The sequence below is a fragment of the Cryobacterium sp. TMN-39-2 genome (genome assembly GCF_004402745.1).
GTDB lineage: Bacteria > Actinomycetota > Actinomycetes > Actinomycetales > Microbacteriaceae > Cryobacterium > Cryobacterium zongtaii.
In genome coordinates this window covers 53832-111502 of sequence record NZ_SOFX01000042.1, presented here as the reverse complement: position 1 = coordinate 111502, position 57671 = coordinate 53832, and the positions used below count along the sequence as shown (strand labels likewise).

General features: G+C 69.1%; 56 protein-coding genes (2 of these 56 cut by a window edge). 34 read left to right on the top strand and 22 right to left on the bottom strand.

The features are described from left to right. The 4 genes from E3O57_RS16130 to E3O57_RS16115 all read left to right on the top strand — a co-directional run. Positions 1-514, top strand: the 3' end of a protein-coding gene (locus E3O57_RS16130; protein WP_103461259.1) for a cysteine protease StiP family protein. It extends 647 nt beyond the left edge of the window; only the last 514 of its 1161 coding nucleotides appear in the window; its start codon lies off the left edge, out of view; the stop codon is at positions 512-514. A gap of 5 nt (positions 515-519) precedes the next feature. Continuing rightward, positions 520-1326 carry an HAD family hydrolase gene (locus E3O57_RS16125; protein ID WP_103480059.1) on the top strand — a complete coding sequence of 269 codons (807 nt, stop codon included), beginning with the start codon at positions 520-522 and terminating at the stop codon, positions 1324-1326. Positions 1327-1419: 93 nt separating this feature from the next. Further along, entirely contained in the window at positions 1420-1845 is a 426-nt protein-coding gene (locus E3O57_RS16120; RefSeq protein ID WP_103479885.1) for a YciI family protein, read from the top strand. Between the two features lie 26 nt (positions 1846-1871). Next, positions 1872-3107 carry an RNA polymerase sigma factor gene (locus E3O57_RS16115; RefSeq protein WP_103479886.1) on the top strand — a complete coding sequence of 412 codons (1236 nt, stop codon included), beginning with the start codon at positions 1872-1874 and terminating at the stop codon, positions 3105-3107. Here the strand turns inward: E3O57_RS16115 and E3O57_RS16110 are convergent. Further along, positions 3104-3514: a low molecular weight phosphatase family protein gene (locus E3O57_RS16110; protein WP_103461262.1), complete on the bottom strand. Its 411-nt coding sequence runs from the start codon at positions 3512-3514 to the stop codon at positions 3104-3106. The genes E3O57_RS16115 and E3O57_RS16110 overlap by 4 nt on opposite strands. Before the next feature lie 122 nt (positions 3515-3636). On the opposite strand from E3O57_RS16110, the gene E3O57_RS16105 reads away from it, so the two are divergent. The 7 genes from E3O57_RS16105 (at position 3637) to E3O57_RS16075 (ending at position 10184) form a co-directional block, all read left to right on the top strand. Further along, positions 3637-5229, top strand: coding sequence for a sodium:proton antiporter (locus E3O57_RS16105; protein ID WP_165787994.1), 1593 nt, complete (start codon positions 3637-3639; stop codon positions 5227-5229). Between the two features lie 46 nt (positions 5230-5275). After that, a complete protein-coding gene (locus E3O57_RS16100) occupies positions 5276-6268 on the top strand; it encodes an epimerase (RefSeq protein ID WP_103479887.1) in 993 nt (330 codons plus the stop codon). Positions 6269-6610: 342 nt separating this feature from the next. Further along, positions 6611-7015 carry a molybdopterin-binding protein gene (locus E3O57_RS16095; RefSeq protein WP_103480061.1) on the top strand — a complete coding sequence of 135 codons (405 nt, stop codon included), beginning with the start codon at positions 6611-6613 and terminating at the stop codon, positions 7013-7015. Further along, complete coding sequence (gene modA / locus E3O57_RS16090) at positions 7012-7797, top strand: molybdate ABC transporter substrate-binding protein (protein ID WP_103479889.1); 786 nt, start codon at positions 7012-7014, stop codon at positions 7795-7797. Before E3O57_RS16095 ends, modA begins: the two co-directional genes overlap by 4 nt. A gap of 4 nt (positions 7798-7801) precedes the next feature. Beyond that, positions 7802-8596 (top strand): ABC transporter permease, encoded by a 795-nt coding sequence (locus E3O57_RS16085; protein ID WP_103479890.1) that lies wholly within the window; start codon positions 7802-7804, stop codon positions 8594-8596. After that, positions 8593-9681 (top strand): sulfate/molybdate ABC transporter ATP-binding protein, encoded by a 1089-nt coding sequence (locus E3O57_RS16080; protein ID WP_103479891.1) that lies wholly within the window; start codon positions 8593-8595, stop codon positions 9679-9681. Before E3O57_RS16085 ends, E3O57_RS16080 begins: the two co-directional genes overlap by 4 nt. Continuing rightward, the gene (locus E3O57_RS16075) at positions 9678-10184 is read left to right on the top strand and encodes a MepB family protein (protein WP_241990467.1); all 507 of its coding nucleotides are present in this window, start codon (positions 9678-9680) and stop codon (positions 10182-10184) included. Before E3O57_RS16080 ends, E3O57_RS16075 begins: the two co-directional genes overlap by 4 nt. Before the next feature lie 59 nt (positions 10185-10243). Here the strand turns inward: E3O57_RS16075 and E3O57_RS16070 are convergent, their stop codons facing one another. From E3O57_RS16070 to E3O57_RS16055, 4 genes are all read right to left on the bottom strand, one after another. Then, positions 10244-11305, bottom strand: a complete 1062-nt coding sequence (locus tag E3O57_RS16070; RefSeq protein ID WP_255455761.1) for an EAL domain-containing protein — start codon at positions 11303-11305, stop codon at positions 10244-10246. A gap of 50 nt (positions 11306-11355) precedes the next feature. Next, complete coding sequence (locus tag E3O57_RS16065; RefSeq protein ID WP_103431372.1) at positions 11356-11532, bottom strand: DUF1059 domain-containing protein; 177 nt, start codon at positions 11530-11532, stop codon at positions 11356-11358. A 94-nt stretch (positions 11533-11626) separates the two neighbouring features. Then, on the bottom strand, positions 11627-12211 hold the full coding sequence (locus E3O57_RS16060) for an RDD family protein (protein WP_103431371.1): 585 nt from the start codon (positions 12209-12211) through the stop codon (positions 11627-11629). 27 nt (positions 12212-12238) lie between these two features. After that, positions 12239-13876 (bottom strand): peptide chain release factor 3, encoded by a 1638-nt coding sequence (locus E3O57_RS16055; RefSeq protein ID WP_241990465.1) that lies wholly within the window; start codon positions 13874-13876, stop codon positions 12239-12241. 227 nt (positions 13877-14103) lie between these two features. Here E3O57_RS16055 and E3O57_RS16050 point away from each other — a divergent pair, with 227 nt between their 5' ends. Beyond that, positions 14104-15066: an ROK family protein gene (locus E3O57_RS16050; RefSeq protein ID WP_103479892.1), complete on the top strand. Its 963-nt coding sequence runs from the start codon at positions 14104-14106 to the stop codon at positions 15064-15066. Here E3O57_RS16050 and E3O57_RS16045 read toward each other — a convergent pair. From E3O57_RS16045 to E3O57_RS16015, 7 genes are all read right to left on the bottom strand, one after another. Continuing rightward, positions 15063-16631, bottom strand: coding sequence for a glycoside hydrolase family 3 protein (locus E3O57_RS16045; protein ID WP_103479893.1), 1569 nt, complete (start codon positions 16629-16631; stop codon positions 15063-15065). The two genes, E3O57_RS16050 and E3O57_RS16045, sit on opposite strands and share 4 nt — an antisense overlap. After that, positions 16628-17566: a carbohydrate ABC transporter permease gene (locus tag E3O57_RS16040; protein WP_088457546.1), complete on the bottom strand. Its 939-nt coding sequence runs from the start codon at positions 17564-17566 to the stop codon at positions 16628-16630. Before E3O57_RS16040 ends, E3O57_RS16045 begins: the two co-directional genes overlap by 4 nt. Next, a complete protein-coding gene (locus tag E3O57_RS16035; protein ID WP_088457547.1) occupies positions 17563-18507 on the bottom strand; it encodes a carbohydrate ABC transporter permease in 945 nt (314 codons plus the stop codon). Before E3O57_RS16035 ends, E3O57_RS16040 begins: the two co-directional genes overlap by 4 nt. Positions 18508-18556: 49 nt before the next feature. Then, entirely contained in the window at positions 18557-19909 is a 1353-nt protein-coding gene (locus tag E3O57_RS16030) for an extracellular solute-binding protein (RefSeq protein WP_103479894.1), read from the bottom strand. 69 nt (positions 19910-19978) lie between these two features. Beyond that, positions 19979-21154 (bottom strand): ROK family transcriptional regulator, encoded by a 1176-nt coding sequence (locus tag E3O57_RS16025; RefSeq protein ID WP_103479895.1) that lies wholly within the window; start codon positions 21152-21154, stop codon positions 19979-19981. A gap of 115 nt (positions 21155-21269) precedes the next feature. Continuing rightward, positions 21270-22031 (bottom strand): DNA alkylation repair protein, encoded by a 762-nt coding sequence (locus tag E3O57_RS16020; RefSeq protein ID WP_103479896.1) that lies wholly within the window; start codon positions 22029-22031, stop codon positions 21270-21272. 28 nt (positions 22032-22059) lie between these two features. Next, complete coding sequence (locus tag E3O57_RS16015) at positions 22060-22308, bottom strand: hypothetical protein (protein ID WP_133159832.1); 249 nt, start codon at positions 22306-22308, stop codon at positions 22060-22062. 122 nt (positions 22309-22430) lie between these two features. On the opposite strand from E3O57_RS16015, the gene E3O57_RS16010 reads away from it, so the two are divergent. The 12 genes from E3O57_RS16010 to E3O57_RS15955 all read left to right on the top strand — a co-directional run bounded on the left by E3O57_RS16010 (position 22431) and on the right by E3O57_RS15955 (position 35437). Then, positions 22431-23024, top strand: coding sequence for a helix-turn-helix domain-containing protein (locus E3O57_RS16010; RefSeq protein WP_103479898.1), 594 nt, complete (start codon positions 22431-22433; stop codon positions 23022-23024). 178 nt (positions 23025-23202) lie between these two features. Beyond that, a complete protein-coding gene (locus tag E3O57_RS16005) occupies positions 23203-24594 on the top strand; it encodes a DUF6421 family protein (RefSeq protein WP_103479899.1) in 1392 nt (463 codons plus the stop codon). Beyond that, complete coding sequence (locus tag E3O57_RS16000; protein WP_103479900.1) at positions 24587-25285, top strand: SDR family NAD(P)-dependent oxidoreductase; 699 nt, start codon at positions 24587-24589, stop codon at positions 25283-25285. Before E3O57_RS16005 ends, E3O57_RS16000 begins: the two co-directional genes overlap by 8 nt. An 82-nt stretch (positions 25286-25367) precedes the next feature. Beyond that, positions 25368-26774, top strand: coding sequence for a sensor histidine kinase (locus E3O57_RS15995; protein ID WP_103461278.1), 1407 nt, complete (start codon positions 25368-25370; stop codon positions 26772-26774). Further along, positions 26771-27496 (top strand): response regulator transcription factor, encoded by a 726-nt coding sequence (locus tag E3O57_RS15990; protein WP_103479901.1) that lies wholly within the window; start codon positions 26771-26773, stop codon positions 27494-27496. Before E3O57_RS15995 ends, E3O57_RS15990 begins: the two co-directional genes overlap by 4 nt. A gap of 123 nt (positions 27497-27619) precedes the next feature. Next, positions 27620-29110 (top strand): HNH endonuclease signature motif containing protein, encoded by a 1491-nt coding sequence (locus E3O57_RS15985; protein WP_103479902.1) that lies wholly within the window; start codon positions 27620-27622, stop codon positions 29108-29110. 81 nt (positions 29111-29191) lie between these two features. Next, the gene (locus E3O57_RS15980; RefSeq protein WP_103479903.1) at positions 29192-29698 is read left to right on the top strand and encodes a universal stress protein; all 507 of its coding nucleotides are present in this window, start codon (positions 29192-29194) and stop codon (positions 29696-29698) included. 106 nt (positions 29699-29804) lie between these two features. Beyond that, positions 29805-30689: an ABC transporter ATP-binding protein gene (locus E3O57_RS15975; RefSeq protein ID WP_103460343.1), complete on the top strand. Its 885-nt coding sequence runs from the start codon at positions 29805-29807 to the stop codon at positions 30687-30689. Then, entirely contained in the window at positions 30686-31843 is a 1158-nt protein-coding gene (locus E3O57_RS15970) for an ABC transporter permease (RefSeq protein WP_103460342.1), read from the top strand. Before E3O57_RS15975 ends, E3O57_RS15970 begins: the two co-directional genes overlap by 4 nt. A gap of 125 nt (positions 31844-31968) precedes the next feature. Further along, positions 31969-33039: a low specificity L-threonine aldolase gene (locus E3O57_RS15965; protein ID WP_103430764.1), complete on the top strand. Its 1071-nt coding sequence runs from the start codon at positions 31969-31971 to the stop codon at positions 33037-33039. Then, positions 33036-34739, top strand: coding sequence for a long-chain-fatty-acid--CoA ligase (locus E3O57_RS15960; protein ID WP_088457562.1), 1704 nt, complete (start codon positions 33036-33038; stop codon positions 34737-34739). The genes E3O57_RS15965 and E3O57_RS15960 overlap by 4 nt, the downstream gene beginning before the upstream one ends. A gap of 122 nt (positions 34740-34861) precedes the next feature. Further along, positions 34862-35437 (top strand): nitroreductase family protein, encoded by a 576-nt coding sequence (locus E3O57_RS15955; RefSeq protein WP_088457563.1) that lies wholly within the window; start codon positions 34862-34864, stop codon positions 35435-35437. Between the two features lie 305 nt (positions 35438-35742). Here E3O57_RS15955 and E3O57_RS15950 read toward each other — a convergent pair whose 3' ends face one another. After that, a complete protein-coding gene (locus E3O57_RS15950) occupies positions 35743-36792 on the bottom strand; it encodes a zinc-dependent alcohol dehydrogenase family protein (protein ID WP_088457564.1) in 1050 nt (349 codons plus the stop codon). A gap of 16 nt (positions 36793-36808) precedes the next feature. Then, entirely contained in the window at positions 36809-37360 is a 552-nt protein-coding gene (locus tag E3O57_RS15945; protein ID WP_241990464.1) for a nitroreductase/quinone reductase family protein, read from the bottom strand. Between E3O57_RS15945 and E3O57_RS15940 the strand changes: the two genes are divergently transcribed. Continuing rightward, complete coding sequence (locus tag E3O57_RS15940; protein ID WP_133159833.1) at positions 37359-37550, top strand: hypothetical protein; 192 nt, start codon at positions 37359-37361, stop codon at positions 37548-37550. The two genes, E3O57_RS15945 and E3O57_RS15940, sit on opposite strands and share 2 nt — an antisense overlap. 87 nt (positions 37551-37637) lie before the next feature. On the opposite strand, the gene E3O57_RS15935 is transcribed toward E3O57_RS15940, so the two are convergent. Continuing rightward, positions 37638-38636 carry a RimK family alpha-L-glutamate ligase gene (locus E3O57_RS15935; RefSeq protein ID WP_103479904.1) on the bottom strand — a complete coding sequence of 333 codons (999 nt, stop codon included), beginning with the start codon at positions 38634-38636 and terminating at the stop codon, positions 37638-37640. Between the two features lie 126 nt (positions 38637-38762). On the opposite strand from E3O57_RS15935, the gene E3O57_RS15930 reads away from it, so the two are divergent. Beyond that, positions 38763-39938, top strand: a complete 1176-nt coding sequence (locus E3O57_RS15930; protein WP_103479905.1) for a MalY/PatB family protein — start codon at positions 38763-38765, stop codon at positions 39936-39938. Next, complete coding sequence (locus E3O57_RS15925; RefSeq protein ID WP_103479906.1) at positions 39935-41254, top strand: O-acetylhomoserine aminocarboxypropyltransferase/cysteine synthase family protein; 1320 nt, start codon at positions 39935-39937, stop codon at positions 41252-41254. Before E3O57_RS15930 ends, E3O57_RS15925 begins: the two co-directional genes overlap by 4 nt. On the opposite strand, the gene E3O57_RS15920 is transcribed toward E3O57_RS15925, so the two are convergent. From E3O57_RS15920 to E3O57_RS15895, 6 genes are all read right to left on the bottom strand, one after another. Then, on the bottom strand, positions 41247-42875 hold the full coding sequence (locus E3O57_RS15920; protein WP_133159834.1) for a HAMP domain-containing sensor histidine kinase: 1629 nt from the start codon (positions 42873-42875) through the stop codon (positions 41247-41249). The genes E3O57_RS15925 and E3O57_RS15920 overlap by 8 nt on opposite strands. A 114-nt stretch (positions 42876-42989) precedes the next feature. Further along, entirely contained in the window at positions 42990-45152 is a 2163-nt protein-coding gene (locus E3O57_RS15915) for an ATP-dependent Clp protease ATP-binding subunit (RefSeq protein WP_088457570.1), read from the bottom strand. Between the two features lie 79 nt (positions 45153-45231). Further along, positions 45232-45885, bottom strand: coding sequence for an alpha/beta hydrolase (locus E3O57_RS15910; protein ID WP_103479908.1), 654 nt, complete (start codon positions 45883-45885; stop codon positions 45232-45234). Next, positions 45882-46796, bottom strand: coding sequence for a VOC family protein (locus E3O57_RS15905; RefSeq protein WP_103479909.1), 915 nt, complete (start codon positions 46794-46796; stop codon positions 45882-45884). The genes E3O57_RS15910 and E3O57_RS15905 overlap by 4 nt, the downstream gene beginning before the upstream one ends. A 64-nt stretch (positions 46797-46860) precedes the next feature. Continuing rightward, positions 46861-47253, bottom strand: a complete 393-nt coding sequence (locus tag E3O57_RS15900; RefSeq protein WP_088457573.1) for a VOC family protein — start codon at positions 47251-47253, stop codon at positions 46861-46863. A gap of 126 nt (positions 47254-47379) precedes the next feature. Continuing rightward, on the bottom strand, positions 47380-48759 hold the full coding sequence (locus E3O57_RS15895) for an LLM class flavin-dependent oxidoreductase (protein ID WP_103479910.1): 1380 nt from the start codon (positions 48757-48759) through the stop codon (positions 47380-47382). A 284-nt stretch (positions 48760-49043) separates the two neighbouring features. Here E3O57_RS15895 and E3O57_RS15890 point away from each other — a divergent pair, with 284 nt between their 5' ends. From E3O57_RS15890 to E3O57_RS15860, 7 genes are all read left to right on the top strand, one after another. Further along, positions 49044-50474: an aminobutyraldehyde dehydrogenase gene (locus E3O57_RS15890; RefSeq protein WP_241990463.1), complete on the top strand. Its 1431-nt coding sequence runs from the start codon at positions 49044-49046 to the stop codon at positions 50472-50474. After that, entirely contained in the window at positions 50471-52534 is a 2064-nt protein-coding gene (locus tag E3O57_RS15885; RefSeq protein ID WP_103479912.1) for a primary-amine oxidase, read from the top strand. The genes E3O57_RS15890 and E3O57_RS15885 overlap by 4 nt, the downstream gene beginning before the upstream one ends. Then, the gene (locus E3O57_RS15880) at positions 52531-53406 is read left to right on the top strand and encodes a universal stress protein (protein ID WP_241990462.1); all 876 of its coding nucleotides are present in this window, start codon (positions 52531-52533) and stop codon (positions 53404-53406) included. The genes E3O57_RS15885 and E3O57_RS15880 overlap by 4 nt, the downstream gene beginning before the upstream one ends. A 54-nt stretch (positions 53407-53460) precedes the next feature. Beyond that, on the top strand, positions 53461-55011 hold the full coding sequence (locus E3O57_RS15875) for an APC family permease (RefSeq protein WP_088457577.1): 1551 nt from the start codon (positions 53461-53463) through the stop codon (positions 55009-55011). Between the two features lie 48 nt (positions 55012-55059). Then, positions 55060-55422, top strand: a complete 363-nt coding sequence (locus E3O57_RS15870; protein WP_088457578.1) for a hypothetical protein — start codon at positions 55060-55062, stop codon at positions 55420-55422. 183 nt (positions 55423-55605) lie between these two features. Then, complete coding sequence (locus E3O57_RS15865) at positions 55606-56970, top strand: glycosyltransferase 87 family protein (protein WP_088457579.1); 1365 nt, start codon at positions 55606-55608, stop codon at positions 56968-56970. Next, entirely contained in the window at positions 56967-57572 is a 606-nt protein-coding gene (locus E3O57_RS15860) for a histidine phosphatase family protein (protein WP_088457580.1), read from the top strand. The genes E3O57_RS15865 and E3O57_RS15860 overlap by 4 nt, the downstream gene beginning before the upstream one ends. Before the next feature lie 80 nt (positions 57573-57652). On the opposite strand, the gene E3O57_RS15855 is transcribed toward E3O57_RS15860, so the two are convergent. Next, positions 57653-57671 carry the 3' end of a methyltransferase gene (locus E3O57_RS15855; protein ID WP_103479913.1) on the bottom strand. Its footprint extends 1160 nt past the window's final position, so the window shows 19 of its 1179 coding nt (coding positions 1161-1179); the start codon falls outside the window, past its right edge; the stop codon is at positions 57653-57655.

Below are 57671 nucleotides of genomic sequence, written 5' to 3'. Positions count from 1 at the left end.
CGAGGACTACCTGATCCCGTCCGCCTGCTTGAACTCCACGGTGTCCGGGCTCGTGTCCCGCACCGTCTTCAACCGGGACCTGATCGGCGAGGACGAGTTCCACGGCGCCAAGTTCTACGCCGAGCTGAGCCCCAACGACGTCTCGGGCGACTTTCTCGACACCGTCTGCGGCTACTTCACCGATGTCGCCGCCGACGTCGCCGCCGGAGTCGCGGCGGCGAGCGGCGAGGACCGCACCCCGTCGTGGGTCGGCTGGAAGGCTGTCGAGAAGATCAGCACCGAGTACGGCATCAACGATGTGAACCTGGTCAAGCCGGGAGTCGGCGAGACCACCCGGGTCCTGCTGCGCCGGGTGCCCTGGAAGGTGCTGGTGCGGGCGGATGCCGTGGCGGATGTCGCGCACGTGCTGCTGCTGGCCGAGCAGCGCGGCGTCCCGATCGAGGTCGTTCCCGACCTGCCGTACAGCTGTGTCGGGCTCATTCGGCCCGGTCGCGGGATTGCGGGTGCACAGTGACCGGCATGCCCCTGGTCGCCTGCGATCTCGACCGCACCCTCATCTACTCATCGCGCGCCTTCTGGCTCGAGACGACCGACGCCCAGGCTCCACCGATCGTCGTCTCCGAGGTCTATCAGGGCGTGCCGATCTCGTTCATGACACGCGCCGCCGAGCAGCTTCTGCTCGACCTCGCCGCGACCGCCATGTTCGTGCCGGTCACCACCCGCACCGTCGCCCAGTACAGCCGGGTGCAGCTGCCGGGGTCGGTGCCGCGCTTCGCCATCACCACAAACGGCGGCACGATCCTGGTCGACGGTGAGGTCGATCCGGCGTGGTCGCACACACTGCAGGCCCGGTTGGGCGCGGAAGCGGCTCCGTTGGCCGAGGTCAGGGCCCTGCTCGAGGATCCGGCCGCCGGGGAGTGGATTGTGCGGGTGCACACCGCGGAGGACCTGTTCACCTACGCGATCATCGACCGGGAGGCGATGCCCGCGGACTGGATCGCCGGGCTGCACCTGCGGTGCCGGGCGCTCGGCTGGACCGTCTCCGTGCAGGGACGCAAGCTTTACTGTGTGCCGGAAGCCGTGAACAAGAGCGCCGCCGTAGCCGAGGTGCACCGCCGGCTCGGCGCCCCCACGGTGCTGGCCGCCGGCGACTCGCTCCTCGACCAGCGGATGCTGGAGGAGGCGCACTTCGCCTTCCGGCCGGCGCACGGCGAACTGCATGACGCGGCCTTCACCAGGCACAACCTGGCCGTGACCGCCCGGCGGGGCATCCTGGCCGGGGAGGAACTGCTGCACTCCATCACCCGGCAGGTGCTGTCGAACTGAATTTCTTTCCCGTCCTGTCGATCCAGGCCCGCCCCGTTCGACGCATCATGTAGAGGGACGCACTCGGCGCCCTCCACGAGTGAGGAGAACCCGATGAAGTACATGCTGATCATGCGAGCAACCGAAGCGGCCCGTCAGGACTACGACACGGCGGACATCAATCAGATCATCGAGAAGATGGGTGCTTACAACGAGGCCCTGTTCAAGGCCGGCGTGATGCTCGCCGGCGACGGTCTGGCCGACTCGATGGCCGACAATTTTGTGGTCGACTTCGCCGCAGACCCACCCATCGTGACCGACGGCCCCTACGGCGAAACCCACGAACTGTTCAGCGGCTTCTGGATGATCCAGGTCGCGTCGAAGGAGGAGGCCGTCGAGTGGGCGAGCCGGTGCCCGCTTGGACCGGGGTCGAAGCTCGAGGTACGCCGGGTCACCGAGATGAGCGATTTCGGTGAGGCGGCCGACAACCCGATCCTTGCGCAGCAGGAGCTCTGGCGCGCCGAGAGCGGCCAGGTCTAGCGGGCTTCGGCCGGCAGGCTGGGGTCATGGCCGATCCGCGGCGCACCGTGGACGCGGTCTGGCGCATCGAGGGCGCCAGGATCGTCGCCACGCTCGCAAAGATGACCAACGATGTGGTGCTGGCCGAGGATCTCGCCCAGGAAGCGGTGGTCGACGCGCTCAGGCAATGGCCGGAGGCGGGCATCCCCCGGAACCCCGGGGCCTGGCTCACGGCCGTCGCCAAGCGCAAGGCCATCGACACCTGGCGGCGACGCGAACGCCTCGATGAGAGGTACCGGGCGATGGCCCATGATCTGGTGGGCATCGGCACCGCCGCGGATGCTGGGGAACCGATCGATGACGACGTGTTGCGGCTGGTATTCATCGCCTGCCACCCGGTGCTCGCCCGCGAGGCTCAGGTCGCGCTGACGCTGCGGCTGATCGGCGGCCTCACCACCGAGGAGATCGCCCGGCTGTTCCTGGTGCCGGTGGCCACCATCCAGCAGCGCATCCTGCGGGCCAAGAAGACCCTCGCCGCGGCGGGGGTGCCTTTCGAGGTGCCCGACCCGAGCGAGTGGCGGTCCAGGCTCGGCGCCGTGCTCAGGGTGGTCTACCTGATCTTCACCGAGGGTTACGCGGCCACGTCCGGCGACCATTGGCTGCGCACCGACCTCGCGAACGAGGCGCTGCGGCTTGCTCGGGTACTCGCCGGTCTCACCCCGCGGGAGCCCGAGGCGCACGCCCTCGTGGCCCTGATGGAGCTGCAGGCCTCCAGGTTCGGCGCCAGGGTGAGCGCCGACGGCACGCCCATCCTGTTGGCCGATCAGGACCGCCGCCGCTGGGACCACGGCCAGATCGCCCGTGGGCAGGCCGCCCTCGCCCGCGCCGACGCGCTGGGCCGCGGCCGGGGCAGCTACGCCCTGCAGGCCGCGATCGCCCAGTGCCACGCGAGGGCCCCCAGCGTGGCGGACACCGACTGGGACCGGATCGTCTTGCTCTACGAGGCACTCGGCCGGATCGCGCCGAACCCGGTGGTTGAGCTCAACCGGGCGGTAGCGGTGGCCATGGCGACCGGTCCCGCATCCGCACTGCGCATCGTCGACGACCTCGCCGACGACGGCGCACTGCGTGGTTCGGCCCTGCTGCCGAGTGTGCGCGGCGAACTACTGGCCAGGCTCGGCCGCGCTCAGGAGGCCCGGGCCGAGTTCCTCACGGCCGCCGCCCTCACCGCGAACACGCAGGAACGTGACGTCCTGCTCGCCAAGGCCGACGCGCAGGGCTAGAGGCGGGCGCGGAGCTCGTCGACGCGGGCGCGGATGTCGTCACGGACCAGTCGCATGCGCTCCATGCCCTCGATGCCGCGCTCGGAGGGCTCGTCCGTGATCCACGTCTCGAACCTCGTTCCGGCCACCTCATCGACCTGCGCCTCAGACCCGAGGATCACGACGACGTCGGCAGCGGCCACCATGGCCGCGGTGATGGCCTTCGGCTGCTCGTCTCCGACGCCGATTCCCAGCTCGGCCAGTGACTCCACGGACTGAGCGTTCAGGGCCGCCGCGGGCTTCGTTCCCGCCGAGAACACCTCGACACCGTCCCCCGCCGCTGCCCTCATCAGTGCGGCCGCCATCTGCGACTTCCCACCGTTCTTCTGGCAGACGAACAGAACGGATGGGATACGGGTCTCGGTCATGCAGCAATCGTACCCACCGCGGCTTGCGCACCGGTCGGGTTCGCCCTGCGTCTCACCTCACCGTCACCGCGCCGCCGATAGGGAAGACTGGCACGACACCTCTTCGCGGAAAGACAGGCACCATGGACGTCCAGCTGCTCCTCGTGATGACCGGTGCGCTCGTCATCGCCGCCTTCGCCCACCTGCGCGGCCTGCAGGCCGGCATCGTCACCGTCACCCTGGCGGCCGCCATCTCGTTCATCCCCGGTCTGCCCCGGCTCGAACTCGACCCCGAGCTGATCCTCGGGGTCGTGATCCCGCCGCTGCTCTACTCGGCCACCCTGAATTTCTCGTTCTTCGCGTTCCTCAAGAACCTGCGCAGCATCCTCGGGCTCGGCGTGGGCCTGGTGATCTTCACCACCGTGGTCGTCGGCTTCCTCACCTCGTGGATCGCCCCGGAGCTCGGTCTGGCCGGCGCGCTCGTGCTCGCCGCCGTGGTGTCGCCGCCGGACTCGGTCACCACCGTCAGCCACGGCCGCGAGATCGGCCTGCCGCGGCGCACGATCTCCATCCTCACCGGCGAGAGCCTCGTCAACGACGCGGCGGCGCTCACCCTGTTCGCCGTGGCCGTAGCCGCCGTCACCGGCGACCGGGAGTTCATCGAAAACCCGTTCCTGCTCTTCGGCTGGGAGGCCGCGATCGGACTGATCCTCGGTGTCATCATCGGCCGGGTCGTCGTCGCGGTACGGGCCAAGGTGGGCAACCCCACCATCGAGAGCGGTCTGAACCTGCTGGTGCCGTTTCTGGCCTACTTCGCGGCCGAGCAGCTGCATGCCTCCGGCATCATCGCCGTCGTCGCGGCCGGCTTCACCGTGAGTCTGTCCCACTTCGGCCGCAGAGAGTCCACCCAGCCCTCCACCGCCTACCGCACCCGGCTGCAGGAGGCCGCACTCTGGCCGGTCGTTGACCTCATCCTCGAGGCGTTCGTCTTCGCCTACATGGGGCTCCAATTCAGGTTTGTGCTCGACGACCTCGCCGAGTCGAACACCCCCACCTGGTCCACCATCGGCCTGGGCCTGATCGTGCTGCTCGCGGTCATCCTCTGCAGGTTCGCCTGGGTGTACCTCAGCTACGGCCGGGCCCAACTCGCGCTCCTGATCTACGCCAGGCGGATGGCCGCCTCCCTCGACCCCCTGGTCCGGCGCCGGCGGCGCGGGCGGGGCGGTCCCGGGCGGGGCGGCCGGTCGGGTCCATTGCGGCGGCAGGGCGGCAGGGACCGCGGCCACGTCACGGTGCTGACCCCCGCGGAGAACCTCCTCGTCTCCTGGACCGGCATGCGCGGCATCATCACCCTCGCCGCCGCCGGCGGTATCCCGCTCACCATCGCCTCCGGAGCGCCGTTTCCCGGTCGCACCATCATCCAGACCGTCGCTTTCATCGTGGCCGTCGGCACCCTGCTGTTGCAGGGTTCGACGCTGCCGCTGCTGGCCAAGAAGCTGCGGATCGACACCAGTGCCGAAGACGCCGAGGTGGAGGTGGGCCGAGCCGAGGCCCGCGCCGTGACCGCCGCCGCGGTCGCCGGCCGGGACGACCCCACCAGCGGCGAGTACTTCGACCTGCAGCGAGCCGCGCTCACGGCGGCGGTTCGGGCCCGGCAGGTCTACCCGGGCAGTGCCAGAGACGTGCAGGGCGAGCTCGATGCCCTGCAAGCCGGGGTGACGCCGGTGCTGGACTAGCGGAGGCAGCTCGTGGCGACCGGCCCGCACCTCGTAGGCTGAACCCGTGGGGGACACCAAAGAACGCGCAGTGGTAGCCGGGGCATCCGGGTTCATCGGCCAGAGACTCGTTCGCGAGCTCCGCGACCAGGGCTATGAGGTCGCCCGCATCGGCCGCATCGGGCCCGACGCGCGCTGGGACGACGACACCGCCGTGCGGGAGCTGATCGACGGTTCCGCCCTGGTCATCAACCTGGCCGGCAAGAGTGTCGACTGCCGGTACACCGACCGGAACCGCACCGAGATCCTTCGTTCCAGGGTCAATACCACCCGGCAGCTCCGCGAGGCCATCCAGACGAGCGCGCGGCCGCCGCGGGTGTGGCTGAACGCGAGCACCGCCACCATCTACAGATACGCGATGGACCGCCCGATGACCGAGACCCACGGCGAGATCGGCTCCGGCTTCTCGGCGGACATCGCCCGCAACTGGGAGGACGAGTTCTTCGCCGGTGACCTGCCCGGCACCCGCCGGGTGGCGCTGCGGATGGCCATCGTGCTCGGTGACGGTCCCGCCACCGCGATTCTCGCGCGCCTGGCACGCCTCGGGCTGGGTGGGCCGCAGGTCGACGGGCGGTGGTTCCCGCACCGGCGCTACCGCGGCATCGGCACTCAGCCGAGCGGAGACGGCACGGCGCCGACCCATCACTCCCGCGGGCGGCAGCGCTTCAGCTGGATCCACATCGACGATGTCATGGCATCCATTCGGTTCATCGTCGCCCACGACGAACTCGTCGGGCCGGTCAACCTGGCCGCGCCGCACCCCAGCGACAACCGCACGCTCATGGCGACGCTACGCCGCCGGGTGGGCGCCAGGCTCGGCCTGCCGGCGTTCCGTTGGATGCTGGAACCGGCCATGTGGCTGCTGCGCACCGAACCCGAGCTGGTGCTCAAGAGCCGCTGGGTGGAACCGGAACGCCTGGTCGCCGCCGGCTACCGGTTTGCCTGGCCTGACCTCGAGCCGGCCATCTACGATGTGGTCGCTAAATCGGCACGACCATGACCGGGAATCGTGCCCGCGGCTCCGTCACCGCTATGGCGGTCCGCGTCGCGCGGAGGATCGTCCAGGCGGCCCTCAAAACGGCTCTGGTGATCGTCGACGCGCTGAACATCGGCCCCGGCTCCGCGACATCGTCGGTGGCGCACCTGCCCGTCCTGCTTCCGCGCCGGGGCGGGGACGAGCCGTCCGCCGCCCAGCCTCGCAGGAAGCCGCGTTTTCGCCGCCGCCGCCCGCGGCGCTCCAACTAGGCAGCAGCCCCGCGCCGAATCGTCTACTCCCCACCGAATTGCGGATGCGGGTCACAGCCGCAAGTGACTCCGCGAAATCGGAGCTAGAGTGTTTTTCATGCCTCAGATACGCATCAAAGACGCGGCCGCGTTCTTGAGTGTCAGCGACGATACCGTGCGCCGGTGGATCGACAACGGCGTGCTACCCAGCGCGAGGGACGCCTCGTCCCGCACCGTGGTCGACGGCCTGGCGCTGGCCCAGCTGGCGCGCAAGAACGCGGTGCTCCCGGAGGATCCGTCCGGAATCGGCCGGTCCGCCCGCAACCGGTTCGTGGGCCTCGTGACCGACATCGTGATGGACACCGTGATGGCCCAGGTTGAGATCCAGTGCGGCCCGCACCGCGTGGTCTCGCTGATGAGCAGTGAAGCCGTACGCGAGCTCGGCCTGGAACTCGGCTCCGTCGCCATCGCCGTGGTCAAGGCCACGACGGTCATCGTCGAAACACCCCAGGGGCGAGTCTGACCGTGGCCCGCGTCACCCGCCGCCTCGCGACCGCATTCGTGATCGGCCTGACCCTCACCGGATGCGGGTCCGCGACCCCGTCACCGACCGGCTCCGCCGCCGCGCTCGGGGGCGACATCACGGTCTACGCCGCCGCGTCGCTGCAGGGCACCTTCACCGAGCTGGCCGCGTCCTTCGAAGCCGCCAACCCGGGCACCACGGTGGTGCTGAACTTCGCCGGCTCCTCCGCCCTCGTCACCCAGATCATCGAGGGCGCCCCGGCCGACGTGTTCGCCTCGGCAGACACCGATAATATGGCCAGGCTCACGGATGCGGCGCTGGGCGACGGCGAGCCCGTGGACTTCGCCACCAACGTCCTGACCATCGCGGTGCCTCCGGGCAACCCCGCGGGCATCACCGACCTCACCGACCTGACCAGACCCGACGTCAGGCTCGTCGCCTGCGCCCCCGAGGTACCCTGCGGCGCCGCGGCCGAGACCGTGGCCGCGAGCGCGGGCGTCACGCTCAGCCCGGTGAGCGAAGAATCATCCGTCACCGATGTGCTCGGCAAGGTCACCTCGGGTGAAGCGGACGCCGGCCTGGTCTACGTCACCGACGTCGCCGCCGCGGGCGCCGCCGTCGAGGGCATCGAGTTCGCCGAGGCCGCCAGCGCCGTCAACACCTACCCGATCGTGCCCGTGACCGGCTCGGCATCCGCTGACGTGGCCCGGGCGTTCGTCGACTACGTCACCGGCAGCGCCGGCGCCGCCGTCCTGCGCGCCGCGGGCTTCGGGGCGGCGTGATCTCATGACGGTTCCCCGCTGGGTCTTCGCCGTGGCCGGCCTCGGCGCGGTCTTCGTGCTACTGCCGCTCGTGGCGATGGCGCTCAGGGTGAACTGGACCGAGTTCGTGCCGCTGATCAGCTCGGAGTCCTCGGTCGCCGCGCTGCTTCTCAGTCTGCGCACCTCGCTGGCGGCGACCGCGTTGTGTGTAGTCTTCGGCGTGCCGATGGCGTTGGTCCTGGCCCGCACCGACTTCTGGGGGCAGAAGGTGCTCCGCTCGCTGGTGTTGCTCCCCCTCGTGCTCCCCCCGGTCGTCGGCGGCATCGCGATGCTCTACACCTTCGGCCGCCGGGGACTGTTGGGCCAGACCTTCGAACTCCTGGGCATCGAGATCGCCTTCTCCACCACCGCCGTCGTGATCGCCCAGACCTTCGTCGCCCTGCCGTTCCTGGTGCTGAGCCTGGAGGGCGCCCTGCGCACGGTGGGCAGCCGGTACGAAGCCGTCGGCGCCACCCTCGGCGCCAGCCCCACCACGGTGCTGCGCCGCATCACCCTGCCCCTGGTGCTGCCGGCCGTGCTGTCGGGCGCCGTGCTGTCGTTCGCCAGGGCACTGGGCGAGTTCGGCGCCACCCTCACCTTCGCCGGCAGCCTGCAGGGCACCACCCGCACCCTGCCGCTGGAGATCTACCTGCAGCGGGAGACCGACCCGGACACCGCCGTGGCACTGTCACTGGTGCTGGTGGTCGTGGCCGTCGTCATCGTCAGCCTCGCCCATCGCACCGGCGTGCCCTCCCGCCGGCGGGCACGGGCGCTCTCGTGACCTTCTCCCTCGACCTGCACGTCGCCGACCGCGACGTCAGCCTGCACCTGGACGTGGCGGCCGGCGAGACTGTCGCGATCCTCGGACCCAACGGCGCCGGCAAGTCCACCCTGCTGGGCACCATCGCCGGGCTGGTCACCCCCGACTCCGGGCGTTGCGAGCTGAACGGCACCGTCTTGTTCGACCTGCCGGGCGCCGGGCGCGGCCCCCGCACCTGGCGGCCCCCCCACCAGCGCGGCGTCTCCCTGCTCGCCCAGGAGGCGCTGCTGTTCCCGCATCTGAGCGTGCTCGACAACGTCGCTTTCGGCCCCCGCAGCGCGGGAGCGCCCTCGGGCCGGGCTCGCCAGATCGCGACCCACTGGCTCCGCGAAGTGGATGCCGAACAGCTGGCCGCCCGGCGCCCGGCCGAGCTCTCCGGCGGGCAGGCTCAGCGGATCGCGGTGGCGCGGGCCCTCGCATCCGACCCCGGCCTGTTGCTGCTCGACGAGCCGTTGGCCGCCCTGGACATCTCGGTGGCGCCGGCGGTGCGGCGGATGCTGCGCCGCGTGCTGGCCGGCCGCAGCGCGCTGATCGTGACCCACGATGTGCTCGACGCCTACACCCTGGCCGACCGCGTGGTGATCGTGGAGGGCGGCCGGATCGTCGACCAGGGCACCCCGGCCGAGGTCTTCGACCGGCCGCGCAGCGCCTTCGCGGCCGGTCTGGCGGGCCTGAACCTGCTCACCGGTGTGCGCCGGGGCACCACCCTGATCACGGCGGATGCCGCGGCCCCAGTCGCGAACATCCCCGAGCCGGGCGTGGCCGACGGGGCACCGCTGTCTGTGGCGGTGCGTCCGGGCGCCGTGTCGGTGTCGATCGACCCGCCGGCCGATTCGCAGCTCAGCAGCGTGCGAGCCGAGCTGATCGACCTCGAGCCCCGGGGCGACTTTGTTCGGGCACGAAGCGCCGTGCTGGCCGCGGACGTCAGCCCGAAGGAGGCCGCGCAGCTCGACGCCGCCGTGGGCTCCCCGGTCTGGTTCTCGTTTGCGGCGGCCGCCGCCACGCTGTACCCCACCGTGCCCTCCGACCGGACCACGTCGTCGTGATCCATCCGGACGTGGCCGGGGCCGTGGCCCTGTGCGGGTCGTTGCGCGGTCATTCGGAGACTGCGGCCGCCGAGATCGACATCGACATCGACATCGACAACGCGGACTACGGCGCCGCCGTCGCCCGGATCGGAACTCGACGCCTGCGGTTCCGGGTGGGCCGGGTGACGCCCCGCAAGGTCGGCCTGTTCGTCGCCGTCTGGCGGCGCTCGCCCACCGGTTCGACCGAACCGTTCCCGGTCGACGACGTCGACCACCTGGTCATCCTCACCCGGGAGGGGCTGCACTCCGGTCAGTTCGTGTTCCCGCGCTCCGCGCTACAGCGTCACGGCATTGTGTCGGTGGCGGGCCAGGGCGGCAAACGCGGCTTCAGGGTCTATCCACCGTGGTCGCGCACCAGCAATGCCCAGGCCATCCGCACCCAGGCGTGGCAGGGCGCGTTCTTCCTCGACACCAGCGACGGCGTCGACCTCGAGCGGCTGCGTGAGCTTCTCGACCCCTGATCCCGCCCGCACCGGCACGGGGCAGGCGCGCTGGTGTCCTGGCGATGCGGCTGACCGGCCTACCGAACGGCGGTGGTGATGAGGCGTTCCAGGCGCACGATTCCGGCGTAGCGGCCGGCGTTGTCGGTGACGATCAGGGGATCGTAGCGATGTGTGCTGTCGCGGGTGATCGCGCGCAACAGGGCATCCCGAACCGGGGTGTCCAGGTTCACCCGCACGGCGCCGGTCGTGACACCGAGGTGGGCGCTCTCGCTGTCGAGAACCGAAACCGGGCGCCCGTGGTGGTCGATGAGCACCACGGTGCGTACCTCCGCGTGCTCGGTGAAGATCCGGGAGGCGTCCGCGACCGATTCCACGGCGGGAGCGACGTCGAGCAGGTCCCGCACGATGGGCACCGGCTGCGGTGGCGCGCTCGGCTGCACGTGCCGGGATAGCTCGGGCCACGCGGGACCGGGCCGGGCGAGGTAGTAGCCCTGCGCGAGCGGCACCCCGAGGGCGGTGATGGTGTCGTACTCCGCCGCGGTTTCGATGCCCTCGGCCAGCACCCAGGAGTCGATGCGGTTGGCGAAGGTGCCGATCATCTCGACCAGCGCGCGTTTCGCCTCGTCGGTGTCGATGCCCTGGATGAGTTCCCGGTCGAGTTTGATCAGTGCGGGTTTGAGCGCCAGCAGCCGGCTGAGGCCGGCATAGCCCGAGCCGAGGTCGTCGACGGCGATCAGGCCGCCGGCGCCCCGGATGGCGTCGAGTTCGGGTTCGAGGTCGGCGGCGGAGTCGATGGCGGACTGTTCGGTGAGCTCCACGAACACCCCGGTGAGGTCGGCCTGCTCGCGCCAGACCTGCCGGATGGCCTCGTGGCCGAGCACATGCGGCGACACGTTCACGGTGATGAAGCAGTTGGTCGGCACCGACCCGCGCTCGACAAGGATGACCCGCAGACAGCGGGCCTCGATCTCCGCGGACCGGTCAGCCGCGCGGGCCTGAGCGAACAGGTCTTCCACGCCGACGCCGGCGGGCATCTCAAAACGGGCGAGCCCTTCGAACCCCACCACGATTCCGCGGGCGGTGTCCACGATCGGCTGGAAGGCCGCCGTCACACCCGTGCCGGCGCTGACCGCATCCAGCAGGGCGGTCCACTGCGCAGCCGAGAGCGGTGCGGTGGAGAGCGGCGTTGTCAGGAGACGACCACAATCCGGTCCGTGACGCTCTGGGCCAGCTCGGGGCTCACCGTGTCGATGCCGTGGGCAGCGCTGGCATGCTGGGCGACGAGAACGAGAATCTCGTCATCGGTGGAACTGACCCAGCTCGCCGTGCAGCCGGGCACCACGTCTCCGCACGCAAATGACTTCATGACACTCTCCCCCTGTCGGTGTCGCCACTGGGGCGACTTTCATGCTTTCGTCTGATTCCGAGTGTAGTTCGGCGGCGATGCGATTCCAGATTGGTCATGCGGCGGTCACGACCCGGGTCTTTCCCGCTTTGTCCTGCCATCCCCGCCGATCGCCGCGCAGCATGGGGAAGGCGAAGACCAGCCAGACCACCAGCAGGATCGGCAGCACGGAGAGAAGCGATGTTCCCCTTTCGCTGTTCCCCACCCCACCGTTGGCAACGATGCCGAAGAGTGTCCAGGCCGACGAGGCGGTGGCGACGACAGGCACCGCGAGTACCAGGGTGCGGGCAAAGAACCCGCCGTAACTGACCGGGCCGCCAGTTCGCTCATCGACCAGCCGGGTGTGCGCGGCAAGCTGACCTACCGATGCCCGTCTGGTTCTGGAAAGACGGAGGTTGAGCAACAGCACGCCGATCGGCACGAGGAACAGCGAGCCGACGCCCAGCTTGAGCACAGCATTGGCCACCGTTACGTTACCCACCGTGTCGAGGTTGAAGCCCACCATGAAGCAGGTGAAGAACACGATTCCGGTCAGCAGCGTCGTGCCGACCACATCGATGAAGAACGCGACGGCTCGAGCCACTGCGGCGGCAGGCGGCCGAGCGACGTCGGTCTGGGCATTCAACTCTGCTGGCGTCACACGCTCACCCTAGGGTGTGGGGCCGTGCTAGTAGCGCACCTCGTCGATGGGCCCGCCGCCGGCGAGGTCCTCAAGCAGCAGCTCCGGGTGGTCGCGCACAGTGTTGCGCAGCCGCCACGGGGTGCTGAACAGGGCAAGCAGGGTGCCGTCGCTGCGGCGGAGCACCTCCACCTGGCGGTCGTGGCCCAGGATCAGCGCGCTTTCCTTGTCGGTGCGCCGGGCCAGCTGGTACGGCAGCACGTCGCTGCGGATGGCGGCGCCGAAGTCGTGCGACATCCGCTCTTCGACGACCTCGAACTGCATCGGGCCGACGGCGCCGAGCACCGGGGCCTGGTCGCCGCGGAGGTCCGAGCGCATCACCTGGATGACACCCTCGTGGTCGAGCTGGTCGATACCGCGGCGGAACTGCTTGTGCTTGCTGGTGTCGGCGGGGCGCACGGCGCGGAAGTGCGCGGGGGCGAACATCGGCAGCGGCGGGAAGGTGACCGCGGGGCTGCCCTCGTGGATGGAGTCGCCGACCCGCAAAGCGGAGGCGTTGACCAGGCCGACGATGTCGCCGGGCCAGGCCTCCTCGGCCACTTCACGGTCCTTGCCGAACAGCTGCTGGGCGTACTTGGTGGCGAACGGCCGGCCGGTGGCGGAGTGGGTGACGACCATGCCGCGGCGGAACTGGCCGGAGCAGACCCTCACGAATGCGACGTAGTCGCGGTGCGAGGAGTTCATGCCGGACTGCACCTTGAACACGAAGCCGGAGAACGGGCTGGTCACCGGGCGGTGGCCGCCGTCGGCGTCCAGGCGCGCCTCGGCGGGCGGGGCGAAGTCCACCAGGGTGTCCAGGATGTGCTGCACACCGAAGTTGAGCACCGCGGCGGAGAACAGCACCGGGGTGGTCACGCCGTCGAGGAACAGTTCCTCGTCGTGGTTCTGGCCTTCCTCGGTGAGCAGTTCGGACTCCTCGGCGGCGGCGACCCAGGCGTCACCCTCGGCCGCGGCGGCCTCTTCGGCGGTGGTGCGCTCGGAGTCGGCGCGGGTGGCGCCGCCGGCGGTGCGGTTGAAGCGGATGAAGTCGCTGCTGTCCCGCTCGATCACACCGCGGAAGTCGCCCGCGATGCCCACCGGCCAGGTCAGCGGGGTGGGGATCAGGCCGGTGCGGGTGCGGATCTCGTCCATCAGATCGAGGGCGGCGGAGCCGGGCCGGTCCCACTTGTTGATCACGGTGATGACGGGCAGGCCCCGCTGCTTGCAGACCTCGAAGAGCTTCATGGTCTGCACCTCGAGGCCCTTGCTGGCGTCGACGAGCATCACGGCGGCATCCACCGCGGAGAGCACCCTGAAGGTGTCCTCGGAGAAGTCGGCGTGGCCGGGGGTGTCGACGAGGTTGATCACGCTGTCGCGGTACTCGAACTGGATGGCGGCGGAGGTGATCGAGATGCCACGCTCCTGTTCCATGGTCATCCAGTCGGAGACGGTGCCGCGCCGGCCGGCCTTGCCGTGCGTGGCACCGGCGGTGGTGATGGCCCGCGCGTGCAACAGCAGCGCCTCGGTGAGCGTGGACTTGCCCGCGTCGGGGTGCGAGATGACGGCGAAGGTACGCCGGCGCACGGCCTGAGCCTCGACCTCTTTCGGGGACACCTCGGTGCCCGGGGTCACGGTTGCTTCAGCCACTGCTCGGTTCCTACCTCTATATGTCTGTCAATGCGCCGCTTGCGCGCACGCGTCCTTCAAACCTAACCTGCGCGGCTGTTCACCCGCTCCCCGCTAATTGTTACCATCCTTTACAAACAGAGTCGGCGCGTGGGACAATGTCCTCACAGGCAGTTGATACAGCATGAGCACCCTCGTGGCCGGTTTCTTGCCCCGCGACACTCGCCGACCGCTGAGGAGCCCCAGCCATGACCGCCGTGACCCTCACTTCGGTTCTCGCCCAGGCCCTCCCGCTCGGCGCCGGCGAGCCGGTGATCGCCGTGGATGTGGGCGGCACCGACACCAAGGCCGCGCTCTTCGACACCTCCGGCCGGATGCTCGGACTCAGCCGCACGCCGACACCGCTGGACGGCGAGCGCACGGCCTTCTCGGTGATCGCCCGGGTGCAGGAGCTCACGCTGCAGTTCGCCGCGGATTTTCCCGCGGTGCGGCCCCGGGCGGTGGGCCTGCTCGCCCCCGGCCTCGTCGACGACGACGCGGGCATCGGCGTGCTCTCCACCAACCTGCACTGGTCCAACGTGCCCTTCAAACAACTCACCGAAGATCTCATTCACCTGCCCACCACTTTCTCGCACGATGTGCGGGCCGCCGGTGAGGCCGAGTTCAGGCTCGGCGCCGCCCGCCCCTATCGCAACGTGGTGGTGTTGGTCATCGGCACCGGGATCGCCGGGTCGCTGTTCATCAACGGCCGGGCGCACACCGGCGGCGGCTACGCGGGTGAGATCGGCCACTCGATAGTGCACCCGTCCGGTCCGCTCTGCGGCTGCGGCTCCCGGGGCTGCCTGGAGACCGTGGCCTCGGCCGGCGCGATAGTGCGCCGCTACGAAGAGGTCACCGGCATCCGGTTGGGCGGGGCCCGCGAGGCTCTGGCCCTGGCCCGCACCGGTGACCCCGCGGCGGCGCTGATCTGGAGCGAGGCACTGGATGCGCTCGCCCTGAGCATCGCCCAGCTGGCCGCGATCCTCGCCCCGGAAGCGATCGTGATCGGAGGCGGCCTGGCGCAGGCGGGCGACCAGCTGTTCGCGCCGCTGCGTGAGAGGGTGAGCGCCCTGCTCAGCTTCCACCGGCGTCCGGTGATCGTACCGGCGTCGATCGGCGAAAACGCCGGCCTGCTCGGCGGCGCCCTGCGGGCGCGCGACCTGGTGAGCTAGACCGGCTCGGCGGTCACCGGCTCGGCGGTCAGGGGCACGGCGGTCAGGGGCACCGCCGCCAGCAGCTCCAGCAGCGCCCGCCCGGCCAGCCTCGACGCACCGAAGGTGGCGATGTCGGCGTAACGCAGGTCGTCCGACGGCCAGCCCATGTCGACCACGAGCACATCACGGCGGTCGGCGCGCAGCGTATCCACCAGGTCACGAATGAACGGATGCCGGTGGTTGTCCTTGCCGATCACGACCACGGCAGCCCCGGCCGAGAGCTCCAGCGCCCCGCTGTCCTCTGCGCTGCGTGCGAGGAGAGGCCTGGCCAGCCACACGGCCGCGAGGTCCGACTCCGGATGCGCGGCCACCTCGGCGAACGGCCCCCAGGGCGCCGGGCCCACGGCGATGTTCGTGACGGTGTCGAGCCGAACCACGGAGAAGGTTTCCGGAACCGACGCGAGCCACCGCTTCGCGTGGTCATTGATCGCGAAGGAGGCACGGATCCGCCCGGTATCGAAGCTGGGTTCCGGCATCGTCAGCGCGGCAGCCGGGAGCTGGATGTCCAGGGTGTCGTCGCGGATTCCGGCCGCGAGTCGGTGCACCCGGCCGGCCGCCTCGGCGAGACGGGCCTCGGTGAGGGTTCCGGCGTCGACGGCGGCCAGGATGGCGGCCTCGATCTGGTCGAGCTGCTCGGCGGTGTTCTCGGTGCCGATGCAGAGCAGGTCGCAGCCGGCGGCGAGGGCGGCGGCGGCGGCCCCCGGGATGCCCAGGATGCCGCTGGCACCCTTCATATCCAGGGCGTCGCTGACGATGACGCCGGTGAAGCCCAGTTCGGTGCGCAGCAGGCCGCCGAGCACCCGCGTCGAGAGTGTTGCGGGGTTCTCCGGATCGATCTGGGGCAGCAGGATGTGCGAGGTCATGATGGTCTTCGCGCCGGCGGTGATCGCGGCGTTGAAGGGCACCAACTCCCGCTCGCGCAGGGTCGACGGCGGCAGGTCGACGACGGGCGTGGCCAGGTGGGAGTCGAGGGCGGTGTCACCGTGGCCCGGAAAATGCTTGGGGCAGGCGGCGACGCCGGTGGACTGCAACCCGCGCACCCACGCGGCGGAGTGCAGGCCTACCCGCACGGGGTCGACGCCGAAACTGCGCACGCCGATCACCGGATTGTCGGGGTTGGAGTTGACGTCGGTGTCCGGCGCGAAGGTGAGGGTGCAGCCGGCCTTCCGCAGCTCCCAGCCGACCTGCCGGCCGACCTCCTCGGTGTAGCCGATGTCGTCGATCCGGCCGAGGATGGCGTTGCCCGGATACGGCGAGCCCGAGGAGAAGTAGAGCCGGGTGACGTCGCCGCCCTCCTCGTCGATCGCGATGACCGCGAGCGGATTCGCGGCGCGGATCGAATCGGTCAGCGCTCGCAGCTGGGCGATCGAGACGATGTTCTGCCCGAACAGGCACACGGCTCCGAGTCCGTCCTGCAGGCGCAGGCGCAACCAGTCCGGCAGCACGGTGCCCACGAAGCCCGGCATCAGGGTCGCCCGGATGTGCCTGCGCACCGGGGAGTCGTCGCCGTGGCCGCCGGTCATCCCTTGACCGCCCCGCTGACCAGTCCGCTGGTCATTCTGCCCTGCACGAAGAGGAAGAAGATGATCACCGGAATGGCCACCATGGTGGACGCCGCCATCACCTGGCCCCAGTCGGTGGCCCGGCTGGCGCTGGCCTGGATGAAGCCGCGCAGCCAAAGCGGAAGCGTCTGGCTGGAGTTGTCCTGCAACAGCACCAGGGCCACGGTGAATTCGTTCCAGGCCTGCAGGAACGCGTAGACGCCCGAGGCCACCAGACCGGGGGCGAGGAGGGGGAAGGTGATGCGCATGAACGCCTGGGTGCGGCTCAGGCCGTCGATCATGCCCGCCTCCTCGAGGTCGGCGGGGACGCCGGCGACGAAGCCGCGCAGCATCCAGATCGTGAATGGCACGACCGCGGCAATGTAGATGATGCTCACGCCCACGATCGAGTTGAGCATGTTCAGGCTGCCCATCAGCTTGTACTGAGCGATGAAGAGCCCCTCGGCGGGGAGCATCTGGATCAGCAGCACGGCCAGGACGAACGCCTTACGTCCGCGGAACCTGAACCGGCTGATCGCCAACGCCCCGAGGAACGCGAAGAGCAGGCAGAAAACCACGGTGATGAGGGCGATGGCCGTGCTCATGCCCAGGGCGGGCAGGAAGGTGCCGCCCGAAAAGACCGCGACGAAGTTGTCGAGGGAGCCGCCGAACGGGAGCCAGGTCGGGGTGGTGCTCTGCAGCACCACGTTGGGCAGCAGCGACGAGTTGAGCATCCAGTAGACCGGGAACACCCAGATCAGGGAGACCACGATGCCGATCACGCCCAGCGCGATCCGGCCGGGGCGGATGCGCCGGTTGCCGCCGCCGCCCTTCCGACCGGTCGGCGGGAGGTCGGGCCGGGGCCGCGAGCCGGCCGGCGGGGCGGATGCCCCGGTGGATTGGACCGTCGAGGTCATGATTCGTCCTCCTTGAGCATGCTGCGTACGTAGAACCAGCTCAGGGCCACCGTCAGCACGAGCACGAAGATCGAGACGGCGCTGGCCATCGCGAAGTCGCTGGAGCCGACGCCGAGCTGATAGATGTAGGTGCCGAGCAGGTTGGTCTCCGAGGCGATCGACCCGACGTCCTGCAGCAGGCGGATCTGGGTGAACACCCGCAGGTCCCAGATCACCTGCAGCAGCAGGATGATCGCCAGCACCGGCCGGATGATCGGCACGATGATGTACCGGAGCCGCTGGGCCAGCGTGGCGCCGTCCAGCTGGGCCGCCTCGAGCACCTCGGTGGACACCTGGGTGAGGCCGGCGTAGATGGAGAACGCCACGAACGGCACGCTCATCCAGACCACGATGACCATCGCCACGAAGAAGAACGACAGCGGGTTGGCCAGCCAGTTGTGGTTCTGGAAGTCCAGGCCCATACCGGTCAGAACCGAGTTCAGCACCCCGCGGCGCCAGTCGATGAGCCAGTTCCAGACCGTCATCGCTGCGACGACGGGCATCGCCCAGGCCAGCAGCAACGAGATCTGCAGTGTGATGCGCACGCTGGTGTGCACGGCGTTCATCAGCAGCGCCATCAGGGTGCCGATGGCCATGGTGACCGCGGCGGTGACCAGGCAGAAGGCCAGCGACCGAGCCACCACGGTCCACATGTACGGGTCCGTGAACAGGGTCACGTAGTTGTCGAACCAGACGAATTCCGGGGGTTGGCCGAACTGCTGGGAGAGTCCGAACCTCTGCATCGAGGTGATGAACTGCCAGACCAGCGGATAGCCGAGCGCCAGGATCAGGATGGCGCAGGCCGGGATGACCAGCAGGTACGGCGTTGATCTGCCCCTTTTTCGGGGCCTGGCCGGCCGCGGCGGATCGGCCTGGCCGAGCACGAGGTTCTGCGTGGTCACGCCGACCCTCCTTTCGTTGTTCGATTCGTCTGGTTCGACAGGCTGCCGGCTATTCGCCGTTCAGCATCGGGGTGAGCTTGTCGTCGTATTCCTTGGCGAGCGCCTTCAGGTCGGTGGAGCCCTCGATCTTGCTGAAGAACTCCTCCATCACGAGGGAGCCTTCGACCGTGGCCCAGCCGGGCGCTGCCGGGGTGAGCTTCGAGTTCGAGGCCGAGGCGATCAGCGCCTGGGCGAACTGGTCGTCGCCGAGCGAGTCCACGTAGTCGCTGTTCGCCGGGCCGAGGCCGTTCTGGCCGAGCATCGTCTGGTACTCCTTCGAGTAGATGATCCTGAGGAGGCTCTTGGCCAGCTCGGGGTTCTTGCTCGTCGCAGAGATGCCGATGTTGGATCCGCCGGCGAACACCGGGGCGGGCTTGCCGTCGTTGCCTGGCAGGGCGAAGACCGCGTTCTTGGTGTCATCCCAGGTGCGGGTGGCCTTGCCGTCAGCGTCGGTGCCGAGAGTTCCGATCGACCAGTGCGCCCAGGTGGGGGCCATGATCGTGGCGGCGGACAGTGAGGTGTTCGACGTGACGGCGCCCTCGGCATCCTTGATCTCGTCGCTGTCGTTCAGGTAGATGTACTGGTTGGAGTCCTTGGCGTCGTTGGGCGCGTTGGAGGCTGACTTGTACAGCTCCTGCAGCTGGGCGAGGCCGGTCAGGGTGTTCTCCGAGGCCAGCGTCGAGGTCCAGGTGCCGTCCTTGACGGTGGCGAGTTCGCCGTCGTTGGCGAAGATCCAGGAGATGCCGTTGCGCCAGTCCTGACCGCCGAGGTAGAAGCCGGAGAAGTCGGGGATGTTCAGCGGGTTGGCGGCGTTGATCGCGGCGACGCCGGCGTTGAACTCCTCGAGGGTGGTGGGCTGCTCGACTCCGGCTGCCGCCCAGACGTCGGCGCGGGTGAATACGGCGCGGGAGCCGAAGTAGTAGGGCAGGGCGTAATTCTTGTCGCCCACCATGCCGGCGTCGACGAAGGACTGCAGCAGGTTGGTGCCGCCGAGCTCCTCGTACATGTCGGAGATGTCGAGGAACGCACCCACGTTGGTGAAGGTCGACGACTGGGTGTTGCCCAGCTCGGTGACATCCGGGGTGTTGTTGGCGTCCGGCAGTGAGGTCGTCAGCTTGGTGACCAGGTCACCCCAGTCCTGCTGCTGGATGTTCAGGGTGGCGCCGGTCTGTGCGGTGAATTCGGACTTCAGGTAGTCGCGCAGTTCATCGGGGGTGTCGCCGCCGGCGAGCCAGAGGGTGATGGTCTTGTCGCCGTTGTCGGTGGAGGCGTCGGTGCCTTCATCGGTGGCGGACGAACATCCCGCCAGCACGAGCGCGGAGGCAGTGGCCAGCGCGGCGAGTGATGCGAGCTTTCTCTTCATGAGATATTCCTTTCGTGGATTGCCGACGTTGGCGGGCGCCACATCGTTGGTGCAGGGGAAATCCGTCGGCTAGGAAACGCCGAGTTGTGCGGAGAGAACCATGACGGCCGCACCGCGCAGAACGATGTCCTCCCCCTGCGCGGTCATCCGCAGGGTGAGATCGCCGGTTTCGGTGGCCATGGTCCTCGACCGGAGGGTCTCGACGGTGGCCGCGGAGAGGGCGCCGTCGAGAAGTTCGGGGGGCCCGCTCAACACGATCTCGAGCAGGTTGAGGGCACCGACGACGGGGGCGAGGATGATGCCGAGCCGGCGGCCCGCCTCGGTGAGGATGTCGGAGGTGGCGCGCTCGGCATCCGCCGGGGTAGCCGCCGCGGCGGTGGCGTCATGGATCGCCGCGGTCAGCCGCGGTACGGAGAGCCAGGCCTCGAGGCAGCCGGACTTGCCGCAGGCGCACAGCGGGCCGTCGTCGGTGCCGACCACGACGTGGCCGATCTCACCGGCGGCGAAGCGCTCGCCGAAGATGGCGCGACCGCCGATCAGCAGCCCGGCGCCGACACCGTGGCCCACTTTGACCAGGAGCAGATCGTGGTCGGCGCCCCCGAAGCTGTGTTCGGCGAGCACGGCGGCGTTGGCGTCGTTGACCACCCGAACGGGCAGACCGGTCAGCTCCTGGAGCCGGGCCTGGAGCGGCTGGTCACGCCAGCCGAGGTTGGGCGCGTTGCGCACGACTCCCGCCCGGTCCACGATGCCCGGAGACCCGATTCCGACACCGAGGATCGGGGCGGTGGCCGCGGCGATGACCTGGGCGAGCAGCTCGGCGACCGTGTCGTAGGCGGACTCGCCGCGGGCGCCGGCCAGGTCGAGTCCGGAGCTGGACAGCACCGCACCGTCAAGGCTGAGCACCGCGCCGCGCAACCGGGTGTGACCGGAGAGGTCGAGTGAAACGATCTGAAACGCGGACCGGTTGATGTCGAGCAGGGTGGCGGGCTTGCCTGGGCGCGGTTCCTGGCGCTGGCCCAGTTCGATGACGAGGTTCTCCCCCATCAGCTCGCTGATCAGGTCGGAGACCGTCACCCGGGTCAGGCCGGTTTCCCGGGCCAGGTCGGCGCGGCTTTGCAGGCCGGCGCGGTACAGCGTTTGCAGCACCAGGGTGCGGTTGTTCAAGCGGATGTGCTCGGGCAAGACCTTCGCGGTGGGGCGGAGGGCTCGGTCCTGGATCGTCCGCGGGGCGCCGGTTGCTGTCATGTTTGTTAGTAAACCTTACGAACGAAATGCGCGCAAGGGAGAACAAACTATTGGTTGGGTTGTTTACCAAGTCGTAACGCGGCGATGCTATCCGCCGCCTGGATGCCCGCCGCGCTCAGCGGGGCAGGCCACGATAGTGCGCGCGAAGCTCGGAGCTGAGGTGCTCGATGGCGTAGCTGAGCGTGGTGCGGGGCATGCGGCCCGCGTGCAGGTCGAGGAAGCCGAGCAGCAGGTCCCGGTCGACGCGGGCGCCGACCTCGCGCAGCATCCAGCCCACGGCCTTGTGCATCAGCGGCTCGGGATCACCCAGCAGCCGCGCGGCCAGGTCGAGGGTGGTGGTGGCGTCGCCGCGCCGGATGAAGGCCGAGGTGGCGATGACCGCCACCCGCCGTTGCCAGAGCACCTCGCTGGCGGCGAGCTCAGCCAGCAGCCCGCGCGGCCGGTCGAACAGGTACTCGCCGAGCAGCCCCGGCGCTGAGGAGTCCACCAGGTCCCAATTGTTCACCCGGCCGGCCCGCAGCTGCGCGAGATAGAACTCAGCGAGAACCCGGCGCCGGGGGTCGTCACGGGTGCGCGGGGCGCTTGCCCGGGCGAATTGCGCCACCAGGATCAGCAGGGCGGCGAGTCGGTGCTCGTGCACCGGGCCGGCCAGGAGTAGGTCGATCTCGTGCATCGGCAGGGTGGCGAACCGTGTGACCACCGCTCGGGTCTGCGGCACGGTGACGCCGATGAACACATCACCCTCGGCGTACTGCCCTTGCCCGGTCTGGAAGTACCGGGCGGCCCCGGTGGCGCGCTCCGGATCGGCGATCGCGGTGAGCGCCGCCCGCACCTCGGCCGCGGTGGCACTGCCCGAAACGCGCCCGGCATCCGTCATGGCAGCAGGCTAGCGCCTGGGCGGCAGATCAGCGCCGCGTGGTGCGGATCGCGCCGTAGGCGCGCATCAGCTGGGGCACCACAAGGTACACGGCGACCGGCACCACGACCACCGAGAGCACAAAGGCGCGCAGAACCGAATTCCAGTCGGTGGCGAACGGGGCAATCGCGAAGAATCCGAGCGTCACCAACGGGAAGATGGCGATCCAGGTGATCACGGCCCGCACGTGCACAGACGGGGGTGCGGCACTTCCGCGGGGAGCTGGGGGTAGTGACACTGGGTCTTCCTTTCGAGAGATGAGCGGCCGATGATCACGACCTCGTCCCCCTACAGTGCGGCCGTCGCGAAATTCCTGAAACTATCGTTGCCAAAAGTGGGACACGCTGCTTAGCTGTCCGCATGAGCAGCACTCCCCGGATCAACGACGAGCTGAGTCAGATCGCACCGCGCCTGCGCCGCGCCCGCGAAAAGAAGAACGTCACGCTGGCCGAACTCGCCACCGCAACCGGGATCTCCAAGAGCACGCTGTCCAGGCTCGAGTCAGGGCAGAGAAAGCCCAATCTCGAGCTCCTGTTGCCCATCGTGGCCGCTCTGGCGGTGCCGTTCGAGGAGATCGTCAGCCCGCCCAGGGTGCAGGACCCGCGAGTACCGCAGAGGTCCACGCGGGCGGATGGCCGTACCCTCACGCCCCTCTCACAGCACCAGGGTGAGCCCCAGGCCTTCAAGATCGTCATCCCCGCCACCGATCGGGAGCCCGCACCCCGCACCCACACCGGGTACGAGTGGATCTACGTGCTCTCCGGTCGCCTTCGGCTGATCCTGGGCGAGCACGATGTGCTCCTGGGCACGGGTGAGGCGGCGGAGTTCGACACCCGCAATCCCCATTGGTTCGGCTCCACCGGCACCGATTCGGTGGAGATCCTCTCCATGTTCGGCAAGCAGGGCGAACGCATCCACCTGCGCGCCCGGTCGACATCGGCGACGTCGAGCTAACCGTTCGGTCGGTGCAATCACGCGCCAAACCGGGCCAAGACGGCGATTCACTGCGGAGACCCGCATGAAAATGCCGTCAACCCCCGGTTACGCTGGGGGCGGCGCACACCGGTGTATTCCAGTTCAGTGCGCCGCACGCACGTCGCGCCCGCGGCACTCACGAGGACGGGAGGTTCCCATGTCGAATTACATTGCAGATGCACTGGTCGGTGAGCCCGAGGTTCTCGAGGACACCCTGGTCGCCGACCTGACCGGCACGCCCGCCTGGCTGCGGCTCAAGACCGCCGCCGCCGCCCTGCAGACCGTGCAGGCTCAGGACGGTTCGATCCCCGAGGCCGGCGCCCACGCGGATGCGCAGGTGTCCGTCGCCGAGATCACCGCCGCGGTCACCGAGCTGGCGCCGCACTTCCCGCACGATGCCGACTATCTGGCCGCCGTTGTGGTCGATTTCGACCGCTGGGCGGCCGGCGGCTTCGGCGTGCCCGACTTCTACGACTCGCTGCTGGCCTTCCAGCCGCAGCAGCACCGGGAGGACGGCATTCGGCACCTGGTGGTGTTCCCGATGTACACCCAGAACGGCAGCCCCAACCGGCTCGTCGAGGCGGTGCTCATCGAGGTGCTCTGGCCGGAGTTCGTGGCCGAGCTCGAGACCGAGTACACCAACAAGCTGTTCGTGCCCATCCGCTTTCTCGACTTCACGGCCGGGTACGACACCAACTCGGCGGTGCTCTTCCCCGAGACCGTGGCGATGCGGCAGATCCCCACGTTCACCTGGGGGGCCATCTTCGCCGACCGGGAGGCCGCGAGGTTCCGCAGGGTGGTGCGCGCCGCGGCCGAGATCACCCGGCTCCAGCTGCCCGCAGAGGCCGAGGCGCTGCTCGACGACCAGCACCTCACCGAAGAGACCTTCGTGATGTGGGACCTCATCCACGACCGCACCCACATGCGCGGCGACCTGCCCTTCGACCCGTTCATGATCAAGCAGCGGATGCCGTTCTTCCTCTATTCACTCGAGGAGCTGCGCTGCGACCTCACGGCTTTCCGCGAGTCGGTGAAGATCGAACGGGACGAGGCCGCCAGCCCCGAGGCCCGCCGGCACGCGAAGCTGGTGCAGTACGCGGTCATTTTCGACCGTATCTTCAGGTTCTCGATCACCGGCAGCCGGGTGCGCAACTATGACGGCCTCGGCGGCCAGCTGCTGTTCGCCTGGCTGCACCAGCACCACGTGCTGCACTGGACCGACACGGCGCTCTCCTTCGACTGGGAGGCGGTGCCCGATGTGGTCATCGCGCTCGGCGCCCAGATCGACGAGCTCTATTGGGAGTCGATCGACCGGCCGAAGAAGGCGCACTGGCTAGCCGCCTACGAGATGCTGACGAAGACGCTTACGCCCAACCCGGCGTCGGCGTGGGCTCGCGGGCTGCCGCTCGAGGTGCTCGCCGGCGCGCCGAAGGGGTACACCGACCTCGTCCTTGACGACGAGTTCCCGCTCTCGATGTTCTTCGAGGCGCTCGACAAGAAGATGAAACCCGTCATCGAGTCGACCAGGGGCATCACGGCGGATGCGTAGGCCCACGCTGGTCGACCCGTCCGGTGATCCCGGCCAGCCGGGGGCTGCCGGGCACACCGTGCTGATCGCCGGGGCCACCAGCACCGCCGGGGTGGCCGTCGCGGCCGCCCTGGCGGGGGCCGGGGCCCGAGTGCTGGCCGTGGGCTCCAACGAGGAACGGCTGGCGCGGGTGCTCGAGGTGGCGCCTCAAGCCTCCGTCTACGTCGCTGACCTGACCGATTTTGCGGCGGTGACCGCCCTCGCCGCCACCGTGCACACCGAACACGGACCCGTCGACGGGCTCGTGCACCTGGTGGGCGGCTGGCGTGGCGGCGGCGGGCTCGACGGTCAGACCGACGAGGACTGGGACTTTCTGCACCAACGCGTCCTGCAGACGCTGCGCAACACCACTCGCGCGTTCAACGCCGATCTGCTGGCCTCGTTCACCGGCCGGCTGGCGATCGTGTCGTCGGTGTCGGTGGATGCGCCCACCCCCGGCGGCGCCAACTACGCCAGCGCCAAGGCCGCCGCCGAGACCTGGACCCGGGCAGTGGGCCACGGTTTCGCCAAGGCCGGCGACACCGCCGCGGCCGTGATCTTCGCCGTGCGCGCCCTCGACGGTCTCGAGGCCCGGCTGGCCGCCGAGGTCGTGGCCCTCTGGGACTCCCCCGCCGCGTCCCTGAACAACACCCGCCGCATCCTCACCCCCTGACCGGCAGCCCCGGCCGGCGCAACCATCGAACCTCCCCCTGGGGGCTGATTCGCCCGCGGCGCGACGGCGCTAGCGTGGGGGCATGACTGCCCTAGCCCGCACCGAACCGGTCACCGACCTGCTGGCCGACCCGCTGGCCGACGGATGGCGGCGGCCGCGCGGCTCCCGCTCCGCCTACCGGGTCGATGCCTGGGTGGCCCTGGCGCTGGCCGGCGGCACCGCCCTGAGTATTTCGCTGAGCCTCGGCACCGGGCTCATGGGGGATGCGCCGTGGTGGCAGGTGGCGATCTGGGTGGCGCTCATCGCGCTCCCCCTGGCCGTCCGCCGCCGCTGGCCTGAGGCCGTGGCACTTCTCGTCTCCCTGGTCTTCGCCGTGTTCGGCAGCATGGGCGTCTCCGACGGCCTGTTTTCCAGCATCTGCCTCTATGTGGCCATTTACTCGGTGGGCGCGTGGAGCCACCACCGCACCATCGCCCGGTGGACGCGGCTGGGCATCATCGCGGGCATGTTCATCTGGTTGTTCTGGAGCCTGTTGGAGACAGCCAACCAGGCCACCGTCATCCCCGAACTGTCCAGGGACGGGTTCTTTTCGCCGTACGCCGCCTACGGACTGCTGCAGGTTCTGATGAACCTGGTCTACTTCTGGGCCGCGTACTACTTCGGCGGCGCCGCCTGGCTCGCGGCCCGGCGTTCGGCGGCGCTCGAGGCACGCACCCGTGAGCTCGCCACCGAACGGGAGCGCACCGCGGCGCAAGCCGTGAGTCTCGAGCGGGTGCGGATTGCCCGGGAGTTGCACGATGTTGTCGCCCACCACGTGTCGTTGATGGGCGTCCAGGCCGGCGCGGCCAGGCGCATCCTCGACCGCGACCCCGCCGCCGCCGCCCGCGCGATCGCGGTGATCGAGGAGAGCGCCCGCACCGCGGTAGACGAACTGCACACCATGCTCGGTGCCCTGCGCGCCGATGACGCCGACTGTGACGGCGACCAGCCCGCTCACCAGAGCACCAGCACCCGCGGCGTCGACCAACTCGCCGAACTCGCCCAGGAGAACACCGACGCCGGGCTGGTCGTGCGGCTCCAGGTGATCGGCGAGCCGCGGCCGGTGCCCGGCACCATCGGACTCAGCCTCTACCGCATCGCCCAAGAGGCCCTCACGAACACCCGCAAGCACGCCGGTTCCGGTGCGACCGCCGAACTGCGTCTGCGCTACGAGCCGGATGCCGTGGAACTGGAAGTCACCGACACCGGTCGCGGCATCCGCCCGCCTGTCGGCTCGCCCACCGCGCAGGGCGCACCCGGCGGACTCGGCCAGCAGGGGATGCGCGAGCGCGTTGCGGCCGTCGGCGGCTCCCTCGAGCTGGCCAACCGGCCCCGCGGCGGCTATCTGGTGCGCGCCCGCGTTCCGCTCGCCGGCCCGCCGCCGGCCGCCGATACGCCCATCCCCTGGCCGTCCGCCGGGGAGCCTCAGACCGTGCGGGCCGCCGAATGAGCGCGCCGATCCGGGTGCTCCTGGTCGACGACCAGGCCCTGGTGCGCGCCGGATTCCGCATCATCCTCGAATCCGAGCCGGGCATTGTGGTGGTCGGCGAAGCCGTGGACGGCGCCGCAGCGATCCGCCAGGCCGCCGCCCTCCAGCCCGACGTGATCTGTATGGACGTGCAGATGCCGGGCATGGACGGGCTCACCGCCACCCGCGCGATCGTGGCAGATCCGACCAGCCGCGCCGCGGTGCTCGTGCTCACCACCTTCGACAGGGAGGACTACCTGTTCGCCGCCCTGCAGCACGGCGCCAGCGGGTTCCTGCTCAAGAACGCCTCGCCGGAGTCCCTGGTTGAGGCGGTGCAGGTGCTCGCCCGCGGCGACGCCCTGCTCTCCCCCGAAATCACCCGCCGGGTGATCGCCCGCTTCGCCGGCACCTTCTCCCCCTCCCCGCTTGCCGCCGCACCGGATGCCGCGCCCGCGCACGGCGCGCACCGGCCGGAGCCGGCGGCGGTGGGCATGCTCACCGAGCGGGAGCGGGAGGTTTTCGAGCTGATCGCGCTGGGCCTGGCCAACGCCGAGATCGCGGCTCGGCTGTACCTGGGCGAGGCGACGGTGAAGACCCACGTCTCGAAGGTGCTGCAGAAACTCGATCTGCGCGACCGCATCCAGGCCGTGGTCTACGCCTACGAACACGGCATCGTCGTGCCAGGGGCGCCCCAGAAGCGCTGACCGGCGCTCCCCCACGTCACGTTTTGGCCGCTCGCTCCTCCTCCACAGGCCGGTTTTTTTGGACCTTTCCACAGCTTGGTTTCTGGGCCGGGGAGTGTCGGTGGTGGGTGCCTCACTGTCCCTATGGCCACCTCAGCTGCCACTCCCGATCACACCCCCGGAGTCACCCGCGATGCCGCTTCGGACCCCGCGGTCAGTGCTGCGGTGGATCCTGTCGCGGCGGCGATCAGCGCGGTCATCGACCCGCTGATCTTGAACGAGAAAGTGATCGCGGCCGGCTACGCCGGGCGCAGCCGGCTGCTGACCGAGCTGGACCGGCTGGGCCATGAACGGCGCATCATCGCGGGTCTGTGTGGTGACCCTGTCGAGTCCGGTCGGACCGACCCCGATACCGGCGCGCACGGCCCGGCCTGGGACGACGAGGAGCTCGCCCGCCGCAGCCGGCCGCCGAGGCCCGGGGCGCTACGGCTGACGGCCACCACGGCGGGCATGATGATCTTCGACGCCGCCCGGCTCACCGGGCAGTTGCCCGGCTTCCACCAGGCGCTGAGCCGGGGCAGCATCACCTGGGGTCACGCGGTGAAGATGCTCACCCTCACCGACGGGGTCCCGGAAGAGATCCTGCCCGCGTTTGAGGAGAAGGTGCTCCCGGCGGCGGAGAAACTGACCTCGACCCAGTTCGTCCGGGTCGCCGGCCGGATCCTCGACCGGATGCACCCGGTGCCGTTGCAGGATCGCGCCGACGCCGGCTTCGTCAAGCGTCGGGTGGTGCTCAGCCCCGACGCCGACGGGATGGCGTGGCTGAACGCCTACCTCAAGGCCGAGGACGCCCAGGCGATCTACGACCGGCTCAGCCACATCGCCACCACTCTCGACACCGACACTGCGGCGCCAGGGGCCGATGCGGCCGGCATCGATGCGGCCGTCCCACCCCGCACCAAAAACCAGCGCCGCGCGGACGCCTACCGCGACCTGCTCCTGGACGGTGTCGGGCCCAGTGGCCTCGGCCACGGCATCCGCGGCACGGTCAGCATCACGGTGCCGGCACTGACCCTGCTGGGCCGAAGCGACGAACCCGCCATCCTCGACGGCTACGGCCCCATCGACCCCGAGACCGCCCGCCGGATCGCGGGCACGGCAACCAGCTGGTCCCGCATCCTCACCCACCCCGAAACCGGCTGTCGACTGAGCATGGGCCGCGACACCTACAACCCGCCCGCCGACATGCGCCGCTACCTCGACGCCCGCGACCAAACCTGCCAGGGCATCGGCTGCAACCGGCGAGCCACGCTCAGCGACATCGACCACACCCGGCCCTGGTGCACCGGCGGCCCCACCGACGTCGACAACCTCGTGCACCTCTGCAAGGCCTGCCACCGCCTGAAACACCAATCCAGCTTCACCACCCGCCAAGGCCCCGGCGGCGCCCTCACCTGGACCACCCCCGCCGGCAAGACCTACACCTCAGCCCCCACCAACACCGACCCCATCACCTACGACCCCGCCGCGTACCTCGCCGGCTACGACGGACGACCAGTCGGCCCCAGCAGCTCGGCGGCCACGCCAGCACACGCGCGAAGCCAGCCCACGTCCGAGGACCCGCCGCCGTTCTGAGCCGGGTATCCCCGCTAGGGTCGAGGCAGAGCCCGGCACCGGGGGAACGGCGCCGGAGTCCTGCGTCGCGAAGGAGCAGCCATGGTGCGCACACACCCGCCCGTTGTCGTCGGTGTCACGGCGGGCCAGCCCGATGCCGTGGTCCTGGCCGCATCGGAATTCTCCGCCCAATTCGGTGCCGAGCTGATCTGCGCCTCGGTGGACCCGAGTCGCTTCATGCTCGAGGAGCTGCCCGACGGCAGCATGACGAGCGCCTCCTTCGACCCGGACTCGTTTGAGCAGGCGGCCGCCGAGTTCGACCCCGGCCTGCGCGCCCAGATCGAACGGGTGCTGGCCGGCCGCGGGGTCGGCTGGTCGACCCGGGCCCTCGCCGGCGAGCCCGCTAGGGCGCTAGGCCATCTCGCCGGCACCGTGCGGGCCATGATGATCGTCGTCGGGTCCCGGGAACCCACCGTGCGGCACACCCTCCGGTCCTTCTTCACCGGATCGGTGGCCGTGCGCCTCGCCCACGGCCAGCAACGTCCGGTCATCATCATCCCGCTCAACCCGATTCCCTTCGGCACCGAACTACCCTGGGACGAAGAGTAGGGCCGAGCGCCTCACCCTGTGGGCGGAGGCAGGCACTCACCCCGCAGGCGGATGCGGCCACGGCCCCGCATCCCTAGCGTTGACGGTACGCAACGAAAGGGCAGACATGCTCGAGATCAGGGACATCAACAAGCATTACGGCACCCACCAGGTGCTCACCGATGTGAGCTTTAGTGTGGGCGCTGGCCGCATGACCGGCTTCGTCGGCGCCAACGGTGCCGGCAAGACCACGTCGATGCGCATCATTCTGGGGGTGCTCTCGCCGGACTCCGGCAGCGTGCTGCTCGACGGCGTCGCGCTCACCGCCGGTGACCGGCGCCGGTTCGGCTACATGCCGGAGGAACGCGGCCTCTACCCCAAGATGAAGGTCGCCGAACAGCTGGTCTACCTGGCGCGGCTGCACGGCATGAGCACCAGCGCCGCCAAGCGCAACGCCAACGACCTGCTCGAGCGGCTCGGCCTCGGCGAGCGCGCCAACGATCTCGTCGAGGCCCTGTCGCTGGGCAACCAGCAGCGCGCCCAGATCGCCGCAGCGCTCGTGCACGACCCCGAGTTCCTGGTCCTCGACGAACCGTTCTCCGGCCTCGACCCCATCGCCGTCGAGGTGGTTCTCACGGTACTCAAGGAGCGTGCCGCCGCCGGCGCCCCCGTGCTGTTCTCCTCGCACCAGCTCGACCTCGTCGAACGGCTCTGCGACGACCTCGTGATCATCGCCGCCGGCGAAATCCGCGCCAACGGGTCCCGCGAACGCCTGCGCGAGCAGTTCAGCACCCCCAGGTTCGAAATCCACACGGATGCCGACGCCGGCTGGATCCGCGGCGTGTCCGGCATCACCGTGATCGACTTCGACGGCGGCGAAGCCGTCTTCGAAGCCGACTCCGACGCCGCCAGCCAGCAGGTCCTCCGCGAGGCCCTCACCCGCGGCGCCGTGCACTCCTTCGGCCACCTCCGGCCCTCCCTCTCCACCATCTTCAAGGAGGTCGTGCGATGAGCACCGACACCGAACCGGGCACTGGCACTGGCACCGGAACAGAACCCCGCCAGAGCGCCGCAGCCCGCACCACACCCCCCGCGCCCAATTTCTGGGCCAGCGTCTGGCTGGTCGCCACCCGCGAGATCGTCTCGCGCCTGCGCAGCAAGGCCTTCCTGATCTCCACCGGCATCCTGCTGCTGATCGCGGTCGGCTCCGTCGTCGCCGGCGGCATCATGAGCGCCAACCCGTCCACCACCTCGGTGGCCGTGGTCGGCTCGGCCGGATCCGTGGTCGGCGAGGCCGCCGGTCTCACCATGGTCCCCGCCGACGGCGTCGCTGAGGCGGAGGCCCTGGTGCGCGACGGCACCGTCGAAGCCGCCGTGGTGCCTGACGACTCCCTGCTCGGCGTCAGCGTGATCGCCCTTGATTCACCACCGAGCGCGGTCATGAACGCGCTCAGCGTCTCCCCCGCCGTCGAACTGCTCGACCCGGCCGAACAGGGCGGCTTCCTCGTCTACATCGTGGCGCTCGGCTTCGGCCTGGTGTTCTTCATGTCGGCGCTGACCTTCGGCTCCACCATCGCGCAGAGCGTGGTCGAAGAGAAGCAGACCCGGGTCGTCGAGATCCTGATGTCCGCCATCCCCGTGCGCGCCCTGCTGGCGGGCAAGGTGGTGGGCAACTCGATCATGGCGCTGGGTCAGATCGTGGCCATCGCCCTGCTCGTGGGCATCGGCATGGCGGTCACCGGCCAACGGGTGCTGCTGGCCGACCTGGGTCCGGCCATCGGCTGGTTCGCGGTGTTTTTCGCCTTCGGCTTCGTGATGATCGCCGCCCTGTTCGCGGCGACGGCGTCGATGGTGTCCCGCCAGGAAGACGTGGGCTCGACCACCGCACCGGTGACGTACCTCGTGATGATCCCCTATTTCCTGGTGATCTTCTTCAACGACAACCCGCTCGTGATGGCCATCATGTCCTACGTCCCGTTCTCCGCACCGGTCGGGATGCCCGTGCGCATCTTCCTGGGCTCGGCCGAGTGGTGGGAGCCGGTGCTGGCGCTGATCATCCTCGCCGTGACCACGGCCGGAGTGATCATCCTGGGCTCGCGCATCTACCGCAATTCGCTGCTGCGGATGGGCGGCCGCGTCACCATCAAGCAGGCCCTGCGCGGCTGATCGGCGCGAAAGCGCGAATCCGGGCCTGACCCGGGGTGTTGACACGCTGTGCAGGCACACAATCCGTGCGACACCCCGGAGCAGACGCACAGATTCGCCACCCGGGTTTACGCCAAGATGGAGGGGTGACCTCCCTCCATGACCTGCTCTCCCGCGGTTTCGCGTCCGACAACTATTCGGGCATCCACCCGGAGATTCTCGACGCCATCGTGCGGGCCAACGGCGCCCATCAGATCGCCTACGGCGACGACGTCTACACAGCCGAACTGCAGCGCGTTTTCGCGCGGCACTTCGGTGACGGCGTCGAGGCGTTCCCGGTGTTCAACGGCACCGGCGCCAACGTCACCGGGCTGCAGTCGATGCTGCCGCGCTGGGGAGCGGTGATCTGCGCGAGCACCGCGCACATCAACACCGACGAGGGCGGTGCTCCCGAGCGGGTCGGCGGCCTCAAGCTGCTGCCGATCGAGACGCCGGACGGCAAGCTCACTCCCGCCCTGATCGACCAGGAGGCCTGGGGCTGGGGCGACGAGCACCGCGCCCAGCCGCTCGTGGTGTCGATCACCCAGACCACCGAGCTCGGCACCCTGTACACGCCCGCAGAGGTGCGCGCCATCGCCGACCACGCGCACGCCAATGGCATGCTGCTGCACATGGACGGCGCCCGCATCTCCAACGCCGCGGCCGCCCTCGGGGTGCCGTTCCGGGAGTTCACCAGCGACGCCGGTGTCGACGTGCTCAGCTTCGGCGGCACCAAGAACGGCATGATGCTCGGCGAGTGCATTGTGGTGCTCAACCCCACCTCATCCACCGGGCTCAAGTACCTGCGGAAGCTCAACATGCAGCTGTCCTCGAAGATGCGCTTCATCTCGGCCCAGCTGATCGCCCTGCTTGACGGCGACCTGTGGCTGCGGAACGCCGACCACGCCAACGCCATGGCCGCACGCCTGCGCGGCGCGCTCGAAGAGGGTCTGGCGGATGGCTCGGTGACCGGACTCTCGTTCAGCCAGCCCACCCAGGCCAACGCGATCTTCGCCGTGCTGCCCGCCGGCGTGGCCGACAAGGTGCGCGAGTTCTACAGGTTCTACGACTGGAACCCGGCCACCGGCGAGGTGCGCTGGATGTGCGGCTTCGACACCACCCCCGACGACGTCGACGATTTTGTCGCCGCCCTGAAGAAGGAACTGATCAGCGCATGAACGTCTTCACGAACAAGCCCTGGTTGAGCTCATACGCCGCGGGCGTGCCCAACACGATCACGGATCCCACCGAGACCCTCATCGACATGATCGAGGGCTCCACCCGCCGGTTCGCCGACAAGGTGGCGCTGGACTTCTTCGGCGGCACCATGACCTACGGGCAGCTGGGCGATGAGATCTCTCGCGTGGCCAACGGCCTGCGCCGGCTCGGCGTCAAGCCCGGCGACAGGGTGGCCCTGGTGCTGCCGAACTGCCCGCAGCATATCGTCGCGTTCTACGCCGTGCTGCGGCTCGGCGCGATCGTGGTGGAGCACAACCCGCTCTACACCGAACGTGAGCTGCGCCACCAGTTCGAGGACCACGGCGCCAGCGTCGCCATCGTCTGGGACAAGGTTTACACCACGGTGCGCGGCTTCCCCCGCGACATGGGTCTGCACACCGTCGTGGCCGTCGACGTCACCAAGTCGATGCCGCTGACCACCCGGCTGGCCCTGCGCCTGCCGATCCCCAAGTCCCGCACCGCCCGCGCCGCCCTCACCGTGGCCCAGCCGCTCAAGGACGCCATCGAGTGGAGCGCCCTGGTGGGTTCCCGCCGGCTGCGCACCGCGCATCCGCGCCCGCTGCTCGGCGACACCGCCGTGCTGCAGTACACCAGCGGCACCACCGGCTCGCCCAAGGGCGCCATCCTCACCCACTTCAACCTGCAGGCCAACGCCCAGCAGAGCGAAGCCTGGGTGCCCGGGCTCGAGCGCGGCAACGAGGTCTTCTACGGCGTCCTGCCGATGTTCCACGCCTACGGCCTCACCCTCTGCCTCACCGTCGCGATGTCGATCGGCGCCCGGCTGGTGCTGTTCCCCAAGTTCGACGTGGGCCTGGTGCTCAACGCGGTCAAACGCACCCCACCCACCTTCCTGCCCGCGGTGCCCCCGATCTACGAGAAGCTCGTGACGGCCGCCAACGCGCAGAAGGTCAGCCTTCGCGGCACCAAGTACGCCATTTCCGGGGCGATGAGCCTGCCCCAGTCCACTGTCCAGCTGTGGGAGGAGGCCACCGGCGGCGTACTCGTCGAGGGGTACGGCATGACCGAGTGTTCGCCGATCGCGGTGGGCAACCCGATGGGCGAGAGCCGGCGCAATGGCACCGTGGGCGTCCCGTTCCCGAGCACCGAGATCCGGGTCGTCGACCCCGCGAACCCCGCGGTCGACCGCGGCTTCGACGAAGAAGGCGAGCTGCTCATCCGTGGCCCGCAGGTGTTCTCCGGTTACTGGGACCGCCCCACCGAAACCGCCCAGACCCTGCTGGCGGATGGCTGGTTGCGCACCGGTGACATCGTCACGGTGTCGCCGGACGGCTTCGTCACCATCGTGGACCGCATCAAGGAACTGATCATCACCGGCGGCTTCAACGTTTCGCCCTCCGAGGTGGAGGCCGCCCTGCTCTCGCACCCCGACATCGCCGACGCCGCTGTGGTCGGCCTCAAGAGCGAGCACGGCGGCGAGGATGTCGTGGCCGCCGTGGTGCTGATCGCCGGCGCCACCCTCGACGTGGCCGGTTTGCGGGAGTACTGCCGCACCCGCATCTCTGCCTACAAGGTGCCCCGCCGTATCGTCGAGGTCGACGACCTACCCCGGTCGCTGATCGGCAAGGTGCTGCGCCGCAAGGTGCGCGACAACCTCGAAGCGGCGGAGCACACCGCCTGACCGACGGCATCCGGTCAAATATGCGGGCGCATGGAATAACCGCGCCCGCACCGCGTTGACCAGATTGGGACGATGATGCCCCGCACCAATCGACAGACACGCACCAGAGAAAGCCGGGCATCATGACCCTCATCACCGACACCCACAGCCGCGCCGCCGATACGACGGCACCGATCCTCCCCGCGATGGCCGAGCGCTGGAGCCCGCGGGGATTCGACCCGACCGCCGTCATCGACGAGGACACCCTCACCACGGTGCTCGAGGCCGCCCGCTGGGCGCCATCCGGCAACAACAACCAGCCGGCCCGGTTCATCGTCGCCCGCCGCGGTTCCGAGAGCTTCGCCAAGATCCACGCGAACCTGATGGGCTTCAACCAGGCCTGGGCCGACAAGGCGTCGGTGCTGATCCTCAACATCGCCGAGGGTGACAACCCCTGGGCGCAGTACGACCTCGGCCAGGCCGTCGCTCACCTCACCATCCAGGCCCAGCACGAGGGACTGTTCAGCCACCAGCTGGGCGGTATCGACCGCAAGGCGCTGGCCAGTGCGTTCCGTCTCAAGGAGAACCAGGACGCCGTCACCGTGACCGTGCTGGGTGTGCTCGGCGACGCCGAGGCGCTCAGCCCCGAACTGCTCGAACGAGAGATCGCGCCGCGCACCCGCAAGCCGCTGACCGAGATCCTGCTGGTCAACGACTAACAGCCGCCGTTTCGGGCGGCGCACCATCCGCCGAATTGCCGCAGAGTTCCCCTCGAGTCCGCCGAAGGGGTCTGCCGCAACTCGCGGGCCTCGACGCCGCACAACGGGGGATGTGAGTTGCCACTTGGAGCCCCCTCAGGGCCTCGAAGGGGCGCCAACTGCCATCTCATCCGACTGCGCCGCATCGACCTGCCAGTTGAGGCCCTCAACCGGGCCGCCAAGAGGCCGCAAGTGGCAAGTCGGGCAATACACGAACGCCCCCCTCGCATAAGCGAGGGGGGCATTCGTCATGTGAGGGGTGCGGACTACGGGCGCAGCAGCACCTTGATGGCGCGGCGCTCGTCCATGGCGGCGTAGGCCAGCGCCACTTCGGACAACGGCAGCTGCAGGTCGAAGACCCGCCCCGGGTTGATCGCTCCGCTGAGCACCTCGGGCAACAGCTCCTCAACGTATCCGCGCACGGATGCGACGCCGCCGTTCACGCCCACGTTGCGGCCGAAGAGGGCCTTGATCGGCAGCTCGGCGCCGCCGTTGGGCACGCCGACGTAGCCGACCATGCCGCCGGGCCGGGTCGAGCGGATCGCCTGGTCCATCGACTCCTCGGTGCCAACGCACTCGAGCACGCAGTCGGCGCCGACACCGTCGAACATCTCCAGGATGCTCTCGACACCCGCGTCGCCCCGCTCCTCGACGATGTCGGTGGCACCGAATTCGCGGGCGACGGCCTGCCGGTCGGCGTGCCGGGACATGGCCACGATGCGGGACGCGCCCAGGCGCTTGGCGGCGATGATCGCGCAAAGGCCCACGGCCCCATCGCCGACCACGACGACGGTGCTGCCGACGGTGACGCCGGCCGAGACGGCAGCGTGGTGGCCGGTGCCCATCACATCGGCGAGGGTGAGCAGGCCAGGGACCTGGTCATCCGTGGGCTGCACGGGGGTGGCGACGAGCGAACCGTCGGCGTGCGGAACCCGCACCCGTTCGCCCTGGGCGCCGTCGGCGAAGCCGCCGAGCTGGTCGTCCGAGCCCCACCAGCCGCCGTTGAGGCAGGAGGTGCTGACGCCGTTCCGGCAATTCACGCAGGTGTTGTCGCAGTCGTAGAACGGGGCGATGACGAAGTCACCGACCGTGATGGTGGTGACGTCAGGACCGATCTCGTCGACGATGCCGACGAACTCGTGGCCGATCCGGTGCGGCTCGTCGGTGGGGGTCACGCCGCGGTACGGCCAGAGGTCTGACCCGCAGACGCAGGCCGCCACCACCCGCACGATGGCGTCACCGCCGGTGGACAGGACTGGGTTGGGAACTTCATCGAGTCGGACATCCCGCTCGCCGTAAATAACTGTTGCACGCATCCGAAAAGCCTAACCCTCAGCCCGCGAACCGTGAGATTTGCCCCAGGAACCGCCAGATTCCGGTGCTTGAGTCACGGTTCGAGGGAGGCGGGAACAGGTTCGAGGACCACAACGGCAGTTTCGGTCGGGCGGCGGCGGGCCAACCGTCGAGGTCCTTGTCCACCGTCCGCCAGCGGTCCCACAGCCGGGAGCGTTCCCCTCCGGTCGCGGCGTGCGCGACGACGTGGCGGGTCTCATCGGCGAGCTGGACCTCGCAGCGCGGCCGCGCCTGCAGGTTCAGCCACCACGCGGGTTCGGCTTCGCCCCAGCCGTTCATCGCCAGGGTCACCAGGTTCGGGCCGTCCTCCAGATAGCCCACGATCACGGACCGTTCCTGGCCGCTGCGGCGCCCGGTCGTGGTCAATCGCAGCGCACCCCACCGCTGGGGCCGCGCACGCCACAGACCACGACGACCACCGGTCACCCGGAACAGGGCCCTGTGAACCTTCCAGGCCAGCACGACGAACCAGCGCGGCGGCAGCCACGGGGTCCGCTCGCCGGTCTCGCTGCCGCGGCCGGGGGGCGTCATGGCGATCGCTTCCTCTCGCTCGGTCAGAACGGATCCGTTCAGCGCGACTGTACAACCGTTCCCCTCCCTCGAGGCCTTCGCCGCCACAGCGGCACTCCAGCCGCACGAGCTCGTGCGCCTGGGCAGCGAGGCCTTCTGCTCACGACGCCCCCGGGCCAAGCGCAGCTTCGGCCGCCGAGTCGACTACTGACCCGCGAGCCAGCCCGCGGCACGATTCAGACACGACACACACGCATGTCACTGGGTCTCGACAGGCTCGACCGACGACGGGGGCAGGTTAGGGCTTGCCGCCGACCTGCGGGTAGGACGCGGCGAGCACCCCGGCCAGGTAGGCCACGATCGCGCCGGGGCCGCTGTTCGGCGCTACAGCCTCGATCTCTGCGTTGTAGTTGGTGTTGGTGTTCACGTCGTAGGTCACCACCCGGCCGTCGACGGTTTCGATGAACTCGATCCCGGCGATCTCGATGCCCTCTGTGCGCAGGAAGTCCCGGTACCGGTCGATGATCGGGTGCTCGAACCCCTCCCGCAGGGCGAAGATCTGCTGCCCGGCCTCCGGCATGATGGTTGCCCCGGGCGGCAGAAGCAGTGCACCGGTGGTCGGGTCGATGGCGCAGGCATCCGCGGGGCAGAGCTGGTAACCGCCGCGGGCGGTGTCGGCGGTGATCGCGTAGATGAACTCGTCGCCCACGATCTCGACCCGGGTGACCTCGGCGTGCGCTGACACCACGAACTCCTGCAGCAGCGAGATGCCGTCCTCGGGTTCCGCGTACTCGCCGGCCGCAATCGCCGCCGCCAATTCGGCGGCGCTGTCGAACTTCTGCACGCCCAGGCCCTTGCCGCCCTGGTTGTGCTTGGTGATGAACGGGGTCGGAAAGTCCCGCGCCGCCTGCACCAGGAGGTGCGTGCCGACGACCACGCGGGTGCGCGGCACGTCGAAGCCCTGCGCGCGCAGCCGGGTGAGCTGATCGACCTTGCTCACCTCGAGTTCGATGGTGCGGCGGCCGTTCACGGTGCGGGCGCCGTACGCCTCCAGCCAGTTCAACACGCTGCGGGTGTAGTCCTTCGACAGGCCGTGCCCGCGGGTGTGCGCCGACGCGCTGATCCGCGACCAGAAGATGCCGGCCGGTGGCGCCTCGTCGAGGTCGAGCACACCGTCGACGAGCAGCCATTCCCGGTACGGCACCCCGGCCGCCTCGAACGCGGCCTGGAACGGTCCGAACCAGTCCGGGTTCTCGTGCAGCACGTGGACGACGGGGGTGTCGGGAAGAAGGCTCATGAGACGAGCCTTCCACGTCACGACATTCCCCGCACGCTGACACATGGCGTAAAGGTCACTCCACCCTCCCCGCCCGGTTACTAGGGTCAGAAAACGGCCCATGTACGCTCGATGCGAAAGTACCCGATGACTCACTCACGTTTCGACGAGATCACTCGTGACGAGCTCAGCCGTGCCAGCAGCCGCAAGTGGAGCCTGCACCCGGGCACCATCGGCGCCTGGGTGGCCGAGATGGACTTCGGCACGGCGCCCGCGGTGTCCGCCGCCCTGCACCGAGCCGTCAACGCCGGCGAGCTGGGCTATCTAGCCCCCGCCACGACGCGGCTGATGGCCGAGGCCACCGCGGACTGGCTCCGGCAGGATTCCGGCTGGGTCGTGCCCCCGGAGAACATCCACCCGGTGTCCGACGTGATGTCGGCCTTCGACGTGACAGTGCGCCGGTTCTCGCCGGATGGCAGCGGCGTCATCGTCCCCACCCCGTCGTACATGCCGTTCCTCAGCTTCACGCCCACCCTGGGCCGGAAGATCTTCGAGGTTCCCGGCCACACCGTCGACGGTCGCTGGAGTCACGACCTGGCCGGCATCGACGCGGCGTTCCGTGCCGGCGCCCGCACCCTCGTGCTCTGCAACCCGCACAATCCCACCGGCGTGGCCCTGACCCTGGCCGAGCTCGAAGCCATCGCCGACGTCGTCGAGCGGCACAACGGCCGGGTCTTCGCCGACGAGATTCACGCGCCGCTCCGCTACGGCAATACCCCGCACATCCCGTACGCGTCGATCTCCCGCGAGACGGCCCGGCACACCATAACGGCCACCTCGGCCTCCAAAGCCTGGAACCTGCCCAGCCTCAAGACCGCGCAGTTCATCACCTCGAACCCGGCCGACGAAGAGGTCTACCAGGTCTACGGCTTCAGCGTGGTGCACGGTGCGTCGACGCCGGGGGTCATCGCCGCCACCGCCGCATACGCCGACGGCAGAGACTGGTTGGCCGAGGTGATCACCTATCTCGACGGCAACCGCACGGCCCTGCGGGACCTGCTCGACGAGCACCTGCCCGAGGTGCGGTACTCGCTGCCGGACGCCACCTACATAGCCTGGCTGGACTGTTCGGCGTTGGGTCTCGAGGGGTCCATCGCCGACTTCTTCCGCACCGAGGCCGGGGTCACGCTCACCGACGGGGCCCTGTGCGGCACCGGGTACGCCAACCATGCCCGCCTGATCTTCGCCATGCCCCGCCCCATTCTCGAGCAGGCGGTGCGGCAGATGGCCGCCGCCGTGCACCGACTGAAAGTGACCCTGTGACCCTCGACGCCACCACAGACTGTCCGTCCCAGCCCGAGTATGACTGGGAGGGCTACGCCTTCGACACCCGCCAGGTGCACGCCGGCGAGTACGACGACCTCACCAGCGGCGCCCGCATCTCGCCCATCAACATGACCGCGGGGTTCAGGTTCGACTCCTTCACGGATGCCAAGGCCCGCTTCGCCGGCGAGGCCGACGGTCTCATCTACTCCCGGCAGCGCAACCCCTCCGGCGGGGTCGCGGAGCGAAAGATCGCCTCGCTCGAGGGCGGCACCGAGGCCATCGTGGTGGCCTCCGGCCAGGCCGCGATCACCGCGGCGCTGCTGTCGATCGCGCAGCCCGGTGATCACATAGTCTCCACGGCGAGCATCTACAGCGGCACCCGCATCCTCTTCGGGCGCAGCTTCGCCCGGTTCGGGGTCACGGTCGACTACGTCTGGGACGAATTCGACGACGACGAGTGGGACCGTGTCATCCGGCCTAACACCAAGGCCATCTTCAGCGAGACCATCCCCAACCCGAAGAACGACATCGTCGACATCGGCCGGGTCGCCGCGGTCGCACAACGGCACGGTATCCCGTTCGTGGTCGACAACACGATAGCGTCGCCGTTCCTGATCCGGCCGTTCGAGCACGGCGCAGACGTCGTGGTGCATTCGTCGACCAAGTTCCTCAGCGGACACGGCGCGGCGATCTCCGGCACCATCGTCGACGGCGGCAGCTTCGACTGGGCCGCCGCCGACCGGGAGTACCCACTGATCACGCAGTCCGCGGCGGGCCTGCCGTCCATCGCCGAGAAGTTCGGGCGCACGGCCTATGCGCGAGCAACCCGCGAAGCCGTCGTCAACGACATCGGCCCGGCGCTGAGCCCGTTCAACTCGTTCCTGCTGCACCAGGGCATCGAGACGCTGTCGCTGCGGATGGAACGGCACCTGTCGAATTCGCTGGCCATCGCGGCCTGGCTGGCCGAGCATCCGGGTGTGCAGAGCGTCGACTACGCCGGCCTGCCCGGTAATCCGGCTTTCGGCCTCGCCCAGCGGCTCTACGGCGGCCGGAGCGGCTCGGTGTTCTCGTTCACCGTGCGGGGCGGCGAAGCAGGGGCGGGCCGGTTCCTCGACCGGCTGCGGGTGATCAGCCACATGACCAACATCGGCGACACCCGGTCGATGGCGTTGCACCCCGCCACGTCGACGCACGCCTCGTTCAGTCAGGAGTTGCGCGAGCGTTTGGGCATCGGCCCCGGCCTGATCCGCCTCTCGGTGGGTATCGAAGCCGTGGCCGACCTCATCGCCGACCTGGACCGCGCGCTCAGCTGACCAGCGGCAGGCGCACCGTGAAAGTGCTGCCCTCACCGAGCACACTGGAGACCTGCACGGTGCCCTGGTGGGCGTGCACAACGGCCCGCACGATCGCCAGGCCCAGGCCCATGCCGGGGATGGCCAGTTCGGTGGAGTTGCGGGCCCGGAAGAACCTGTCGAAGACCTGTCGCTGATCCTCGGCGCTGAGGCCGATGCCGTCGTCGGCGACCCGCACCACCGCATGCGTATCGTCGTGGTCGACGCTGAGCGAGACCGAGCCCCCTGGCCGCGAGAACTTGATGGCGTTGGCGAGCAGGTTGTCGATGGCCTGCTCGATCGCCAGCGGGTCCACCCTGGCGGTCACCGCGGCGTTGTCGTGGGCGCTGATGGTGATGCCGGCGCTCTGCGCGCGCTGCCGGGCGGTGCCCAGGCTGGAGCGCAGGATCCCGCCGAGGTCGCAGTCGACCCGGTGAATCGGCGGCTGGCCTTCGGTGGCGCTGAGCAGTTGCGCGATCACCGAGAGCAGCCGCTCGGCGTTGCGCTCGATCACGCTCACCTCCATGGTGATGCCGAGCTTCTCGGCGTCGATCAGGCCCAGGTAGCCGATGATCGAGGTCAGCGGGGTGCGCAGCTCGTGCGACACCGTGGCGAGAAAGCCGTCCCGCACGGCGATCGCCTCCACCAGCGGGGTCACGTCGGTGGCCACCACGACGGTGCCGAGCGGATACCCTGACTCACGTTCGACCACACCGGAGGACGCGATGATGGCGCTCTGGTCGTCGTCACCGCCGACCCAGTACACCCGGCCGGCGACGAGGTCCCCGCGCATGGCCCTGGCGGCGATCTGATCGTCGAGGGCGACCAGGGTGGTGCGGTCCACGTCGAAGACGAGCGACGCATCCCGGCCGTAGGAGCCGGTGGCCGAGTCGGTGCGCAGGGCGAGGGCGCGGGCGGCGGCGTTGCTCAGGATCACCTCGCCCTGCGGGTTGTAGAGCTCGATGCCGGCATCCACGGTCTCCATCACCGCTTCGAAGGTGGCCTGCCGGTCGGTTGCCTCGAGCAGGGCTGTGCGCAGCTCGCCGGACACCGCCACCAGCTCGCGTTGCTGAGCCCGCAGAGCGTTGGCGGCGATGCGGGCGGCGACGGCGATGAACGCGGTGATGATGGGCAGGAGCAGCACCGCTCCCCAGCCGACAGCGTCGGTGGGAAATCCACCGGCCTGCACCAACGGAAGGCCGCTCACGAACACCGCCCCGGCCAGGGCCAGGCCCAGCGCCCACCAGGCGAAGCCGTAAGCCAGCCAGAGCACGGGCAACACTATGAGCATCCCCACGGCCGGGAAGGTGTCGCGCACCCCGTCACGGAGGAACGCGACCACCACGACGTCGAGCAACGGGACCATGACCAGCCACTCGTGCCCGAACCGCGGCCAGGGCACCAACAGGCCCAGCAGGGTGGCGACGACGGCCAGGCCCAGACCCACCTGGAAACCCGTTTCGAGAAGGGCCTCCGGCCGACCGGCCAGCACGAAGCCCAGGAGCACCGCCACACCGGCCAGAAACGGCGCCTGGGCCAAGGGAAACTCGCGGATACTCGGCGGCCGAACCATCGGCACGAGACCACCCATTACCTGCGTCACTCGACGATCCTCACGTTCGCGAGGCGTCTTAGGCTCAGTTGCCGGCCCTCCCCTGAATTCAAGCAGGTCGACAGGCTGAATTAGCCGTGTTCGGGGACCAATTCCGCCCGGGTTTCAGGCGTGCCCGATCGGGGCCACGGCCACGGTCAGCGAGTCGCCGTCCTCGGCGAGGTCAACCAGAACCGTCTCACCGTCACGGATGCTGCCATTCAGCAGCGCCGTGGCCAGCCTGTCGTCGATCTCGGTCTGCATCAGCCGCCGCAACGGCCGGGCCCCGTAGATCGGGTCGTAGCCGCGTTCGGCCAGCCAGGAGCGGGCATCCGGGGTCACGGCCAGCTCGAGCCGACGTTCGCCCAGGCGGCGCTGCAGCCTGTCGACGTAGAGCTCCACGATCTGGGCGAGGTCATCGGTGGAGAGCGACGAGAACACCACGATGTCGTCGAGCCGGTTCACGAACTCGGGCTTGAAGGCCTGCCGCACCATCTGCTGCACGGCCTCTTCCTTCTCCTCGGTGCTGAGGCTGGGGTCGACGAGGTACTGCGAGCCGAGGTTGGAGGTGAGCACCAGGATGGTGTTGCGGAAGTCGACCGTACGGCCCTGGCCGTCCGTGAGCCGGCCGTCGTCGAGCACCTGCAGCAGCACGTCGAACACTTCGGGGTGCGCCTTCTCCACCTCGTCGAAGAGAATCACCGAATAGGGCCGGCGCCGCACGGCTTCGGTGAGCTGGCCGCCCTGTTCGTACCCGATGTACCCGGGGGGGGCGCCGACCAGTCGGGAGACGGAGAACTTCTCGCCGTACTCGCTCATGTCGATGCGCACCATGGCCTTCTCGTCATCGAAGAGGAACTCGGCGAGCGCCTTGGCCAGCTCGGTCTTGCCCACTCCGGTGGGCCCGAGGAACAGGAACGAGCCGGTAGGCCGGTCGGGGTCGGAGATGCCGGCGCGTGACCGGCGCACCGCATCGGCCACGGCCCGCACGGCCCGCTTCTGGCCGATCAGCCGGTGGCCGAGTTCCCCCTCGAGGTTGAGCAGCTTGTCGGTCTCGCCCTGCAGCAACCGGCCCACCGGGATACCGGTCCAGGCGGCGACCACCGCGGCAATGTCCTCCGCCGTAACCTGATCGCCGACCATCCGGGCGCCCTCCTGCTCGGTCTGCTCGGCCTCGGCGAGCTCACGCTCTATCACGGGGATATCGCCGTAGAGCAGCCGGGAGGCCTTTTCCAGGTCGCCGCGACGTTCGGCCAGCTCGGCCTGGCTGCGGGCGCTCACCAGGCGCTTCCTCAGATCGCCGACCCGGTTGAGTGATGCACGTTCCTTCTGCCAACGTTCCTGCAATTCGCCGAGCTTGACCTGGCGCTCGGCCAGATCGCCGCGTAGCTTCTCCAGGCGCGCCTTGGAGGCGTCGTCCTTCTCCTTCTTGAGCGCCATTTCCTCGAGCTTGAGCCGGTCCACGCTGCGGCGCAGCTCGTCGATCTCCACCGGTGAGGAGTCGATCTCCATCCGCAGCCGGCTGGCGGCCTCGTCGATCAGGTCGATGGCCTTATCGGGCAGCTGCCTCGCGGTGATGTACCGGTTCGAGAGGGATGCCGCGGCGACGAGCGCGGCATCCGCGATCGAAACTTTGTGGTGCGCCTCGTAACGCTCCTTGAGACCGCGGAGGATGGCGACGGTGTCCTCGACGCTCGGTTCGTCCACCATCACCGGCTGGAACCGACGCTCGAGCGCGGCATCCTTTTCGATGAATTCGCGGTATTCGTTCAGGGTGGTGGCGCCGATCAGGCGCAGTTCACCGCGGGCGAGCATGGGCTTGAGCATGTTCGATGCCGCCACCGAGCCCTCGCCACCGCCGGCGCCCATCAGGGTGTGCAGCTCGTCGACGAAGGTGATGATCTGGCCGTCGGCGTCGTTGATCTCCTTGAGCACGGCCTTCAGGCGTTCCTCGAACTCGCCGCGGTACTTGGCGCCGGCCACCAGCGCGGCCAGGTCGAGCGACACCAGCTGCTTGTCCTTGAGCGAGTCGGCCACGTCACCTGCGACGATGCGCTGGGCCAGACCCTCCACCACGGCGGTCTTGCCCACGCCGGGTTCGCCGATCAGCACTGGATTGTTCTTGGTGCGCCTGGTGAGCACCTGGCTCACCCGGCGAATCTCGGCGTCACGGCCGATCACGGGGTCGAGCTTGCCGCTCCGGGCAATGTCGGTGAGGTTCACGCCGTACTGTTCCAGCGCGGTCTTCTGCTTCTCGTCGGTGCCAGGGGCGCCCTGCATGTTGGCCATCAAAAATCATCCTCCGCGAATACTTGAGTGGACTCGGCTCAAGTTTAGACTGGAGGTGGCGGATACGCTACCAGGGCACCTACTTCGCGGTGGCCGGCTTTCGGGCCGCGTGGAGCGCGAGGAAGTCGCGCACGTCGCCGGCCTCGGCGGCGTCGATTCCGTGGGCGAGGCCCGGGTAAATGCGTTCGACCAGGGTGGAGTGCCGCGGCAGGTAGGCGCTGGTGCGCGTGATCGCGGCCTCAGCGATGACCCGGTCCTCGGCGCCGCGACCCCAGAAGACGGCCGGGCGCGTCTCGGCGAGGGTCGCGTCGCCGGGCTGCTCTGCAGCCAGAACGAAACCGCCGAGCACGACGGGGGCGAGCACCCGCTCGGGCCGGGTGCGCAGCAGCTGGCTGGCCATCAGGCCGCCCTGCGAGAAGCCGATCGGGATCACCCGGGTGCCGGGAGCCAGGTTCGCATCGACCCAGGCCCAGATCGTCTCGGTGGCCTCGGCGACAGGCCGGGCGTCGGGGTTTCCGGGCGTGGTGATCGGGAACCAGGCCGCGCCGCCGGTGCCGAGTTCGAGCGGCGCGCGCAGCGACGCCCACGGCTGGGCGAGCCCGAACTCCGGGATCAGGCCGGCCAGGTCGTGTTCGTTCGAACCATAGCCGTGCAGGAGCAGCGCGACCGCGGGTTCGGTGGTGCCGTCGGCCGGCCAGGCGGACGAGCGCACTTCCCGCAGCTGCGGGGTCATCGGGCGATCAGCTCGTCGGTGGTGAGGTCGGGCAGCGCCACGGTGACCTGGGTGCCCCACGGGTCGGCGACCGTCACGGAGCGGCCGTCTCCGGCGAACGGAATCGACCGGGCGGTGAGGCGGGCGGTGAGGGAGTGCAGGTCAGCGACGGCGGGTACCGTCACGGCCACGTCGCCGAGGCCGAGGCTCGCCGCGCGGGGGCCCGAGCCACGGCTGTTCCAGGTGTTCATGGCGATGTGGTGGTGGTAGCCACCCGCGGAGGCGAAGAGCGCGCCCGGGTAGCTGCCCTGGGTGGCCTCGAAGCCGAGCGCGTCGACGTAGAACGCCCGCGCCGTCTGGATGTCGCCGACCTGCAGGTGCACGTGCCCGACCGCGCCGGGCAGGGCGGAGCCGGCATCGACGATTGCCTGATCGAGGTGACCCTGCAGGTAGGCGTTGGGGTCGAGGTACTCGGTGGCCATCCGGATCTGTTCGCCGTCGTGGATCCAGGTGCTGCGGTCCCGGTCGGTGTAGAGCTCGACGCCGTTGCCCTCCGGGTCGGTGAAGTAGAACGCCTCGCTCACGAGGTGGTCGCTGGAGCCGATGAAGATGCTGCGCGGGTCCTGCGCAGCGCGGTAGACCGTCGCCGCGAGGCTGCCGGGGGTCTCGAAGAGGAACGCGGTGTGGAACAGGCCGGCCTGGCGCGGGTCGACGCCGGGCAGGTCCGGGGTGTGGATGAGCCGCACCAGCGGCGTCGTTCCCCGGCCGAGCACACGGTGCACCTCACGATTGCGACTGCGCTCCTCGAGGGGTTCCATCGCGAAGGCCCGGGAGTAGTAGTCAGACATGGTCTCGAGGTCACCGACCCGCAGGGTTACCGCGCCCATTGACGTGGCGGCGTCGAGGATCTGCTCGCGTGCTGTGTCGCTCATGATTGGCTCCCGGTCTCGCTACGAAATGCTTGTAGCTACAACCATACAGCACGTTCCTCGGCGATCAGACCGGACTGGTCAGCTGGATGAGATTGCCACAGGTGTCGTCCAGCATGGCCACGACCACTGGGCCCATCGGCGTGGCCGGCTGGGTGATTCTCACACCCTTCGCTTCCAGCTCACGAACGGTGGCGGCCACATCGTCAACGGCGAACGAGGTGGCCGGGATGCCGTCCCCGACCAGCGCCCGCTGGTACGCCTGCGCCGCCGGGTGCACGTCCGGCTCCAACAGCAGCTCGACGCCGTCGGGCTCGCCCGGGCCGACCACGGTGAGCCAGCGGTGTTCGCCCACCGGCACATCCGTCTTCGGCAGGAAGCCGAGCTTGTCGGTGTAGAAGGCCAGGGCCTTCGCCTGGTCGTCGACGAAGATGCTGGTGACGTGGATGCGGATCGGCATGGGATTCTCCTCGTTCGGTGGAGCGGAGGGGCGCGGTGCGCTGATCCTAATACGCACGAAAGCGGCCGTGTGGTTGCCTCGTTTGGATGAGGTGACCACACGGCCGCATTCGCGAGCTGCGCTTGCTCAGGCGACGGGCACACCGACGCGGAAATTCGCGCCGTGGTGCTCGTCGGGCAGGCGGTCGCCGCGGCCGTGCAGCTTCTGCCGCAGGGTGCCCTCGGTGTACTCGGTGGGGTAGACGCCCCGTTTCTGCAGCTCGGGCACCACCCAGGTGACCACGTCTTCGAAGGTGCCCGGCGTGATGGCGTAGGCCAGGTTAAACCCGTCCACGTCGGTCTCGGCCGCCCACTCCTCGAGCTGGTCGGCGATCTCCACACCGGAGCCCACGATGAACGGGCCGAGGCCGCCGATGGCGCCGGCCCGGGCGATGTCGCCGACGGTCCACTCGGAGCCGTCGTCGTTCGCGGCCTGAAAATTGGCCACGGCCGACTGGATGGCGTTGCTCTTGACGTTGCCGATCGGCTCGTCGAGCGCGAACTCGGACAGGTCGACCCCCATCCACCCGGACATGAACACCAGGGCGCCCTCCTCGCTGGCGTAGCTGAGGTAGTCGAGGTACTTGGCTTGAGCCTTCTCACTGGTCTCGTCGGTGATGATCGTGAGCAGCGTGTAGATCTTGGCCGAGTACCGGTCGCGGCCGGCCGCCTCGAGGGCATCGCGGATCTTGGTGACGGTGCCCGTGAGCACGGCCTTGGTCGACGCGGCCACGAAGATCGCTTCGGCGTTGCCGGCAGCGAACGCGATGCCGCGGCTGGAGGCGCCGGCCTGGTAGATCACGGGCGAACGCTGCGGCGACGGCTCGGAGAGGTGGATGCCCGGCACCTGGAAATGCTTGCCGGAGTGATTGATGGAGTGCACCTTGCTCGGGTCGGTGAAGATGCCGGTCTCGGTGTCGCGCACCACGGCGTCGTCCTCCCAGGAACCCTCCCACAGCTTGTACAACACCTCGAGGTACTCGTCGGCGTAGTCGTAGCGGTCGTCGTGCTCGAGCTGGTCTTCGTTGCCCATGTTGCGCGCGGCGGAGGGCAGGTAGCCGGTGACGACGTTCCAGCCGACCCGCCCCTTGGTGAGGTGGTCGAGCGTGGACATGCGGCGTGCAAAGGGGTACGGGTGCTCGTATGCGGTGCCGGCGGTGACACCGAATCCGAGGTGCTCTGTGACATATGCCATTGCGGGAATGACCAGGAGCGGGTCGGCGACGGGGATCTGTGCTCCGTTGCGGATCGCCGCCTCGTTGGTGCCGCCGTAGACGTCGTAGGTGCCCAGGACGTCGGCGAGGAAGATGCCGTCGAAGCGTCCCTTCTCGAGCAGCTTGGCGAGCTCGGTCCAGTACCCGAGGTCGGTGTAGCTCTGCGACCTGTCGTCGGGGTGGCGCCAGAGGCCGGAGGACTGGTGGGCGACGCAGTTCATGTCGAAGGCATTGAAGCGAATCTGTCTGGGCATGGATCAATGCTCACCTCTTCGCGGCCCGATCACATCCCTGCACGAAACACGACGTCACAGTGGGATGCGGCGCAGTATCTTCGAGCCGCCCTCAGCGGACGATGCATGAGTGCAAGATCCTGCACCCGCGCGGACGGTCGGGAGGGCCGGCGCGGCGGCCCGCTCCGAATGAATGGGGGTGCCTTTTCTCCCGGCCAGGTGCCATACTGGCCCGGCAACGCCCCGACCGAGCCAACGCCACCGGCGGCCGCGCACCGCATGACCACTCATCGAAGAGGAGTCCCGTGAGCACCGCGCTACTGTCCAATTTCATCAATGGCCACTTTGTGACACCGACGGGCTCCGCGCTGCTGGACATCGTCGATCCGACGACCGGGTCGATCGTGGCCCGGGCCCCGATCTCCACAGCGGGCGACGTCGACGACGCCATGCGCGCCGCCAAGGCCGCCTTTCCCGGCTGGAGCCGGAAGACCCCGGGCGAACGGCAGTTGGCGCTGCTGCGGCTGGCCGACGCCGTGGAGGCCAACAGCGACGCGATCGTGGAGGCTCAGCACCGCAACACCGGCCAGCCGCGCGCCACCATCGCCGCCGACGAGGTGGCCGCCGGGGCCGATCAACTGCGTTTCTTCGCCGGCACCGCCCGACTGCTCGAGGGCAAGTCGGCCGGCGAGTACCTCGAGGGCATGACCTCCTGGGTGCGCCGCGAACCGATCGGGGTGGTGGGCCAGGTCACCCCGTGGAACTTCCCGTTCCTCATGGCCATCTGGAAGATCGGTCCGGCCCTGGCCGTGGGCAACACCCTCGTGCTCAAGCCCAGCGACACCACCCCTGAATCCACCCTCGAACTCGCCCGGATCAGCCAGGGCATCCTGCCGGACGGCGTGATGAACATCGTGCTCGGCGATGCGAGCACCGGTGCGTTCATCGTCGAGCACCCGGTGCCCGGCCTGGTCTCGATCACCGGCAGCGTGCGCGCCGGTATGGCCGTGGCTGCCGGCGCCGCGCACACCCTCAAGCGCGCTCACCTGGAGCTCGGCGGCAAGGCGCCCGCCGTGGTGTTCGGTGACGTCGACGTGGCCAAGGTCGCCTCGGCGATCGCCGACTTCTCCTTCTATAACGCCGGCCAGGACTGCACGGCCATCACCCGGGTGCTCGTGCACGAGTCGATCCACGACGAATTCGTGGGCGCGTTCACGGCCGAGGCCGAGCTGCGCATCACCGGGTCCGCCGACGACGCCGACAACTACTTCGGGCCGCTCAACAACGTGCGGCACTTCACCGACGTGGTCGAGAAGGTGGAGGGCCTGCCGGCGCACGCGGTGATCAGCACCGGCGGCCACCGGGTGGGTGCGGCGGGCTTCTTCTTCGAACCCACCGTGGTGACCCAGGTGCGCCAGACGGATGCGATCGTGCAGGACGAGACATTCGGCCCGGTGATCACGGTGCAGAGCTTCGGCACCGAGGAGGAGGCCATCGCCATGGCCAATGACGTGCGCTACGCGCTGGCCTCGAGCGTCTGGACCCGCGACCATGCCCGGGCCCTGCGGGTCTCCCGCGACCTCGACTTCGGCGCTGTCTGGATCAACACGCACATCCTGCTGACCGCCGAGATGCCGCACGGCGGATTCAAGTACTCCGGCTACGGCAAGGACCTGTCCATGTACGGCGTCGAGGATTACACCCGCATCAAGCACGTGATGAGCGCACTCGAATGAGCTTCCATCCTCTCGACCCCCTGACCGGCCCCGAGTTCACCCAGGCGGCGGCCGTGCTCGCCCGTGAGCACGGGGTGGGTGCGGGCTGGCGGTTCGCCTCGATCGAACTTGTCGAGCCGGCCAAGGCCGCCATCGCCGAATTCGAGGCCACCGGTGTCGCCCCGGAGCGCCGGGCGCGCCTGGTGGTGCTGCATCGCGCCCAGAACCACACCTGGGTGGCGGTGGTGTCGCTGCGCACCGACGCCCTGCTCGAGTGGGGTCAGGTGGTGGGTGTGCAGGCCAACTTCACCGTCGATGAGTGGGAAGAGGCCGACGCGGCGCTGCGGGCGCATCCGGAGGTCGTGGCCGCTCTGGCCAAACGCGGCATCACAGACCTCGAGAACGTCTTCATCGACACCTGGACCTACGGCGACGCCGTGATCCCCGACGTCTACCGCGGCCTGCGCCTGGGTTGGGCCGACGTCTGGGTGCGCAGCGGTGCCGGCGCCAACCCCTACGCGGGACCGGTCAGCGGGCTGCACTTCGTGATCGACGTGAACACCATGAACCTGCTCGAAATCGAGGACACCTTTGCCGTGGACCCGCCGAGCGTGATGGGCGAGTACGTGCCGCACCTGGTGCCGGAGCGCATCCGCACCGCGAGCACGAGGCCGCCGTTGAAGCCGCTGGACATCGTGCAGCCGGAGGGCCCGAGCTTCAGCGTGGACGGCAACCTGGTGCAGTGGCAGAACTGGTCGCTTCGAGTGGGATTCAACTATCGCGAGGGCATGACGCTGCACAGGGTGACCTACACGGATGCCGGCCGCGAGCGCCCGATCGCCAACCGGCTCTCGTTCGCCGAGATGGTGGTGCCGTACCGCGACCCGAGCGTCGACCACTTCCGCCGCACCGCGTTCGACATCGGCGAGTGGGGCCTGGGGTTCATGACCACGTCGCTGGAGCTCGGCTGCGACTGCCTGGGCGAGATCCGCTACCTCGATGCCGTGCTGCACAACAGCGCCGGCGAGCCGTACTCGATCCCCAATGCCTTCTGCATCCACGAGGAAGACAACGCCGTGCTCTGGAAGCACGTCGACCACGACGGCGGCGCGGAGGTGCGCCGGATGCGCCGGCTGGTGGTGTCCTTCCACGTGACCGTGGCCAACTACGAGTACCTCGTCTACTGGCGGTTCTACCAGGACGGCAACATCGAGTGTGAGGTACGCGCCACCGGCATCATGGTGGTCACCCACCTCGAGCCCGGCCAGCCGCACCCCAACGGCACCCTCGTCGACGAGCGCACCTACGCGCCGTTCCACCAGCACTTCATCGTGGCCCGGATGGACCTCGACATCGACGGCCCGGCCAACACCGTGTACCGCAGCGAGACCCGCATCGAACCGATCGACGCTGCCAACCCCCTCGGGCTGGCACTCACCCAACAGAACACCCCGATCGAGACCGAGGGCTTCGATGACTTCGACTGGAACACCCAGCGGGCCTGGAAGGTGGTCAACGAGCAGACCCTGAACGGGCTCGGCACCCCGGTGTCGTACAAGCTCGTGCCGGGCGGCGCCATCCCGTCGTTCTTCCACCCCGAAGCCCCGGCCCTCACCCGGGCTCAGGTGATCGGCCACACGGTGTGGGTCACTCCCAACGACGACGCTCAGCGTTGGCCCTGCGGCGAGTTCGTGAACCAGAGCGGCGTCGACCACGGCCTGCCCGAGTGGATCCAGGCCGGCCGCGCCGTACGCGATACCGATGTGGTGCTCTGGTACACCTTCGGCATCCACCACATCACCCGGCCGGAGGAATGGCCGGTGATGCCGGCCGACATCGTCTCGTTCTGGTTGAAGCCGGTGGGCTTCTTCGACCGCAACCCGTCGCTCGACGTGGAACCGAGCGCCGCGCACTGCGCCCCGGGAATGGAGCACGGCGGGATGGCCGACCACCCACACGAGCACAGCAGCCATGAACACAGCACGGACGAACACAGCATGGACGAACACAGCACGGATGAACACAGCACGGATGAACACAGCACGGATGCGCCGGCCACGGAACCAAGGAGAACAGCGTGACGCGAGTACCGAACTATGTGGTGGCCTTCGAGGCCACCGCCCAAGGCCGCGAGGCCCTCGAGCTGGGCATCGCGATGGCCAGGATCACCGCGGCCGAACTGCGCATCTGCCTGGTGTTGCAGCGCGTCACCGCGGCCCCGGCGAAGATCCACGCCGCGAGCAGCGACTTCGAGGTTCTCCTGGCCGACCAGGCCACGAAGTGGCTCGAGCAGGCCGCCGGCTGGGTGCCCGCCGATGTCACGTCCACGACCCATCTGCTCTGGGCCGACTCCACATCTGAGGGCCTGATCCAGGCCAGCGCAGACCTCGATTCCGACCGGATCGTGGTGGGCGCCGCCCGCGGCGGACTGTTCAACAGGTTCACCATCGGCAGCGTCGCCAACGCCCTCTTGCATGCCTCCCCCGTACCCGTTGCCCTCGCCCCACACGGGTACCGCGCGCCGGCCCAGCTCACCCGGATCACCTGCGCCATCGGCACCCGGCCGGGCTGGGAAGCCCTGCTCGACTCGCTGGTGGCATTCTCCGACGGGCTGAGAGTGGACCTGCGCTTCGTGACCCTGGTGGAGGTCGACGCGGCCCGCGAGAAGCAGTCACCGGCCGCCGCGGGCAGCACCGCCCACCTCGACGCCGTGCTCGCCTACTACGAGCGGCACTCGACCAGCCACGGCGTCATCACGACCGAGGTCGGCACCGGCAAGAGCGTCGAAGACGCGGTCGAGGCCCTCGACTGGCGGCCCGATGAGCTCGCATTCGTCGGGTCAAGCCGGCTGGCCGCGCCGCGCACGATCTTCCTCGGCATCACCGCCCACCGCATGCTGCACGCCCTGCCGGTGCCGCTCGTCGTCGTCCCGACCTCGGCCACCCGCACCTGATCCAACCCGTTCGCTGATTTCGACCCGTAGCTGATCCGACCAAAGGACAGGTTCATGGCACAGTCATCCGCCTCCGGCGCCACGCCGGCCACCACCTCCACCTCATCCAGCGCCGGCGGTCTGTCCGCCAAGGGCCTGAGTGCCGGCAGCGTGGGCCTCCTCGGCGCCACCGTGATCGGCATCTCCTGCATCGCCCCCGCGTACACTCTCACCGCCTCGCTCGGCCCCACCGTCGCGGCCGTGGGCACCCAGATGCCGGGGATCTTCATGGTCGGCTTCATCCCGATGCTGCTCGTGGCGCTCGGCTACCGCGAACTCAACAACGCCATGCCGGATGCCGGCACCTCGTTCACCTGGGCGACCCGCGCGTTCGGGCCGTGGCTGGGCTGGATGGGTGGCTGGGGTCTGATCGTGGCCACGGTGGTGGTGCTGTCCAACCTCGCCGGGGTGGCCGTGGACTTCTTCTACCTGATGCTCGCGCAGCTGTTCGACAACCCCGGCCTGGCCGACCTGGCCGGCAACGTCTGGATCAACATCTTCACCTGTCTGGTCTTCATGGTCGGCGCCTGTTACGTCTCCTATCGGGGCATGGAGGCCACCAAGATGGTGCAGTACGTGCTCGTCGCATTCCAGCTGCTCGTGTTGATCTGGTTCAGCGTCGCGGCGCTCATCCACTTCTCCGACGGCACCGCGTTCGACGCCCTCGGCTTCAGCGCCAGCTGGTTCAACCCGTTCCTCACCCCGTCGTTCTCGGCATTCGCCGCCGGGGTGTCGCTGTCGATCTTCATCTACTGGGGCTGGGACGTCACGCTCACCATGAACGAGGAGACCAAGGACCCGGCCCGGACGCCTGGCCGGGCGGCGACCCTCACGGTGGGCATCATCTTCGTGCTGTACATCCTGGTCGCGGTGTCGGCGCTGATGTTCTCCGGTGTCGGCACCGGCGAGCTGGGGCTGGGCAACGAAGACATCCAGGGCAACGTCTTCGCGGCGCTGGCCGGCCCGGTGATGGGCCCGTTCGCGATCCTGATGTCGCTGGCCGTGCTGTCCAGTTCGGCGGCCTCGCTGCAGTCCACCTTCGTGGGCCCGGCCCGCACGATGCTCTCGATGGGCCACTACCGAGCGTTCCCCAAGCGGTTCGCCTCGATCAGCCCGCGGTTCAAGTCGCCGGGTTTCGCGACCGTGATCGCCGGTGTGGTGGCCTGGGGGTTCTACGCGGTGATGCGGGTGCTGAGCACCGATGTGCTCACCGACACCATCCTCACCCTGGGCATCATGATCTGCTTCTACTACGGCGTCACGGCGTTCGCCTGCGTCTGGTTCTTCCGCCGCGAGGTGTTCTCCAGCACCCGGGCGTTCCTGCTCAAGCTGCTCGCCCCGCTGCTGGGCGGCATCATCCTGGCCGTGATCTTCGCCACGACCCTGATCGACAGCACCAATCCCGACTACGGCAGCGGCTCGGAGATCGGCGGCGTCGGCCTGGTGTTCATCCTCGCGATGGTCCTCTTCCTCACCGGCATCGTCCTGATGCTCATCATGCGCAGGGTCGACCCGGCCTTCTTCCAGGGCAAGACCCTGACCAAGGGCACCTCCCGCGACGCGTGAGTCTTGTCTCGGGATCGGCGCCGTTCCGGCCGTGGTTGACTGTCTGCCATGGGGAAGTGGAGCGGTGACACCTGGCTGGGCTGGGCTCTCGTGCTGTTCTGCCTGTCGCTGGCATCGACATTCATTGCCGGTGTCGCCGGGTTCAATTTTGACCCCGACGATTATCCGAGCTCCTATTACGCCGCTCGGGTTCCCGGCCTTGTCGGGGTCATGGTTGTGTCGCTGGTGATTCCGGCGCTGGCTGCCGCGGCATCGGTCTTGTCCGCGCGTGCCGAACCACGTGAGGCGCGGCGGACCACGACCGCGACAGTCATCCTGGTTCTGGCGCTGTCATCTGTCTGGTTGTGCTTGGTGCTCGGGATCGACTCGGTGCAGCAGGCCATCGAATTCTCTGAGCATGCTCCGATGTAGGTGCCGAGGTCCGCTGCGGCGCAGTTGAGCCGCCCGACCGGCACCATCCGCTCACCTCGCTGAACACACTCTCAGGCGGCCGCCCCTCCCGGACAGCTTCTGGTTGTTTCCCTTTCACCTTCGATTCGTACACTCCCCAGTGATCGGCTTCACAAGGTCTGACTGTGGAAAGTGACGTGTGCGATGTCGTATTTTGTGGAACTGGTCGATCACCGCCTGGCCAGGCTGCTCACCCCCGCCAGGCGGGATTGGCTTCGGAGTCCCCGCACCCTGCTGCTCGGCTTCCTCGGGCTGCACCTGCTCTTCCTGTTCGCGCTGCTGCCGACCATCCTCACCGGCCGGGTGCTGGGCGACCTGCCGCTCTATCGGGTCTGGGCCGAGCAGGCGCTGGCCAACGGCGTGTGGCAGGGCATCGACGTCGAGTGGGTGTATCCCATCGGCGCGATCGTGCCGATCGTGCTGGCGGATGCGGCCGGCCCACTGCTGTACCAACTGCTCTGGTTCGTGATGACCGGGGCCCTCAACGCCGCGGCCATCGGCATCCTCACCGACTGGGGCCGCGATCGGGCCGGCTACCGGGCGGCCTGGTTCTGGCTGGCCTTCAGCCTGCTGCTCAGCCCCGTCGGACTGCTGCGCCTCGAGGGGCTCAGCGCCCCACTGGTGATCATGGGCCTGGTGCTGGTGGCCCGCCGCCCCGTGCTGGCCGCCGCCCTGCTCACCGCGGCGACCTGGATCAAGGTCTGGCCGGCCGCGGTGCTGCTCGCCGTCGTGGCGGCGAGCCGGCGCCGGGTGAGCGTGGTCGTCACCGGCGGAGTGATCACGGCCGGTATCGCCGGCGCCGTCTGGGCGGCCGGAGGCCTGCGGTTTCTGACCGGCTTCGTCACCATGCAATCCGACCGGGCCCTGCAGCTCGAGGCGCCGGTGACGACCCCGTGGGTGTGGCTGGCCGCGATGGGCCAGCACGGCACCACGATCTACCAGAACCACGCCATCGCCACCCGCGAAGTGAGCGGCCCCGGCGCCGGCTTCGTGGCGGCCGCCATGACCCCGCTGATGTTCCTGGTCATCGCCGGCATCTTCGTTCTGCTCCTGCTGGCCCTGCGTCGCAGCCGCGACAACGCCCAGCTGGTGCTTCTGGGCGCATTGGCCCTGGTGACCACGTTCGTGGTGCTCAACAAGGTGGGTTCGCCGCAGTACATGCTGTGGATCGCCCCGGTCGTGGCCGTCGGCGTGGCCCACGACTGGGTTGTCTGGCGGGTGCCGGCCTATCTCACGATCGTGATCGGCGGGTTGACCACCCTGATCTTCCCGATCTTCTACCTGCCCCTGGTGCACGGGGATGCCGGTGCGATCCTGCTGCTCACCGTGCGCAACGCTCTGCTCGTGGTGCTGCTCGGCTGGTCGGTCCTGGCCCTGTGGCGCACGGCCTTCGCGAGCTCGCCGGCATCCGTATCGGGCGTCAGCGCGCCGGAGCGCGTGGCCTGGCCACCCGCTGACGCCACCAGTTTGCGGGGCGACCCGGCCACACGAGGCAGAATAGGGAGGTGACTGCTACAACGACCTTCGCCCTCGTCCGCCACGGCCAGACCGATTGGAACGCCATCGGGCGCATCCAGGGGGCCACCGATGTGCCCCTCAACGACGTGGGCCGGGGCCAGGCCACGGAGGCGGTCGCACCGCTCTCGCAGTACGAATGGGACTTCGTCGTGGCATCGCCGCTGTCCCGTGCGGCCGAGACGGCCGACATCATCGCCGCGGACCTGGACCTCGAGGTGACCCGCCACCTGCCCGGCCTCGTCGAGCGCAACTACGGACCGGCGGAGGGGCTCTCCGCCGGACCCACGCTCGACGCCCTGCGGGCCGACGGCGACTCCGGCAGCTTCCGTGGTGCCGAGGCGGCGCTCAGCGTGTCCAACCGCGGCCTTGGTGCGCTGCGCCAGCTCGCCGAGGACTACCCGGGCGCCCGCATCATCGTCGTCTGCCACGGCACCCTGATTCGCCTCAGCCTGATGGCCGCCCTCGAGCGGGACATCCCGCCGATCCTGAACGCGGCAATGTCGGTCGTGCAGTTCAGCCCCGAGGCCGGCTGGACCGCATCCGTCATCAACAACGAGCCGCTCGAGGCCGACGCCGTGGCCCTCGCCGGCTAACTGTTCCCGCTGCGGACAAATGGTCCCGGCACACCGGGCGCATATGTCCGCATGGGCAACAGGTGCGGCTGCCTGACCGGCTAGCGACGGGTGGACACC

Coding starts and splice junctions, on each gene's coding strand:
- E3O57_RS16025 (WP_103479895.1), bottom strand. CDS start 21,154: ATGACAGCAACCGGCGCCCCGCGGACGATCCAGGACCGAGCCCTCCGC.
- E3O57_RS16045 (WP_103479893.1), bottom strand. CDS start 16,631: ATGACCGGCGGCCACGGCGACGACTCCCCGGTGCGCAGGCACATCCGG.
- E3O57_RS15875 (WP_088457577.1), top strand. CDS start 53,461: ATGGCACAGTCATCCGCCTCCGGCGCCACGCCGGCCACCACCTCCACC.
- E3O57_RS16020 (WP_103479896.1), bottom strand. CDS start 22,031: ATGACGGATGCCGGGCGCGTTTCGGGCAGTGCCACCGCGGCCGAGGTG.
- E3O57_RS15950 (WP_088457564.1), bottom strand. CDS start 36,792: ATGCGTGCAACAGTTATTTACGGCGAGCGGGATGTCCGACTCGATGAA.
- E3O57_RS16115 (WP_103479886.1), top strand. CDS start 1,872: ATGGCCGATCCGCGGCGCACCGTGGACGCGGTCTGGCGCATCGAGGGC.
- E3O57_RS16010 (WP_103479898.1), top strand. CDS start 22,431: ATGAGCAGCACTCCCCGGATCAACGACGAGCTGAGTCAGATCGCACCG.
- E3O57_RS16005 (WP_103479899.1), top strand. CDS start 23,203: ATGTCGAATTACATTGCAGATGCACTGGTCGGTGAGCCCGAGGTTCTC.
- E3O57_RS16095 (WP_103480061.1), top strand. CDS start 6,611: ATGCCTCAGATACGCATCAAAGACGCGGCCGCGTTCTTGAGTGTCAGC.
- E3O57_RS16030 (WP_103479894.1), bottom strand. CDS start 19,909: ATGAAGAGAAAGCTCGCATCACTCGCCGCGCTGGCCACTGCCTCCGCG.
- E3O57_RS15995 (WP_103461278.1), top strand. CDS start 25,368: ATGACTGCCCTAGCCCGCACCGAACCGGTCACCGACCTGCTGGCCGAC.
- E3O57_RS15865 (WP_088457579.1), top strand. CDS start 55,606: ATGTCGTATTTTGTGGAACTGGTCGATCACCGCCTGGCCAGGCTGCTC.
- E3O57_RS15900 (WP_088457573.1), bottom strand. CDS start 47,253: ATGCCGATCCGCATCCACGTCACCAGCATCTTCGTCGACGACCAGGCG.
- E3O57_RS16000 (WP_103479900.1), top strand. CDS start 24,587: ATGCGTAGGCCCACGCTGGTCGACCCGTCCGGTGATCCCGGCCAGCCG.
- E3O57_RS16065 (WP_103431372.1), bottom strand. CDS start 11,532: ATGAAGTCATTTGCGTGCGGAGACGTGGTGCCCGGCTGCACGGCGAGC.
- E3O57_RS15935 (WP_103479904.1), bottom strand. CDS start 38,636: ATGAGCCTTCTTCCCGACACCCCCGTCGTCCACGTGCTGCACGAGAAC.
- E3O57_RS15975 (WP_103460343.1), top strand. CDS start 29,805: ATGCTCGAGATCAGGGACATCAACAAGCATTACGGCACCCACCAGGTG.
- E3O57_RS15915 (WP_088457570.1), bottom strand. CDS start 45,152: ATGGCCAACATGCAGGGCGCCCCTGGCACCGACGAGAAGCAGAAGACC.
- E3O57_RS16085 (WP_103479890.1), top strand. CDS start 7,802: ATGACGGTTCCCCGCTGGGTCTTCGCCGTGGCCGGCCTCGGCGCGGTC.
- E3O57_RS15945 (WP_241990464.1), bottom strand. CDS start 37,360: ATGACGCCCCCCGGCCGCGGCAGCGAGACCGGCGAGCGGACCCCGTGG.
- E3O57_RS16050 (WP_103479892.1), top strand. CDS start 14,104: ATGACCGCCGTGACCCTCACTTCGGTTCTCGCCCAGGCCCTCCCGCTC.
- E3O57_RS15980 (WP_103479903.1), top strand. CDS start 29,192: ATGGTGCGCACACACCCGCCCGTTGTCGTCGGTGTCACGGCGGGCCAG.
- E3O57_RS15930 (WP_103479905.1), top strand. CDS start 38,763: ATGACTCACTCACGTTTCGACGAGATCACTCGTGACGAGCTCAGCCGT.
- E3O57_RS15955 (WP_088457563.1), top strand. CDS start 34,862: ATGACCCTCATCACCGACACCCACAGCCGCGCCGCCGATACGACGGCA.
- E3O57_RS16040 (WP_088457546.1), bottom strand. CDS start 17,566: ATGACCTCGACGGTCCAATCCACCGGGGCATCCGCCCCGCCGGCCGGC.
- E3O57_RS16120 (WP_103479885.1), top strand. CDS start 1,420: ATGAAGTACATGCTGATCATGCGAGCAACCGAAGCGGCCCGTCAGGAC.
- E3O57_RS15910 (WP_103479908.1), bottom strand. CDS start 45,885: ATGACCCCGCAGCTGCGGGAAGTGCGCTCGTCCGCCTGGCCGGCCGAC.
- E3O57_RS15985 (WP_103479902.1), top strand. CDS start 27,620: ATGGCCACCTCAGCTGCCACTCCCGATCACACCCCCGGAGTCACCCGC.
- E3O57_RS16125 (WP_103480059.1), top strand. CDS start 520: ATGCCCCTGGTCGCCTGCGATCTCGACCGCACCCTCATCTACTCATCG.
- E3O57_RS15885 (WP_103479912.1), top strand. CDS start 50,471: ATGAGCTTCCATCCTCTCGACCCCCTGACCGGCCCCGAGTTCACCCAG.
- E3O57_RS15940 (WP_133159833.1), top strand. CDS start 37,359: ATGGCGATCGCTTCCTCTCGCTCGGTCAGAACGGATCCGTTCAGCGCG.
- E3O57_RS15990 (WP_103479901.1), top strand. CDS start 26,771: ATGAGCGCGCCGATCCGGGTGCTCCTGGTCGACGACCAGGCCCTGGTG.
- E3O57_RS15895 (WP_103479910.1), bottom strand. CDS start 48,759: ATGCCCAGACAGATTCGCTTCAATGCCTTCGACATGAACTGCGTCGCC.
- E3O57_RS15970 (WP_103460342.1), top strand. CDS start 30,686: ATGAGCACCGACACCGAACCGGGCACTGGCACTGGCACCGGAACAGAA.
- E3O57_RS16110 (WP_103461262.1), bottom strand. CDS start 3,514: ATGACCGAGACCCGTATCCCATCCGTTCTGTTCGTCTGCCAGAAGAAC.
- E3O57_RS15870 (WP_088457578.1), top strand. CDS start 55,060: ATGGGGAAGTGGAGCGGTGACACCTGGCTGGGCTGGGCTCTCGTGCTG.
- E3O57_RS16105 (WP_165787994.1), top strand. CDS start 3,637: ATGGACGTCCAGCTGCTCCTCGTGATGACCGGTGCGCTCGTCATCGCC.
- E3O57_RS15905 (WP_103479909.1), bottom strand. CDS start 46,796: ATGAGCGACACAGCACGCGAGCAGATCCTCGACGCCGCCACGTCAATG.
- E3O57_RS15960 (WP_088457562.1), top strand. CDS start 33,036: ATGAACGTCTTCACGAACAAGCCCTGGTTGAGCTCATACGCCGCGGGC.